General features: G+C 65.6%; 51 protein-coding genes and 2 pseudogenes (1 of these 53 running past the window's edge). 29 read left to right on the top strand and 24 right to left on the bottom strand.

The window, feature by feature from the left end; translation table 11 throughout:
- The 5 genes and pseudogenes from tpsA2 to trpI all read right to left on the bottom strand — a co-directional run.
- Positions 1–2772 (bottom strand): annotated as a pseudogene (gene tpsA2 / locus HMPREF2716_RS11965) (two-partner secretion system putative hemagglutinin TpsA2); its annotated part reaches 7368 nt to the left of the window's first position; the annotation flags it as partial.
- Between the two features lie 112 nt (positions 2773–2884).
- On the bottom strand, positions 2885–4573 hold the full coding sequence (gene tpsB2, locus HMPREF2716_RS11960) for a two-partner secretion system transporter TpsB2 (protein ID WP_023104719.1): 1689 nt from the start codon (positions 4571–4573) through the stop codon (positions 2885–2887).
- 296 nt (positions 4574–4869) lie between these two features.
- Positions 4870–5097: a DUF1161 domain-containing protein gene (locus tag HMPREF2716_RS11955; protein ID WP_003097347.1), complete on the bottom strand. Its 228-nt coding sequence runs from the start codon at positions 5095–5097 to the stop codon at positions 4870–4872.
- Positions 5098–5280: 183 nt separating this feature from the next.
- Positions 5281–5496 (bottom strand): dodecin, encoded by a 216-nt coding sequence (locus HMPREF2716_RS11950; protein ID WP_003097345.1) that lies wholly within the window; start codon positions 5494–5496, stop codon positions 5281–5283.
- Positions 5497–5596: 100 nt separating this feature from the next.
- Positions 5597–6484 (bottom strand): trpBA operon transcriptional activator TrpI, encoded by an 888-nt coding sequence (trpI, locus tag HMPREF2716_RS11945; protein ID WP_003122282.1) that lies wholly within the window; start codon positions 6482–6484, stop codon positions 5597–5599.
- 103 nt (positions 6485–6587) lie between these two features.
- Between trpI and trpB the strand changes: the two genes are divergently transcribed.
- The 4 genes from trpB (at position 6588) to HMPREF2716_RS11925 (ending at position 9781) form a co-directional block, all read left to right on the top strand.
- The gene (gene trpB / locus HMPREF2716_RS11940) at positions 6588–7796 is read left to right on the top strand and encodes a tryptophan synthase subunit beta (RefSeq protein WP_003097340.1); all 1209 of its coding nucleotides are present in this window, start codon (positions 6588–6590) and stop codon (positions 7794–7796) included.
- Complete coding sequence (gene trpA / locus HMPREF2716_RS11935) at positions 7793–8599, top strand: tryptophan synthase subunit alpha (protein WP_003097337.1); 807 nt, start codon at positions 7793–7795, stop codon at positions 8597–8599. The genes trpB and trpA overlap by 4 nt, the downstream gene beginning before the upstream one ends.
- 185 nt (positions 8600–8784) lie before the next feature.
- The gene (locus HMPREF2716_RS11930) at positions 8785–9408 is read left to right on the top strand and encodes a response regulator transcription factor (RefSeq protein ID WP_003111192.1); all 624 of its coding nucleotides are present in this window, start codon (positions 8785–8787) and stop codon (positions 9406–9408) included.
- 7 nt (positions 9409–9415) lie between these two features.
- Positions 9416–9781 carry an Hpt domain-containing protein gene (locus HMPREF2716_RS11925; RefSeq protein WP_003097330.1) on the top strand — a complete coding sequence of 122 codons (366 nt, stop codon included), beginning with the start codon at positions 9416–9418 and terminating at the stop codon, positions 9779–9781.
- Here HMPREF2716_RS11925 and HMPREF2716_RS11920 read toward each other — a convergent pair.
- Together HMPREF2716_RS11920 and HMPREF2716_RS11915 are read right to left on the bottom strand one after the other, a co-directional pair.
- Positions 9760–10137 (bottom strand): DOPA 4,5-dioxygenase family protein, encoded by a 378-nt coding sequence (locus HMPREF2716_RS11920; protein ID WP_003114635.1) that lies wholly within the window; start codon positions 10135–10137, stop codon positions 9760–9762. The genes HMPREF2716_RS11925 and HMPREF2716_RS11920 overlap by 22 nt on opposite strands.
- Before the next feature lie 10 nt (positions 10138–10147).
- Positions 10148–11062 carry a choline sulfate utilization transcriptional regulator gene (locus HMPREF2716_RS11915; protein ID WP_003122286.1) on the bottom strand — a complete coding sequence of 305 codons (915 nt, stop codon included), beginning with the start codon at positions 11060–11062 and terminating at the stop codon, positions 10148–10150.
- Between the two features lie 112 nt (positions 11063–11174).
- On the opposite strand from HMPREF2716_RS11915, the gene betC reads away from it, so the two are divergent.
- From betC to HMPREF2716_RS11900, 3 genes are read left to right on the top strand one after another with little or no spacing between them, the layout of a single operon-like run.
- On the top strand, positions 11175–12686 hold the full coding sequence (betC, locus tag HMPREF2716_RS11910) for a choline-sulfatase (protein WP_003120673.1): 1512 nt from the start codon (positions 11175–11177) through the stop codon (positions 12684–12686).
- 16 nt (positions 12687–12702) lie between these two features.
- Positions 12703–13626, top strand: a complete 924-nt coding sequence (locus tag HMPREF2716_RS11905; protein ID WP_003115797.1) for a choline ABC transporter substrate-binding protein — start codon at positions 12703–12705, stop codon at positions 13624–13626.
- A 4-nt stretch (positions 13627–13630) separates the two neighbouring features.
- Positions 13631–15184 (top strand): SulP family inorganic anion transporter, encoded by a 1554-nt coding sequence (locus HMPREF2716_RS11900; protein WP_023518232.1) that lies wholly within the window; start codon positions 13631–13633, stop codon positions 15182–15184.
- A gap of 3 nt (positions 15185–15187) precedes the next feature.
- Here HMPREF2716_RS11900 and HMPREF2716_RS11895 read toward each other — a convergent pair whose 3' ends face one another.
- From HMPREF2716_RS11895 to hemF, 5 genes are all read right to left on the bottom strand, one after another.
- A complete protein-coding gene (locus tag HMPREF2716_RS11895; RefSeq protein ID WP_012613423.1) occupies positions 15188–15790 on the bottom strand; it encodes a hypothetical protein in 603 nt (200 codons plus the stop codon).
- A complete protein-coding gene (locus tag HMPREF2716_RS11890; RefSeq protein WP_030047938.1) occupies positions 15787–17073 on the bottom strand; it encodes a peptidylprolyl isomerase in 1287 nt (428 codons plus the stop codon). Before HMPREF2716_RS11890 ends, HMPREF2716_RS11895 begins: the two co-directional genes overlap by 4 nt.
- Positions 17054–18040 (bottom strand): phospholipase C, encoded by a 987-nt coding sequence (locus tag HMPREF2716_RS11885; protein WP_003111200.1) that lies wholly within the window; start codon positions 18038–18040, stop codon positions 17054–17056. Before HMPREF2716_RS11885 ends, HMPREF2716_RS11890 begins: the two co-directional genes overlap by 20 nt.
- A 110-nt stretch (positions 18041–18150) precedes the next feature.
- Entirely contained in the window at positions 18151–18975 is an 825-nt protein-coding gene (gene aroE / locus HMPREF2716_RS11880; protein WP_030047943.1) for a shikimate dehydrogenase, read from the bottom strand.
- A 57-nt stretch (positions 18976–19032) separates the two neighbouring features.
- Positions 19033–19950: an oxygen-dependent coproporphyrinogen oxidase gene (hemF, locus tag HMPREF2716_RS11875; protein WP_003097311.1), complete on the bottom strand. Its 918-nt coding sequence runs from the start codon at positions 19948–19950 to the stop codon at positions 19033–19035.
- 190 nt (positions 19951–20140) lie between these two features.
- Here hemF and HMPREF2716_RS11870 point away from each other — a divergent pair, with 190 nt between their 5' ends.
- A complete protein-coding gene (locus HMPREF2716_RS11870) occupies positions 20141–21118 on the top strand; it encodes an NADPH:quinone reductase (RefSeq protein WP_003097303.1) in 978 nt (325 codons plus the stop codon).
- Positions 21119–21127: 9 nt separating this feature from the next.
- Here HMPREF2716_RS11870 and HMPREF2716_RS11865 read toward each other — a convergent pair whose 3' ends face one another.
- From HMPREF2716_RS11865 to HMPREF2716_RS11855, 3 genes are all read right to left on the bottom strand, one after another.
- Positions 21128–21685, bottom strand: coding sequence for an L-threonylcarbamoyladenylate synthase type 1 TsaC (locus tag HMPREF2716_RS11865; RefSeq protein ID WP_003097300.1), 558 nt, complete (start codon positions 21683–21685; stop codon positions 21128–21130).
- 40 nt (positions 21686–21725) lie between these two features.
- Complete coding sequence (gene dprA, locus HMPREF2716_RS11860; RefSeq protein ID WP_023110564.1) at positions 21726–22814, bottom strand: DNA-processing protein DprA; 1089 nt, start codon at positions 22812–22814, stop codon at positions 21726–21728.
- A 134-nt stretch (positions 22815–22948) separates the two neighbouring features.
- Positions 22949–23974 carry a LysM peptidoglycan-binding domain-containing protein gene (locus HMPREF2716_RS11855; protein ID WP_003097294.1) on the bottom strand — a complete coding sequence of 342 codons (1026 nt, stop codon included), beginning with the start codon at positions 23972–23974 and terminating at the stop codon, positions 22949–22951.
- 138 nt (positions 23975–24112) lie between these two features.
- Between HMPREF2716_RS11855 and def the strand changes: the two genes are divergently transcribed.
- The 6 genes from def (at position 24113) to HMPREF2716_RS11825 (ending at position 29351) form a co-directional block, all read left to right on the top strand.
- On the top strand, positions 24113–24619 hold the full coding sequence (gene def / locus HMPREF2716_RS11850) for a peptide deformylase (protein ID WP_003107059.1): 507 nt from the start codon (positions 24113–24115) through the stop codon (positions 24617–24619).
- 54 nt (positions 24620–24673) lie between these two features.
- Positions 24674–25618 carry a methionyl-tRNA formyltransferase gene (gene fmt, locus HMPREF2716_RS11845; RefSeq protein WP_023110565.1) on the top strand — a complete coding sequence of 315 codons (945 nt, stop codon included), beginning with the start codon at positions 24674–24676 and terminating at the stop codon, positions 25616–25618.
- Positions 25615–26919, top strand: a complete 1305-nt coding sequence (gene rsmB / locus HMPREF2716_RS11840) for a 16S rRNA (cytosine(967)-C(5))-methyltransferase RsmB (protein ID WP_003114643.1) — start codon at positions 25615–25617, stop codon at positions 26917–26919. The genes fmt and rsmB overlap by 4 nt, the downstream gene beginning before the upstream one ends.
- A gap of 27 nt (positions 26920–26946) precedes the next feature.
- A complete protein-coding gene (trkA, locus tag HMPREF2716_RS11835) occupies positions 26947–28320 on the top strand; it encodes a Trk system potassium transporter TrkA (protein ID WP_003107053.1) in 1374 nt (457 codons plus the stop codon).
- A 148-nt stretch (positions 28321–28468) separates the two neighbouring features.
- Entirely contained in the window at positions 28469–28786 is a 318-nt protein-coding gene (locus HMPREF2716_RS11830) for a tetratricopeptide repeat protein (protein WP_003120685.1), read from the top strand.
- 292 nt (positions 28787–29078) lie between these two features.
- A complete protein-coding gene (locus HMPREF2716_RS11825) occupies positions 29079–29351 on the top strand; it encodes a hypothetical protein (RefSeq protein ID WP_003107049.1) in 273 nt (90 codons plus the stop codon).
- Positions 29352–29412: 61 nt separating this feature from the next.
- Here the strand turns inward: HMPREF2716_RS11825 and HMPREF2716_RS11820 are convergent, their stop codons facing one another.
- The 4 genes from HMPREF2716_RS11820 to HMPREF2716_RS11805 all read right to left on the bottom strand — a co-directional run bounded on the left by HMPREF2716_RS11820 (position 29413) and on the right by HMPREF2716_RS11805 (position 32146).
- Complete coding sequence (locus HMPREF2716_RS11820) at positions 29413–30066, bottom strand: 7-cyano-7-deazaguanine/7-aminomethyl-7-deazaguanine transporter (RefSeq protein ID WP_003097286.1); 654 nt, start codon at positions 30064–30066, stop codon at positions 29413–29415.
- Positions 30067–30212: 146 nt separating this feature from the next.
- Positions 30213–30479, bottom strand: a complete 267-nt coding sequence (locus tag HMPREF2716_RS11815) for a PilZ domain-containing protein (protein WP_003100272.1) — start codon at positions 30477–30479, stop codon at positions 30213–30215.
- Between the two features lie 84 nt (positions 30480–30563).
- Positions 30564–31451 carry a lysophospholipid acyltransferase gene (locus HMPREF2716_RS11810; protein WP_003097282.1) on the bottom strand — a complete coding sequence of 296 codons (888 nt, stop codon included), beginning with the start codon at positions 31449–31451 and terminating at the stop codon, positions 30564–30566.
- 143 nt (positions 31452–31594) lie between these two features.
- Positions 31595–32146: a DNA-3-methyladenine glycosylase I gene (locus HMPREF2716_RS11805; protein WP_003097280.1), complete on the bottom strand. Its 552-nt coding sequence runs from the start codon at positions 32144–32146 to the stop codon at positions 31595–31597.
- Between the two features lie 104 nt (positions 32147–32250).
- Here HMPREF2716_RS11805 and glyQ point away from each other — a divergent pair, with 104 nt between their 5' ends.
- On the top strand, positions 32251–33198 hold the full coding sequence (gene glyQ / locus HMPREF2716_RS11800; protein WP_003097276.1) for a glycine--tRNA ligase subunit alpha: 948 nt from the start codon (positions 32251–32253) through the stop codon (positions 33196–33198).
- Entirely contained in the window at positions 33198–35252 is a 2055-nt protein-coding gene (gene glyS / locus HMPREF2716_RS11795) for a glycine--tRNA ligase subunit beta (RefSeq protein ID WP_003100271.1), read from the top strand. Before glyQ ends, glyS begins: the two co-directional genes overlap by 1 nt.
- Positions 35253–35308: 56 nt before the next feature.
- Here glyS and HMPREF2716_RS11790 read toward each other — a convergent pair whose 3' ends face one another.
- A complete protein-coding gene (locus HMPREF2716_RS11790; protein WP_003111371.1) occupies positions 35309–37015 on the bottom strand; it encodes a di-heme-cytochrome C peroxidase in 1707 nt (568 codons plus the stop codon).
- A 330-nt stretch (positions 37016–37345) separates the two neighbouring features.
- On the opposite strand from HMPREF2716_RS11790, the gene gmhB reads away from it, so the two are divergent.
- Positions 37346–37882 carry a D-glycero-beta-D-manno-heptose 1,7-bisphosphate 7-phosphatase gene (gene gmhB / locus HMPREF2716_RS11785; protein ID WP_023086853.1) on the top strand — a complete coding sequence of 179 codons (537 nt, stop codon included), beginning with the start codon at positions 37346–37348 and terminating at the stop codon, positions 37880–37882.
- An 11-nt stretch (positions 37883–37893) separates the two neighbouring features.
- A complete protein-coding gene (locus HMPREF2716_RS11780) occupies positions 37894–38667 on the top strand; it encodes a lysophospholipid acyltransferase family protein (RefSeq protein ID WP_003100265.1) in 774 nt (257 codons plus the stop codon).
- Positions 38668–38978: 311 nt separating this feature from the next.
- Here HMPREF2716_RS11780 and gyrB read toward each other — a convergent pair whose 3' ends face one another.
- The 4 genes and pseudogenes from gyrB to dnaA all read right to left on the bottom strand — a co-directional run bounded on the left by gyrB (position 38979) and on the right by dnaA (position 45191).
- Positions 38979–41399: a DNA topoisomerase (ATP-hydrolyzing) subunit B gene (gene gyrB / locus HMPREF2716_RS11775; protein WP_031640949.1), complete on the bottom strand. Its 2421-nt coding sequence runs from the start codon at positions 41397–41399 to the stop codon at positions 38979–38981.
- A 3-nt stretch (positions 41400–41402) separates the two neighbouring features.
- A pseudogene (recF, locus tag HMPREF2716_RS11770) lies at positions 41403–42505 on the bottom strand (DNA replication/repair protein RecF).
- A gap of 9 nt (positions 42506–42514) precedes the next feature.
- Positions 42515–43618, bottom strand: a complete 1104-nt coding sequence (gene dnaN, locus HMPREF2716_RS11765) for a DNA polymerase III subunit beta (protein ID WP_003097262.1) — start codon at positions 43616–43618, stop codon at positions 42515–42517.
- 28 nt (positions 43619–43646) lie between these two features.
- Entirely contained in the window at positions 43647–45191 is a 1545-nt protein-coding gene (dnaA, locus tag HMPREF2716_RS11760) for a chromosomal replication initiator protein DnaA (protein ID WP_003109151.1), read from the bottom strand.
- Positions 45192–45716: 525 nt separating this feature from the next.
- On the opposite strand from dnaA, the gene rpmH reads away from it, so the two are divergent.
- The 11 genes from rpmH to HMPREF2716_RS11705 all read left to right on the top strand — a co-directional run.
- The gene (gene rpmH, locus HMPREF2716_RS11755) at positions 45717–45851 is read left to right on the top strand and encodes a 50S ribosomal protein L34 (protein ID WP_003100258.1); all 135 of its coding nucleotides are present in this window, start codon (positions 45717–45719) and stop codon (positions 45849–45851) included.
- A 14-nt stretch (positions 45852–45865) separates the two neighbouring features.
- The gene (gene rnpA, locus HMPREF2716_RS11750) at positions 45866–46273 is read left to right on the top strand and encodes a ribonuclease P protein component (RefSeq protein ID WP_003100251.1); all 408 of its coding nucleotides are present in this window, start codon (positions 45866–45868) and stop codon (positions 46271–46273) included.
- Positions 46274–46513: 240 nt separating this feature from the next.
- Complete coding sequence (gene yidC, locus HMPREF2716_RS11745; RefSeq protein WP_003097255.1) at positions 46514–48250, top strand: membrane protein insertase YidC; 1737 nt, start codon at positions 46514–46516, stop codon at positions 48248–48250.
- A gap of 70 nt (positions 48251–48320) precedes the next feature.
- Positions 48321–49688: a tRNA uridine-5-carboxymethylaminomethyl(34) synthesis GTPase MnmE gene (mnmE, locus tag HMPREF2716_RS11740; RefSeq protein ID WP_003100248.1), complete on the top strand. Its 1368-nt coding sequence runs from the start codon at positions 48321–48323 to the stop codon at positions 49686–49688.
- 494 nt (positions 49689–50182) lie between these two features.
- On the top strand, positions 50183–50407 hold the full coding sequence (locus HMPREF2716_RS11735) for a hypothetical protein (RefSeq protein ID WP_003100246.1): 225 nt from the start codon (positions 50183–50185) through the stop codon (positions 50405–50407).
- Positions 50408–50880: 473 nt separating this feature from the next.
- Positions 50881–52773: a tRNA uridine-5-carboxymethylaminomethyl(34) synthesis enzyme MnmG gene (gene mnmG / locus HMPREF2716_RS11730; protein ID WP_003100244.1), complete on the top strand. Its 1893-nt coding sequence runs from the start codon at positions 50881–50883 to the stop codon at positions 52771–52773.
- Positions 52773–53417: a 16S rRNA (guanine(527)-N(7))-methyltransferase RsmG gene (gene rsmG / locus HMPREF2716_RS11725; protein ID WP_003100242.1), complete on the top strand. Its 645-nt coding sequence runs from the start codon at positions 52773–52775 to the stop codon at positions 53415–53417. The genes mnmG and rsmG overlap by 1 nt, the downstream gene beginning before the upstream one ends.
- A gap of 18 nt (positions 53418–53435) precedes the next feature.
- The gene (gene soj / locus HMPREF2716_RS11720) at positions 53436–54224 is read left to right on the top strand and encodes a chromosome partitioning protein Soj (protein ID WP_003097243.1); all 789 of its coding nucleotides are present in this window, start codon (positions 53436–53438) and stop codon (positions 54222–54224) included.
- A 9-nt stretch (positions 54225–54233) separates the two neighbouring features.
- Positions 54234–55106, top strand: coding sequence for a ParB/RepB/Spo0J family partition protein (locus tag HMPREF2716_RS11715; protein WP_003100240.1), 873 nt, complete (start codon positions 54234–54236; stop codon positions 55104–55106).
- Positions 55107–55269: 163 nt separating this feature from the next.
- A complete protein-coding gene (locus HMPREF2716_RS11710; RefSeq protein ID WP_003118473.1) occupies positions 55270–55650 on the top strand; it encodes a F0F1 ATP synthase subunit I in 381 nt (126 codons plus the stop codon).
- A 16-nt stretch (positions 55651–55666) separates the two neighbouring features.
- Positions 55667–56252, top strand: a 586-nt coding sequence (locus HMPREF2716_RS11705; protein WP_070621898.1) for a FoF1 ATP synthase subunit A, incomplete at its 3' end; no start/stop codon positions are given.

Genomic DNA, 56252 nt, shown 5'->3' with positions numbered 1-56252 from the left:
ATGCCGGCGTTGCTGCCGATGCCGCCGTTGCGGCTGTTGTCCAGCACGCCGGTGCGGATATCCACCGCACCCTTGGCGCTGATCACGCCGGAACGGCTGTTGTCGAGGCTGGCGCCCTTCAGCGTCACGCCGGCATCGCTGAGCAGCCTGCCGCCCTGGTTGTCCAGCGCGGCCTGGCTGGTCAGCGCCAGCGCACCGGCGCTGGAGAAGGTCCCGCCACGGTTGTCCAGGCGCGCGGCGCGCGCCGTCAGGCTGCCTTCGCTGACCAGCGCGCCGCCCTGGTTGTGCAGCACGCCGCCGAGGCTCACGCTCAGGCCGTTCTGGCTGTCGAGCCGACCGCCGTCGCCGTTGAACAGTTCGCCGCCGTCCAGACTCAGGCCGTCGCGCCCGGCCAGCACCCCCTTGGCCTGGTTCAGCAGGCGCTGCACGGTGAGGCGCAGGCCGCTGTCGCCGATGACCTTGCCGCCGCGGTTGTCCAGTTGCTCGCGGGCGTTCACGGCGACCTTCGAGGTGCTGGAAATCTCGCCGGCGCGGTTGTCGACCTGCCGCGCCTCGATAGCGATGCCGCCATTCGCGGCGATCAGCCCGGACTGGCTGTTGTCGAGCGTGTCGGCCGCGACCTTCAGGGTCTTTTCGCTGACCAGTTCGCCACCTTGCTGGGCCAGGCTGCCAAGCGTCGCCTGCAGGTCGCCCTTGGCGGCGATACGCCCTCCGGCGTTGCCGACGGCGTTCGCTGCGAGGTCCAGGCGGCCATCGCTGAGCAGCTTGCCACCCTGGTCGTTGCGCAGGCTGGCGACCTCCACGCGCACGCCAGCCTTGCCGCTGGCGCTGCCGCCGTCGCGGTTGTCGAAGGCGCCTCCCGTGGCGCTCAGGCCGGCGTCGGCCACCAGCACGCCGCCACGGTTGTCCAGGCTGGCGCCGTGGACGTTCAACTCGCTGCGGCTCGACAGCAGGCCGCCGGCGCGGTTGTCCAGTTGCCCCACCGTCACGCGCTGCGCGCCCTGGCTGAGCAGGTTGCCTTCATCGCGGTTGTCCAGCAGGCCGCCGAGGCTGACCTCCAGGCCGCCCCGGCTGCTCAGAGTGCCCTTGCCGCTGTTGTCCAGGCTGCGCGCCCGCAGGTCGAGGCGGTTGGCTGCGGAGAACAAGCCGAGGCGGTTGTCGATGGCACCGCTGGCGACCACCAGCAGGTCGTCGCCGATCAGCTTGCCGCCGCGATTGTCGAGGCTGCCGACGCGGGCCTCGACGCGCTTGCCGGAGACTTCGCCGTCCCCCCCGGTTGACCAGCGCCTGGGCGCTGACGCGGGTGGACTGCTGGCTGCCGAGCAGGCCTTGCTGGCCGTTGTCGAGCGTCGCCGCGCCGACCTCCAGATCGTTCAGGCCGATCACCTGGCCGCCACGGTTGTCGAGATCGCCACGGGTCTTGACCACGGCGCGGTCCCGGCTCTGCAACAGGCCGTCCTGGCGGTTATCCAGGCTGCTCGCCTCGACCCGCAGTTCGCCCTCGGCGAGCAGCTTGCCGCCACGGTTGTCCAGGTGTCCGCCGTCGACCCGGACGGTCGCCCCCTTCAGGCTGCCGCCCTGGTTGTCCAGCGCCTGGCTCGCCTTCGCTTCCAGCGCGCGGCTGGCCACCAGGCTGCCGGCGTTGCGCAGGGTGCCGCTGCGCAGCTCGAGGTCGCCGCGGGCGTTGCGCCGCTCGTCTGGCTCGACGCCGGCTTCGATCACCCCGGCGTTGTCGAGGCGCGCGGCGTCCAGCGCGATGCGTTCGCGCGCCGCCAGGCTCTGCCGGTTGACCAGTTCCTCCGCGCTGCGGATCTCGGCGCTGCCGCCGGCGTAGGTCTTGCCATTCAGCTCCACGGCCTGGGCCGCGATCTTCAGGTCGCCCTGGCTGGAGGCCTGGGCCAGACTCAGCTTGCCGCTGGCGTCGATGCGGATGTCGCCGCCGCTGGCGGCCATGTCGCCGGCCAGCTTCACCCCCACGCCCTGCTCGGTGCCGACCAGGCGGATCGCCCCGGCGTACATCCCGCCCAGCGCCGAGCTGTCGATCGCCAGCTGCGGCTTCTCGCTGCCATCGGCGGCGCGCGGCGTGGCCTGCAGGCTGTCGGCCTGGACGTCGTTGCGGCCGGTGACGATGTTGAGGTTCTTCGCGTAGAGCTTGGCGTTGAGCTTGGCGCTGCGGGTGATCAGGTCGAACTGTTCGAGGTTGCCGACGTTCAGTTCGGCGCCTTCGACGACGATGTCGCCGCCGTCCACCTGGAAGCGCTCCAGGCGCTGGCCGTCCATGATCGGCTTGCCGGTGGTGAGGGTCGCGCGCGGCGTGTTGATGAAGCCGCAGCCCTGGCAGGTGATGCCGTGCGGGTTGGCGACGATCACCCGCGCCGACTGCCCGGCCACCTCGGTGTAGCCGGCCAGGGTGCTGCGGTTGCCGCCGGTGACCTGGTTGAGGATCACCTGCGCCGCCTGGCCCTTGAGGTTGGGGTTGCCGAGGATGATCCCGCCGAGCTGGGTACCCTGGGTCTTGCCGGTAGCGTTGTTGAGGATCAGCCCGTTGGCGCCGACGTTGTAGTCGCGGAAATGGTTGTTCGACAACCCGGCGCCGTTGGGCGTGGCGATATTGACGATGGGCACGCCGTTGCCCGCCTGGCCCAGGCCGGTGTTGCCGCCGGCGGCCTTGTCCAGCGCCAGCCCCGCCGCCGTGGCGACGATCGGGTTGAGGAACAGGATGCCGGCCAGGGACAGGGCGATGCACTGGTTCAGCGGGCTGCGGATGTCCATATCGTTACTCCTTGGCGGGTAGGGGCCCGGCGAGGTTAAGCAAGGTTTTCCAAGGAAAGGGCCTCGATGCAGGTAGGCGCTTTCCTAAAGCGTTCAGGAGGTCGCCGCGTCTTCAGAAGAACGCGTCGACCCGGAAATAGATCGGGTGCTCGCGCCGCTCAATGGCGCTGGGCCGCTCCAGCGAGCGGGCGAAGCCGACGCTGGCGGCGAAATAGCGGCCCCGGGCATCCAGTTCGATGGCGTTGCCGCTCATGCGCCCGCTGGCGCCGTCGTTGTAGCGGTCGTGGCGGATCACGCCGACGTCGTAGGCGAAGGCCACGCCGTATTCCTGCAGCCAGGGCCGCAGCGGCGCCCACTCCACCGCGCGCCGCCAGCGCAACTGGTTGCGCCAGTAGCCGCCGCTGTCGCCGGTCAGGGTCTGGTCCTTGAAGCCGCGCACCGAGCTGTTGCCGCCGAGGCTGATGCGCTGCGGGCTGAACAGCACGTCCTCGCTCCTCTGCCCAGTGGCCAGGCTGTCGAAGCTGAAGCGCTCGCCCCATAGCTGGAACGGCTGCAGGTAGCTGAGGGTCAGGCTGTACTTGTCGTAGCGCGCATGCGGATCGCCCGCCTGCGGGTGGCCGCGACCCTGCGCGCCAAGGGCGCCGATGCCCTGCTGCCAGCCGAGGTCGAGGTTGACGAAGCCGCTGCCGATCCGCCGGCCGTGGTTGAAGCCGAGCTGGGTCTCGGTGATCCGCGTGCTCTGGTCTTCCAGGCGGGTGTCTTCGACATAGTTGTTGGTGCGCTGGTGGCTGAGCCCCAGGCTCATGGCGGTCTTGCTCACACCGTCGCGGTGCAGCACGCGTTCGGCGCGGAACTGGTGGCTGCGGCTGTCGCCATCGAGCTTGAAGGGGAAGCCGCTGGCCTCGTTGCGCGTGCGGTAGTCGCTCTGGCTGTAGCCGTAGGTGAAGGTCCACCAGCCCCAGGGCAGGCTGTAGAACAGGCTCTGGCTGTCGGAATGGCGCCAGCGGTCGGTCACCGCGTCGCGGTTGGCGCGCAGGTTGAGCTGGTCGGCCAGGCCCAGCGGGCTGTCCCAGTCCAGGCCCAGGCCCATCTGCTGCTCGCCGGTGCTGACGTCGCCGTCGTTGTTGCGCGTGGCGGAGACCCGCCAGGGCTTGTCGCGCTCGCCCTTGAGACGCACCCGGCTGCCGCCGACCTCGCTGCCGGGCACCAGCTCCAGTTGCGCCTGGCGCGACGGCAGGCGGCTCAACTGGTCGACCAGTTGCTCCAGTTCGCGCAGGTCGAGCAACTCGCCGGTCCTGCCCGGAAAGCTCATCGCCAGTTCGCGCGGGCTGGCCAGCGCGGAGCTGTCCAGGCCCTCCAGGCGGCCTTCGACGACGATGATGCGCAGGGTCCCGGAGGCCAGGTCCTGCTGTGGCAGGTAGGCGCGGGTGGTGACGTAGCCGCGATCCAGGTAATGGTCGGTGACGGCCTTGAGCAGCGCATTGAGCTGGCCGACGCCCAGGCAGCGCCCCTGGTAGGGCGCCAGCAGTTGGCGACGCGCGCTTTCGCCGAGGTGCCCGGCGCCCTCCAGCTCGATGCGGCGGATCTCGAAGCAGCGCTCGTCGTCGCCGGAGGCATCCGCAGCGGCGGGCGCTCCCTTGCCGGGCAGTTGCTGGAGTTCCTCCAGGCGCTTGCGCTGTTCGTCCAGCAGGCGCTGCTGGCGGTCGCGGATCAGGTCGCGGTCGCCGGGGGAGGTGAAGGGGGCGGCGCTGGCCATGAGCGGCAGGCACAGGAAGATAAAGGCCAGGCGATGGAGAGCCACGATTTCATTCCTTGAAATACAGAAAGGCGCGATGTTGGCCCAGCGGCTACAGCGGGTAAGCAGGAATATTCCGAAATCCGTCTTCCATGAGTCGGACAATCCGGAAGTAAGGCACAAGGCCATCTGGGCGTGCCGAAAAACCTAACACAGACTTTGGGATTAATCCGTTAGATGGCACGCCTTCTCGACGAACTGCAACAAGACCCATCGTTGGCAGGGTACTCATCGCGGCAAAAAGAAAGGGCCGGCTCCCATGGGAAAGCCGGCCCCGGATACTGCTCGTCGCAGGCGCTGCATCAGCCGCGCTGGTAGACGATTTCCTTGGTGCCGCCGTCGCAGGTGCCGACTACCTTCTTGTCGGTGACGCTGCCCTTGTCGACGATTTCCAGGGTGTAGGCAGGAACGCCGTTGGCCTTGATCTTCGCATCGATCTCGGCTTTCAGTTCCTCACAGGGCTTGGCGGCGAATGCGCTGCCCGCCACGGCAAACAGGCCGACTGCCAACATCAACTTCTTCATGAACACATTCCCTCGTTGCATGGATGAAGACCCGAACGGGTCAGGCTTGCCAAATGCGGCAAGGTTGAGACGAGCGCGCCGCCCATGGAGGCACGCCGCCCTCATAGCCTGTGCATGATCCGGCGAAGCGGAAAGACACGGCGGCCTTTCCAGGGCGCAGGCGATCGTGGACAGGTTTCCAGGGTGCCATCAGCTATTGGCGATACGGAACCCTACTTTCAGGGTCACCTGGTAATGGCCGACGGCGCCGTTCTCGATGTGCCCGCGGGTATCCACCACCTCGAACCATTCCAGATGCTGGATGCTCTTCGCCGCTTCGGCGAGGGCGTTGTTGATGGCGTCCTCGATGCTGGTCTTGGACGAGCCGACCAGTTCGATCTTCTTGTAGGTGTGGTGATTGGACATGAACTCTCTCCCCGGACGATGCCTGGTTCTTCGCGCCCGACGGGCGCCTCTGTTCAATGGACACTAGCCGAGCCGGAAAAGTGCAGCAAATCGCCAGCGCTCAGCCTGCCAACTGCTCCCGCAACCATTGCGCCAGGCGCCCGGCACGCGGATCGTGCAGGCGCGCCGGTACCCACAGGGCCAGGCGCGCATCGGTCTCGATGAAGCCCCAGGGCGCCGCCAGGCGGCCTGCGGCGAGATCGTCGCGGACCAGCGCCTCCGGGGCGATGGCCACGCCGAGGCCCGCCACCGCCGCTTCCAGCAGGTAGTAGAGATGCTCGAACCCCTGGCCATAGCGCAGCGCCTCCGCCGCCAGCCCCTGGCTCGCGGCCCAAGCCGGCCAGGCCTGGGGTCGCGAGGCGGTATGCAGCAGCGGCTCCTGCAACAGCCGCGCGGCGGGCGCCTGGGCCAGGCCGGTTTCCTGCGCCAGGCGCGGGCTGACCACCGGGCCCATGCGCTCGGGCGCCAGTTCGAAGACCTGCATGTCCGCCGGCCAGGGCGGCTCGGCGAACCAGAGCATGGCGTCCAGGCCGGGACGACGCGGATCGAACTCGCCCTCGCTGGTGGACAGTTGCAGGCGCAGGTCGGGGAGGGCACGGTTGAGCTGGTCCAGCCGCGGGATGAACCAGCGCGCCAGCAGGCTGCCGGGTACGCCGAGGACGAACGGGGCCTCGGCGGTCTGCCGGCGCAGCTCGGCACAGACGCCACGCAGTCGCTCGAACGCATCGCCGCAGGCGTCACGCAGGCGAACGCCGGAATCGGTGAGTTTTACGCCGCGTCCATCCTTGCCGAACAGGGCCACCCCGAGATCGTCCTCGAGCAACCGCACCTGCCGGCTCACGGCGCCATGGGTAACGTGCAGTTCCTCAGCCGCCAGGCTGATGCTGTGCAACCGGGCAGCGGCTTCGAAAGCGCGCAGGGCATTCAGGGAAGGGAGGTCGCGGCTCATGGCTATTCGTGAGTTTTCCTGACAGGTTTGAGCAATCTTATCGGTTTCTTTTACCCGGCGGGGGGATTAGATTCTGCCCATACGTCATTTCCTGGAGCCCTCCATGACTTCCTATCGCAACGGCCCCGACGCCAAGGGCCTGTTCGGTCGCTTCGGCGGCCAGTACGTCGCCGAGACCCTGATGCCGCTGATCCTCGACCTCGCCCGCGAGTACGAGAAGGCCAAGGACGACCCGGCGTTCCAGGAGGAACTGGCCTACTTCCAGCGCGACTACGTCGGTCGGCCGAGCCCGCTGTACTTCGCCGAGCGCCTGACCGAGCACTGCGGCGGGGCGAAGATCTACCTCAAGCGCGAGGAGCTGAACCATACCGGCGCGCACAAGATCAACAACTGCATCGGCCAGATCCTCCTGGCCCGGCGCATGGGCAAGAAACGCATCATCGCCGAGACCGGCGCCGGCATGCACGGCGTGGCCACCGCCACTGTCGCCGCGCGTTTCGGCCTGCAGTGCGTGATCTACATGGGCACCACCGACATCGACCGGCAGCAGGCCAACGTCTTCCGCATGAAGCTGCTGGGCGCCGAGGTGATCCCGGTGACCGCCGGCACCGGTACCCTGAAGGACGCCATGAACGAGGCGCTGCGCGACTGGGTGACCAACGTCGACAGCACCTTCTACCTGATCGGCACGGTCGCCGGCCCGCATCCGTACCCGGCGATGGTCCGCGACTTCCAGGCGGTGATCGGCAAGGAAACCCGCGAGCAACTGGCCGAGAAGGAAGGGCGCCTGCCCGATTCGCTGGTCGCCTGCATCGGCGGCGGCTCCAACGCCATGGGCCTGTTCCACCCGTTCCTCGACGACGCCGGGGTGCAGATCGTCGGCGTGGAAGCCGCCGGCCACGGCATCGACACCGGCAAGCACGCGGCCAGCCTGAACGGCGGGGTTCCCGGCGTGCTGCACGGCAACCGCACCTTCCTGCTGCAGGACGCGGATGGCCAGATCATCGACGCACACTCCATCTCCGCCGGCCTCGACTATCCCGGCATCGGCCCGGAACACGCCTGGCTGCACGACACCGGCCGCGTCGAGTACACCTCGATCACCGACGACGAAGCCCTGGAGGCCTTCCACACCTGCTGCCGCCTCGAAGGCATCATCCCGGCACTGGAAAGCTCCCATGCCCTGGCCGAGGTCTTCAAGCGTGCGCCCAGCCTGCCCAAGGAGCACATCATGGTGGTGAACCTGTCCGGTCGCGGCGACAAGGACATGCAGACCGTCATGCACCACATGCAACAGGAGTCGAAAGCATGAGCCGCCTGCAGACCCGCTTCGCCCAGCTCAAGCAGGAAAACCGCGCCGCCCTGGTGACCTTCGTCACCGCCGGCGACCCGGACTACGCGTCTTCCCTGGAAATCCTCAAAGGCCTGCCGGCGGCCGGAGCCGACGTGATCGAACTGGGCATGCCGTTCACCGATCCGATGGCGGACGGCCCGGCCATCCAGTTGGCCAACATCCGCGCCCTGGACGGCGGCCAGACCCTGGCCAGGACGTTGCAGATGGTCCGCGAATTCCGCAGCGGCGACAGCGAGACGCCCCTGGTGCTGATGGGCTACTTCAACCCGATCCACCACTACGGCGTCGAACGCTTCATCGCCGAGGCGAAGGAGGTGGGAGTGGACGGCCTGATCGTGGTCGACCTGCCGCCGGAGCACAACGAAGACCTCTGCCACCCGGCCCAGGCCGCCGGCCTCGACTTCATCCGCCTGACCACCCCGACCACCGGCGACCAGCGCCTGCCGACGGTGCTAGAAGGCAGTTCCGGGTTCGTCTACTACGTGTCGGTGGCCGGCGTCACCGGCGCCAACGCGGCGACCCTGGAACACGTCGAGGAAGCGGTGGCGCGCCTGCGCCGGCATACCGACCTGCCGATCGGTATCGGCTTCGGCATCCGCAGCGCCGAACACGCCGCCGCGGTCGCGCGGTTGGCCGACGGCGTGGTGGTCGGCTCGGCGCTGATCGACCGGATCGCCAAGGCCCGCGACAATGCCCAGGCGGTCAAGGATGTCCTCGCCCTGTGCGGCGAGCTGGCCGAAGGCGTGCGCAACGCACGCTGACAGACCCTGACAGCGGCATTCGCCAGGCGCAGGCAACCCGCTGCGCCTGGCCTTGCGTTGCACGCTGCCAGAACCGTGAGGAAAAATTCACGGTCACTTTCAGAAACGTCTTATTGTCCGCCGACTCTGCCGAAGCCTTGAATAGCGCCTCACCCAAATAGCCAACGCATTCAAAGAAGGTTCGCATGAGTAAGGTGCTGATCGTCGATGATCATCCCGCTATCCGCCTGGCCGTGCGCTTGCTGTTCGAGCGCGACGGTTTCACCATCGTCGGCGAGGCCGACAACGGTGCCGAAGCCCTGCAGGTAGCCCGCAAGAAGTCTCCCGACCTGGCCATCCTGGACATCGGCATCCCCAAGATCGACGGTCTCGAAGTGATAGCCCGCCTGAAGTCCCTGAAGCTGGACACCAAGGTCCTGGTCCTGACCCGGCAGAATCCGGCGCAGTTCGCCCCGCGATGCCTGCAGGCCGGCGCCATGGGCTTCGTCAGCAAAAGGGAAAACCTCTCCGAGCTGCTGCTCGCCGCCAAGGCCGTGCTGGCCGGCTACATCCACTTCCCCACCGGGGCGTTGCGCAGCATCAACCAGCAGAGCCGCGACAACGAGGCCCGCATGCTGGAAAGCCTTTCCGACCGCGAGATGACCGTGCTGCAGTACCTGGCCAACGGCAATACCAACAAGGCCATCGCCCAGCAGCTGTTCCTCAGCGAGAAAACCGTGAGCACCTACAAGTCACGCATCATGCTGAAACTCAACGCCCATTCCCTGGCCGGCCTGATCGATTTCGCCCGCCGCCACGAGCTGATCTGAGGATCCCATGCGAACGTTCGACCTGACCGCCGCCCTGGGCGACCGCGCCAACCAACCGGAGATCAGCCGCCTGCTCGTCGCGCAGCTGATGACCAGCAACAACGAAGACACCCGCAAGCTGCGGCGCGCCCAGGAGCGCGAGCAGACCCAGGAACTCAACGAGCTGGCGCACCGCCTGGCGGGCATGGCCTCGCTGATCCACGCCCACGCCGTGGAACGCGCCTGCCACCAACTGGAGATCGCCTGCGGCGAAAGCTCCGTGCGCAAGCTCGCCGATGCCGTCGACGACCTGGTGACGGCACTGGGCGAGCTGCAATGCGAACTGCACGACTGGATGACGATGACCGCGCCTCAAGGCACGGCGAAGTCATAGCGTTGCGGGCCTTCGTCCAGGATCGACAGGTCCAGCGGGCGAATGGCTCCCATCCAGATGGCTCGGTCGCGATGGTCGAGCAGATCGTTGCCGGTGACCGGGTGGATGAACACCACCAGGTCCTGCCGATGGATGGCCAGCCAGGGCACCAGCTCGCCGAACACCTCGGGAGCGAACGCCAGTTGGCAGCTCCAGTCCGGATGCGGCCCTACCGGCCGCTCATGGACCCGCCCCATCTTCAGCGGAAAGCGCCGCGCCGCCTCTTCGCAAAGGGCGCGGGCTCGCTCGATGCTCTGCGCATCGAAATAGACGTGAGCATGGAAGCCCTGGATGCGGGGGGTGGAATACTCGTTCATCATCACCTCTTCAAGCGCCGCCGGCCTGCAACTCGGCCTGTAGCCAGTCGACGAAACCGTCGACCAGCCGCTGGCGCCGCTTGCGCTCCGGCAATACCGCATAGTACCCGTATCGCGACAGGCAGCTCTCGCCAATGGGCCGGCAAAGCAGCCCCTGTTCGAGCAGGCCGTCGACCAGGTGGCGCCAGCCGATGGCCACGCCCTGGCCGGCGATGGCCGCCTGGATCAGCAAGGTGTAGTTGTCGAAGCTGAGCACCGCCGGAATCGGCTGCCGATCGATGGCCAACGCTTCGAACAACGCCGGCCAGTCGAACCAGCGGGCGTGCTGCGCCGGCTTCAGATGCAGCATCGGCAGGCGCGCCAGGTGCGCCTTGGCCAGCGGCAACTGCAATCCCTCGACCAGGCGCGGGCTACAGACCGGGAACACCTCCTCGCGAAACAGCCGGTGCGCTTCGCCGTGCTTGGAACGACCGTCGCCGAACAGGATCGCCACGTCGATATCGCCGCGCTGGCCGGCCAGGCCGCGCTCGCTGGTCACCAGGCTCACGTCCAGGTGCGGATGGGCCTGATGGAAGCGCGGAAGGCGCGGCATCAGCCAGTAGGCAGCGAAGGCGTAGTCGGTGGCCACCTGGAGCACCTCGTGGCGCTGGCGCGCGCCCAGCGCGGCGATGCCGGCATCGATCGTCTCGAGGCCGGCGGCCACGTGGCGGAGCAGAAGCTGGCCGGCGTCGGTGAGCACGATGCCTCGATGAACGCGCTGGAACAGAGGGGTCGCCAGCTCTTTCTCCAGGCGTTTGATCTGCTGGCTGACCGCAGGCTGGGTGGTCCCCAGCTCCTCGGCGGCAGCGGTGAAGCTGAGCTGGCGGGCGGCGGACTCGAATACCCGGAGCAGGTCGAGGGACAGCGGCATGAGGCGTTCTCCCATAAGCCAGGCTTATCCAACGCATCCAGCCCCATGCGGTTTACCAGGGATTTCGATGCACTGATGATCGACGCAGCACTATCGCATAACCCAATCGCATGGGATAAGCCGCCCGATGAAGACCTCGCCGAACATCCTGTTCATCATGGCCGACCAGATGGCCGCGCCGCTGCTGCCGCTTCACGATCCGCGCTCGGCGCTGCGCATGCCTCACCTCTCGCGCCTCGCCGAACGGGCCGTGGTGTTCGACTCGGCATACTGCAACAGCCCGCTCTGCGCGCCGTCGCGCTTCACCCTGGTCAGCGGTCGCTTACCTACCCGCATCGGCGCCTGGGACAACGCCGCGGACTTCGCCGCCGATACCCCCACCTACGCCCACTACCTGCGCAACCTCGGCTATCGCACGGCGCTGTCGGGCAAGATGCACTTCTGCGGTCCCGACCAGTTGCACGGCTACGAGGAACGCCTGACCAGCGACATCTATCCGGCGGACTATGGCTGGGCGGTGAACTGGGACGAGCCGGAGGTGCGCCCGAGCTGGTACCACAACATGTCCTCGGTTTTGCAGGCCGGTCCCTGCGTGCGCACCAACCAGCTGGACTTCGACGAGGAGGTGGTGTTCAAGGCCCGCCAGTACCTCTACGACCATGTTCGCCAGCACGCCGGCCAGCCATTCTGCCTGACCGTGTCGATGACCCATCCGCACGACCCCTACAGCATCCCGGCGAGCTACTGGAATCTCTACCGCGACGAGGACATCCCGCTGCCGCGCCAGCGCTTCGCCCAGGAGGAGCAGGACCCTCATTCGCAACGCCTGCTGAAGGTCATCGACCTGTGGGACAAGCCGTTGCCCGAGGAGCGCATCCGCGCCGCCCGGCGTGCCTACTTCGGCGCCTGCAGCTACGTCGACGCGCAGATCGGTGCGCTGCTGGCGACCCTGGAGGAATGCGGGCTGGCCGACGACACCATCGTGGTGTTCTCCGGCGACCATGGCGACATGCTCGGCGAGCGCGGCCTCTGGTACAAGATGCACTGGTTCGAGATGGCCGCGCGCGTGCCGCTGCTGGTCCATGCGCCGGCGCGCTTCGCGCCGCGCCGCATCGGCGCTTCGGTATCCACCGTGGACCTGCTGCCGACCCTGGTGGAGCTGGCCGGCGGCCAGGTCGATCCACGCCTGCCGCTGGAAGGCCGCTCGCTGCTGCCGCACCTGCGCGACGGCAGCGGGCATGACGAGGTGATCGGCGAATACACCGCCGAGGGCACCCTCAGCCCGCTGATGATGATCCGCCGCGGCGACTACAAGTTCATCTACTCCGAGCAGGACCCCTGCCTGCTCTACGACCTGCGCAACGACCCGCAGGAGCGCGAGAACCTCGCCGCCAGTCCGGCCCATCGCGGAACGTTCGAGGCGTTCCTCGACGAGGCCCGGCGACGCTGGGACATCCCCGCGATCACCCGCGCCGTACTCGACAGCCAGCGCCGCCGACGCCTGGTGGCCGCCGCGCTGGCGCGAGGACGGCTGGCCAGCTGGGACCACCAGCCGTGGGTCGATGCCAGCCAGCAGTACATGCGCAACCATATCGACCTGGACGATCTCGAGCGCCGCGCGCGCTTCCCGCAACCCTGAGCACGAGGGCACTTCCATGAACCGGCTTCCCACCTGCCTGCTGGCCGCCACCCTGTTCCTGGGCAGCGCCTCGCTATACGCCGAAGACCCCGCCTGTGCCCGCGTCAGGCTGGCCGATCCAGGCTGGAGCGATATCGCGGTAACCAACGCCACTGCCGCGTTTCTCCTGGAAAGCCTCGGCTACCAGGTGAAGATCGATACCCTGTCGGTGCCGATCATCTATGGCGGCCTGCGCGACGGCCAGGTGGACGCCTTCCTCGGCGGCTGGATGCCCGCGCACCAGGACTATCACGACAAGTTCGTCGCCAGCGGCCAGGTCGAACGCCTCGGTCGCAACCTCGACGGCACCCGCTTCACCCTGGCGGTGCCGCGCTACGTCTGGGACGCCGGCGTACACCGCTTCGAGGACCTCGCCGCGCAAGGGCAACGCTTCAACCGCAAGCTGTACGGGATCGGCTCCGGCGCGCCGGCCAATCAGTCGATCCAGAAGATGATCGACGCCAACCAGTTCGGCCTCGGCGACTGGAAGCTGGTGGAGTCCAGCGAGCAGGCGATGCTCGCCGAACTCGGCCGGGCCGAGAAGCGCCAGCGCTGGCTGGTGTTCCTCGGCTGGACGCCGCACCCGATGAACATCCGCCATGACCTGCGCTACCTGGAAGGCGGCGAGCAGTACTTCGGCGACCGCGGCCAGGTCTACACCCTGGCACGCAAGGGCTACGCCGCGCAGTGCCCGAACCCGGCGCGGCTGCTGGCCAACCTGCGCTTCGACCTGGACATGGAGAACCGCCTGATGAGCGACGCGCTGGAAGGCACGGCGACTCCGGCCTCGGCGACCCGCGCCTGGCTCAAGGCCAACCCGCGGGTGCTCGAGGCCTGGCTGCAAGGGGTGACCAGCCGCGACGGCGGCGACGCCCTGGCCGCGGTTCGCGGCCAGCCATAGCGCCATGTGGACGCGCTTGCTGCCGTTCCTCGCCTGGCTACCGGGGCTGCACCGGGGCATGCTCGGGCGCGAGGCCTGGGTCGGCCTGAATGGCGCAATCCTGGCACTGCCGCAATCGATGGCCTATGCGCTGATCGCCGGCCTGCCAGCGGAGTACGGCCTGTACGCGGCGATGCTGCCAGTGGCGATCGCCTGCCTGTGGGGCTCGTCGCGCTACCTGGTGAGCGGTCCCACCGCGGCGATCTCGGTGCTGCTGTTCAGTTCGGTGGCCCCGCTGGCGCCGCTGGGCAGCCCGCAATACGTCCAGGCCGTGCTGCTGCTGACCTTTCTCGCCGGCGCCTTCCAGTGGCTGCTCGGCGTCCTGCGCGTCGGGTCGCTGGTCAATTTCGTCTCGCATTCGGTGATGCTCGGCTTCACCCTTGGCGCGGCGCTGCTGATCGTCCTCGGCCAACTGCCCTATCTTCTCGGCCTGGCCGCGAGCGGGGAGGGCGCAGCGCCGGGAAACGGCTGGCGGCTGCTGGCGCGGTTCGCCGAGTTCGATGGCCCATCGCTGCTGGTGGGCGGCTTCAGCTTCGCGCTCAGCCTGCTGGTCAGGCGCCTGCGACCGCGCTGGCCGGCCCTGCTGCTTGGCTTGCTGGGCGGTGCCACGCTGGTCTGGGCGCTACCCGGGACCTTCGCCTCGGTAGCCCATGTGCAGGCCTTATCGAGCGCACTGCCGGGCTGGAGTCCGCTGGTCTTCGATTCCCGATCGATCCTCGACCTGCTACCTGCGGCGGTGGCCTGCGGCATGCTCGGGCTGGTCACCAGCCTATCGATCGCCCGCGCCCTGGCCGCGCGCCAGGGAGACGCGTTCGATGCCAACCAGGAGGTCCGCGCCCAGGGCCTGTCGAACCTGCTCGGGCCTTGGCTGTCGGCGAGCCTGTCGGCGGGTTCCTTCACCCGCTCCGGGCTCAATCTGGAAGCCGGTGCGCGCTCCCCGCTGGCGGGTGCGTTTTCGGCGCTCTGGGTGGTTTTGCTGGCCGTGCTCGGTGCGCGCCTGATCGAGCATATACCGTTGCCGGCGATGGCCGCAGGCATCCTGCTGATCGCCTGGGGCCTGATCGACCGCCCGGCGCTCCGCGCGCTCTACCGCAGCGGCCGCGCCGAATGCCTGGTGGCCGGCCTAACCGCCCTGGCCACGCTGCTGTTGCCGCTGCAGAACGCCATCTACGCGGGAGTGCTGGCGTCGCTGGTCTTCTACCTGCGGCGCACCTCGACACCACGCGTACTGCGCCAGCACAACGACGAGGAAGAAGTGCTACGCATCGAAGGCTCGATCTTCTTCGGCGCCTGCGACTACCTGCAACGCCTCATGCGCCAATGCGACAGGCCACGGCTGGTGCTGGACGCCCGCCAGGTGAACTTCATCGACTTCGCCGGCGCAGTGCTGTTGCAGCAGGAAGCCCGCCGCCTGCACGCTGAGGGCCGCCGCCTGGTATTGCGCCACGCCCGCCCGCAGGTCCGCGAAGCGCTGGGCCGGCAGGCCGACGAAGGCTGCCGCCTGCACTACGAAGGCTGACACTCAGGGCGCCGCCGGCGATGTCGGTGCGCTGTCGCCGGGCAGCAGTTGCGGCGATTCCCGCTGCAGCTTGTCGCGCATCATCTCCAACTGTCCAAGGGCGGCGCGAGCCTCGTCGATTTCCTCGGCGCTGCGCTCGCCACCCTGTTCGGCCGCCTCGATCCGCGCGCGGATTTCCGGTATCTGCTGTACGCCGCTGGTGTAGGCCTGTACCAGTTCGCGGGTCTGTCGTTCCTCGAAGGCCTGGTACTGCTTCGGATCGGCCAGCTCCTGCGCCGTCGCGCCCTGGCGTGGTTGCAGGCCGCCGAGCGGCGGGCTGCGCGGGTCGCCCTCGTCGCGCAGCATCTGCATGAACTGGATCGCCTGCTCGCGATCCAGTTCCGCCGCCGGCGGCTCCGCCTCGTACGCAGGTGCTGCCGCTTGCGATCGCACCGGCGCCAGCGGCGGCGGACGGTCGTCGACCGCGGGCAGTGCCGCAACCGTCCTGGCTGGCGACGGAGAAGACGAGGAAGCGGCCATATCGGCAGGCGCCAGCAACACGCCGGCGCAGGTCAGGGCGATCGCCAGCCCGCTGCAGCCGAGGGCAACGCCGAGCCAGCGCTTCACAGGCCTTCCACCCTGGCGCCGGCCAGCAGGTTGCGCAGGCGCGTCTCGAACTGCGCTGCCAGTTGCTCGCGCGCCACCGCCTGGTTCACCTCGAAGCGCACGCTGCGGTCGTCGAGGGGCAACTGGCGATCCTCGCGGCTACGCACCCGGACGATCTCGAACGCGCCGTCGATGCGCATCGGCTGGGAAACCGTATCGGCCTTCTGGATCAGCGCAGTCTTGCGCAGCAGGTCGAGCCGGCCGTCCTGGGGCCGTATCAGGCCTAGGTCGCCGGGCGGGTCGCGGTCCCTGTCGTCGGCCAGGGAATAGCGGCGTACCGCCTCGTCGAAGGCCAGGCCGTTGCGCAACTCGGCGTAGACCTTGTCCGCGCTCGCCTGGTCGGCCAGGCGGATATGCGCCGCCTGCACCTGCGCGACGTTGCGGTAACGCTCCAGGTTGCGCCGATAGTAGGCCTCGGCGTCCTTGTCGCTGACCTTGCCGGCGAGTTCCCGCAGCGCCTCGGACTCATGGTGGAAATCACTGTAGAGGCCGATCTGGTGCAGATAGCGATGGCGCACCAGCTTGTCCCGCACCAGGGTCCTCACGCCCTGCCGCTCTGCCGGGCCGAAGCCGTCCCGGGCCAGGCGGTACCAGAGGTAGTCGCGGCGGATGCGGGTCTGGACCTGGCGCGCCAGGTAGGCGAGGTTGCCCTGTTGCAATTCCACCTGGCCCTGGACGTTGTCGCCTTCGTACAGCGATAGCAGGTCGAGGACCTGTGCCGGCTGGCCGGGAAACTGCCAGCCGATCAGCTCGACCCCGGCCGCCTCGCGGCGCTGCGTCTCGTCCAGCAGCAGGCTGTTTTCCACCAGGCCACGGCTCCTCGGCGCCAGCACCTCGCGCAAACGCTCCGCGCTCAGGGCCCGGGGCTGGCGCAGGTATGGCCCGAGGTCCTCGCGGTAGCGCCTGCCGTATACCTGTTCGAGCAGGTTGCCGGCCTCGATCTCCACGCTGGCGTCGAGATCGGCGCGGCTCTGCGCGGTGAGCTGGTCTTCCACCGCGCGCGCCAGCAGGCGGTTTTCCACCAGGCCACGGCGCAACTGCTGCGGGTCGGTGTTGAACTTGACCCGCGACAGGGCCTGCTCGAGCAAGTCGATGCTTCTCCCCGGCAGCACCTCGCCGTCGATCCGCAGATCCTGCGGCGCCTTGGCGGGGACGCCATGGGCGCTCCACGCCAGCAGCCCGAGGACGATCCCGCACAGTGCGCGACGCCAGCCCCGGACGCGATCAGAGAGCAGTCGGTGCATCGAAGCTGTTGGCGCCCTTGGTCAGTACGGTGACGGTCAGGGCGATGGACTCGGGAATCAGCTCCTTCGCCACCCGCAGGCGCGTCTCGTAGCTGGTGTCGTAGAGCGGCTCGGGGCGCGCGTAGGCGACCTGGCCCGTCTGGGTGAGCAGGTCGCGGATGCTCTTGCTCGGATCGTAGCGCCCCACCAGGTTGGCCACCGCCGCCGGGTCGTTGAGCTTCTCGCTGGCGTAGTGGTCGTCGACCCAGCCTTCCCAGCTGGAATGGCCGTTGGCCGAGGTGATCCACACATGGTGCGGCTGGGCCACGTCGCCGGTGGCATGCAGGGCATAGCCGATGGTCTGCAGCGAAGGCGCGGCGCGGAACTGCTCGAACCAGTAGGTGGCGAGGTTATCGATCGGCTGGAAGGCGGCGGTCTGGAAGTCGCCGTAGTGCTCCTGCCAGTCCGAGCGGGTGCCCTGGCGGTAGTGCGCCTCGGTGGTGTCGAAGTCCTCGCGCTTCAGCTCGCGGTTGTAGAGGTAGACCATGGCGTACCAGTCGACGTCGGCGATGCCGCCGTCGACCTTGTGGTAGCGGTAGTCGTAGCCGCCGTGGGGGTTGCCATGGGAGTCGCCGTCCCGGGCCAGGTTGAGGAAGTGCCAGTACGAGGTGTAGTTGACGATGCCCGAAGCCGCGCCCCACAGCGGCGCGTGTTCGTAGCCGACCCACCAGCCACCGAGACGGGTGTCCTTGAAGTCGTCCACGTCGAAGGCCGCCTGGCCGAGGATCTCCCCGGCCTGCGCCTCGCTGCCGGCGGCGCTCACGTAGAACCGGTAGGCCTGGCGCATCTCCTCGGTGGCGTAGGAGGAGTTCATGAAGGCCAGGGCATCCTTGACGATGTTCTTGTGGGTCGGTTGCGACCAGGCGTTGGCCTGGCTGGCGATGGCGCAGATGCAGAGACCGGCGGCCAGGCGGGCGAAGGTTTTCATCGGCAGCGCTCGAGAGTGAGTGAAGCCTGAAGTCTTAACCCGGTTTTGTGATTCCTACATGTCAGATGGAAGCCAATTTGAGACGTACGTCTCAAATGCCGCCTGACAACTCAGACAGTTGCCAACTGTCGGCGCAGCGTCTCCAACACTGGCGCCGAGGCAGGACGCACGCCGCGCCAGAGGAAGAATGCCTCGGCGGCCTGCTCCACCAGCATGCCCAGGCCATCCAGGGTACGCGCCGCACCGCGTTCGGCGGCCCAGCGGTTGAAGGCAGTCGGTTCCTTGGCATACATCATGTCGTAGCAGACGGTACGGCCGGGCTCGATCACGCTCTGCGCCAGCGGCGGCACGTCGCCGGCAAGACTGGCCGAGGTGCCGTTGACGATCAGGTCGAAAGGCCCTTCGACGTCGGCGAAACCGCAGCCGTGCACCGCGCCGAGGTCGGCGAACCGCTCGGCCAGGTCCACGGCCTTCCGCGCCGTGCGGTTGGCGATCAGCAACTCCGCCGGGCACTCGCCGAGGAAGGGTTCGAGCACCCCGCGCACCGCACCGCCGGCGCCGAGCAGGAGAACCCGCTTGCCGCGCAGCTCGACCCCGGCGTTCGCCGTCAGGTCCCGCAGCAGGCCGGCGCCGTCGGTGTTGTCGCCGCGCAGGCGACCGTCGGCGAGGCGGATCAGGGTGTTCACCGCCCCGGCCCGGGTGGCCCGCTCGCTCAACTCGTCCACCAGACGATAGGCCTCTTCCTTGAACGGCACGGTGACATTGGCGCCCTTGCCCTGCTCGAAGAAGCGCCGGGCGAACCCGGGGAAATCGTCCAGCGGCGCCAGTTGCGCGTCATAGACCAGCGCCTCGCCGGTCTGCTCGGCGAACAGGCGGTGGATCAGCGGCGACTTGCTGTGGCCGATGGGGTTGCCGAATACGCAATAGCGGTCCATGGGTCGTTCCTTTGCCGGAGTGGGACGGGACGAGCGGACTCGTCCCCTGCGGGCGGGTCAGGGCTGGCCGGCGAGCCAATCGCGGTCGGCGAGGAAATACTCGGTCAGGCGCGCTTCCTCGCTGCCCGGCTCGGGTTTCCAGTCATAGCCCCAGCGCACCTGCGGCGGCAACGACATCAGGATCGATTCGGTACGGCCGCCGGACTGCAGGCCGAACAGGGTGCCACGATCGAAGACCAGGTTGAACTCCACGTAGCGACCGCGACGATAGGCCTGGAACTCTCGCTGCCGTTCATCGAACGGCGTGTGCTTGCGGCGCTGGACGATCGGCAGGTAGGCGTCGATATAGGCATCGCCGATGGCGCGGATGAAGGCGAAGCAGGTGTCGAAGTCCCACTGGTTGAGGTCGTCGAAGAACAGGCCGCCGATGCCGCGCGGCTCGTTGCGGTGCTTGAGGTGGAAGTAGCGGTCGCACCATTCCTTGTAGCGCGGGTAGACGTCCGCGCCGAACGGCGCGCAGGCGTCGCGAGCGACCCGGTGCCAATGCACGCAGTCTTCCTCGTGGGCGTAGTAGGGGGTCAGGTCGAAGCCGCCGCCGAACCACCAGACCGGCTCCTCGCCTTCCTTCTCGGCGCAGAAGAAACGCACGTTGGCATGGGAAGTCGGCACGTGGGGGTTTTCCGGATGGATCACCAGCGACACGCCGAGCGCCTGGAAACCGCGCCCGGCCAGTTCCGGCCGATGGGCGCTGGCCGAGGGCGGCAGGCTATCGCCGAAGACGTGGGAAAAATTCACCCCGCCCTTCTCGATCAATGCGCCGTCGCCGATTACCCGCGTCCGTCCGCCGCCACCGGCCGGACGCTCCCAGGCGTCCTCGGCGAAGCGGGCCTTGCCGTCCTCCGCCTCGAGGGCGGCGCAGATGCGGTCTTGCAGGTCGAGCAGGTAGGTTTTGACAGCGGCGATACGGTCGGTCACGGAGTTCACCTTGGAGCGGGGAGGCCGCGCGGGGCGCGGGCTGGCGACGAAACGAGGGCGCAAGCATACCACCCTGGATGGGTAGCCGGCGCTTGACGGCCGTCAAGGGGAAGGCTTGGATGAAGGCCTTTACCCAGGGTCGCCCACCCGGCGCGACCGTCCGAAACCCTGACGAAGCAGGAGTTCCAGCATGGCCAAGCGCATCCAGTTCGCTGCCTACGGCGGCCCCGAAGTCCTCGAATACCGCGACTACCAACCCGCCGAGCCGGGCCCCCGGGAAGTCCGCGTGCGCAATCGCGCCATTGGCCTGAACTTCATCGACACCTACTACCGCAGCGGCCTCTATCCGGCCCCCGGCTTCCCTTCGGGGCTGGGTAGCGAAGGGGCCGGCGAGGTCGAGGCGGTGGGCAGCGAAGTGACCCGTTTCAAGGTCGGCGACCGCGTCGCCTACGCCACCGGCCCGCTGGGCGCCTACAGCGAACTGCATGTGCTGGCGGAGGAGAAGCTGGTCCACCTGCCCGACGGCATCGACTTCGAACAGGCCGCCGCGGTGATGCTCAAGGGGCTCACCACCCAATACCTGCTGCGCCAGACCTACGAACTGCGGGGCGGCGAAACCATTCTCTTCCATGCCGCCGCGGGCGGCGTGGGCCTGTTCGCCTGCCAATGGGCCAAGGCCCTTGGAGTGCAACTGATCGGCACCGTCAGCTCGCCGGAAAAGGCGCGCCTGGCCAGGCAGCACGGTGCCTGGGAGACCATCGACTACAGCCACGAGAACGTGGCGCGGCGGGTGCTCGAACTGACCGACGGGAAGAAGTGCCCGGTGGTCTACGACTCGGTGGGCAAGGATACCTGGGAAACCTCGCTGGACTGCGTGGCGCCGCGCGGCTTGCTGGTCAGCTTCGGCAACGCCTCGGGGCCGGTGACCGGGGTCAACCTCGGCATCCTCTCGCAGAAGGGTTCGCTGTACGTGACCCGGCCGACCCTGGGCAGCTACGCCGATACCCCGGAAAAACTCCAGGCGATGGCCGACGAGCTGTTCGGCCTGATCGAGCGCGGCGACATCCGCATCGAGATCAACCAGCGCTTCGCCCTGGCCGAAGCAGCCAGGGCGCATACCGAACTGGCCGCACGGCGAACCACGGGCTCGACCGTACTGTTGCCCTGAAGCGCGTACTCAGGCCGGGCGGATGACCTGTCCGGTCACCAGGTCGCGGATCAGGCTGGGGTTGCGGCGCCCGCCAAGGGCGCCGCCGAGGATAGCGTCCAGCTCGTCGTGGAAGTATTGCTCCACCCGCAGCCGCGTGCGCGCCGCCGGGCGCCCGGCCGGATTGGCCGAGGTGGAGATCAGCGGACCGGTGAGATGGCACAGTTCCTGTACCAGGGGATGGTCGGTGACCCGCACGGCGACGCTGTCGTGGACGCCGGTGACCCACTCCGGCAGGCGCTCCTGGTGCGGCACCAGCCAGGTGTTCGGCCCCGGCCAGGTACCGGCCAGGCGGTCCAGCCAGACGTCCGGCAGGTCTTCGAGAAGGAAGTCGAGCTGGTGGATGTTCGCCGCCACCACGATCAGCCCCTTTTCCACCGGCCGCGCCTTCAGCGCCAGCAGGCGATACACCGCATCCTCGTTCCACGGGTCGCAGCCGAGCCCCCATACCGCCTCGGTGGGATAGGCGATCACGCCGCCCTCGCGGACGACCCGGGCGGCGCATTGCGCACGAAAGCTGCTGATCATCGACTCACTCCAGCGGACAGGGTGCGCGAAGTGTACGGTTTCAGCCGGAGCGATGCACCCAGGTGCCGGCCTCGCAGGCGACCCGGCCGTCGAGTTCCAGTTCGCTGAGCGTCGCCAGCACGTCGGGCAGCGTCATGCCGCTGGCGGCGGCCAGGCCTTCGCTGGTGTAGGGCGCGGCGCGCAGCAGCGCCAGCAAAGGGTGGGGCAGGGGCTGCACCGGCGCTTCCGCTGGCTCCGCCTGCGCCCAGCCGCGCAGTGCTTCGAGCACGTGCCCGACGCTTTCCACCAGCAGCGCGCCATCGCGAATCAGTTGGTGGCAGCCACGTGCGCCGGGATGGTGGATGGAACCCGGAATGGCGTACACCTCGCGCCCCTGTTCCGCCGCCAGCCGCGCGGTGATCAGCGAGCCGCTGGCGGGACTTGCCTCGACCACCAGCACACCCAGCGAGAGTCCGCTGATGATGCGGTTGCGCCGGGGAAAGTTTGCCGGCAGCGGCGGGCTGTCCAGCGGCAGCTCCGAAACCAGCGCGCCGCCACCCTCGACGATGCGCCGCGCCAGCGCCTCGTGGCGCCGCGGATAGAGCCTGCGCAGGCCGGTGCCGAGGACTGCCACGGTCGCGCCGCCAGCCTCCAGCGCGCCCTCGTGGGCGGCGCCATCGATGCCCAGGGCCAGCCCGCTGGTGATGGCGAAGCCGCCCTGCGCCAGGCTGCGCGCAAAGCTCCGGGCGGTGCCCAGCCCGGCGGGGCTGGCGCGGCGGCTGCCGACCATCGCCAGTTGCGGCCGTTCCAGAGTCTCCGGAGCGCCTTCGACGTACAGCAGCGGCGGGGCATCGGCGACTTCGGCGAGCAGTGCCGGGTATCCCGGGTCGTCCCACATCAGCAGCTGCCTGCGCGGACCTTCCAGCCAGCGCAGGGCTTCACCCGCCGCTTCCCGCACCGCCGGGCTGCGCCGCGCGGCGGCGGCCTCGGCAGGCACTCCCAGGGTGCGCCAGGCGCCGGCTGGCGCGGCAAGCGCGGAAGAGGCCGAACCGAAGGCCTCGATCAAGCGCAGGAAGCGCATGGGTCCCAGTTCGGGCAGGCCATGCAGGCGCAGCCGTGCTTCCAGTTCGGCTGGAGAATGGTTCTTCATTGCGACTCATCCATAGCAGGCAGGTCCATCGCTGACAGGAAGAGGGGAAGGGTCCGGCTTCCATCCTGGAAACCGTCGTATGAAATTTCCTTCCCCCAGAAACGCGAAACCCCCGCCGAGGCGGGGGTTTCGAGTCAGGGATTCTGCACCCTGTCGGTTACCGAGAGCGGCCTGCTGGCCATCAGAACCAGGGCGTAGCTCAGCTTCTTGTAGGTACGGAACACCATCAGCAGGCCGGCGCGTTCGTCGGGAATCTTCACCGACTCACCGGTAACGCGGTCGCGCACCGTCTCGCCGACCTTGTAGATCGCCAGCACGTTGCCCTCGGCCAGCCCGTCGCGCTGGCCACGGTTCAGGGTGACCACGTCGAACTGGCCGATCTGGGTCACGCCGCGCGGTACGTCGATGATTTCGCCCTTCACCTCGCGGCTCGGCTCGCCGGGCATGAAGGTGGAATTCACCGCACGCTCCTCGGTGGGGAACAGGCGGTCGCCCAGGCGCACTTCCTGGGTGGTGCGGGTCAGCGCCAGGGTCGCGACGTCGCCTTCGGTGGCCACCACCTCGCCGCCGCCGATGTCGTCGGCGTTGATGCCGAGGACTTCCTTGGTCTTCGGATCGATGTAGACCTTGCCCTGGCGGAAGATGCCATAGGCCGGCTGGCCGTCGGCGAACTTGCCGCGGGCATAGATGCGGTCGCCGGTGCCGCTGACGATCCGCTCGGCGTTGCCGGCGACGATGTACGGCGCACTGGTGAAGGTCTTCTCGTCATCGACGATGCGGTTGGCCAGCAGGAAGCTGTTGATCTTGTCCAGCGGGATGGTCGGGATGGCCTCGGCGATCGGCGTGCTGCGGATCTTCGGCGACAGCTTGATGGTCCCGCGCGATTCGCCACGGTTCAGCACCAGGCGCGGCTGGCCATCGACGTAGACCAGGCTGAGTGTGTCGCCGGGGTAGATCAGGTGGGGATTCTGGATCTGCGGGTTGGCGTGCCAGAGTTCCGGCCACTTCCATGGCTGGCGGAGGAATTTCCCCGAGATGTCCCACAGGGTATCGCCCCTGACCACCGTGTAGCGGTCCGGATGCCCTTCCCTGAGGTCGACCTGGGCCTGCGCCAGACCGCTCGCGGCAAGGAGCAGAAGGGCGACTAGTGATTTCCTCATGCAGTGAATCCCTTTATCATGTCGACATACGCGAAACGCCCGAAGCCCGCGAGAATCGCGGTCTGAAGCCGTTTTCAAGCTGCGCGCCATCTTAGCAGCGGATTTTCAATCGATTCCACAAGTGCATCACAAACGCATATGGCCATCCTGAACATTCTCGAATTCCCCGATCCGCGCCTGCGGACCATCGCCAAACCGGTGGAGGTGGTCGACGACGCGGTGCGCCAGCTGATCGACGACATGTTCGAAACCATGTACGAAGCCCCGGGCATCGGCCTCGCCGCGACCCAGGTGAACGTGCACAAGCGCATCGTGGTCATGGACCTCAGCGAAGACAAGTCCGAGCCGAGGGTATTCATCAACCCCGAGTTCGAACCGCTGACCGAGGATATGGACCAGTACCAGGAAGGCTGCCTGTCGGTACCCGGCTTCTACGAGAACGTGGACCGACCGCAGAAGGTCCGGATCAAGGCCCTCGACCGCGATGGCAACCCCTTCGAGGAAGTCGCCGAAGGCCTGCTGGCGGTATGCATCCAGCACGAATGCGACCACCTCAACGGCAAGCTGTTCGTCGACTACCTGTCCACCCTCAAGCGCGACCGCATCCGCAAGAAGCTGGAAAAGCAGCATCGACAGCAGGCGTGACCCCATCCCCCAAAGGCTTGCCCCGGCAAGCCTTTTTCTTTTAGCGAGCCCCGCATGAGCCAAGCATTGCGCATCGTCTTCGCCGGAACCCCGGAATTCGCCGCCGAGCATCTTAAGGCCCTGCTCGACACCCCACATCGGATCGTCGCAGTCTACACCCAGCCTGACCGGCCGGCCGGCCGCGGGCAGAAACTGATGCCCAGCGCGGTGAAGAGCCTGGCCCTGGAGCATGGCCTGCCGATCATGCAGCCGCAGAGCCTGCGTAATGCCGAGGCCCAGGCGGAGCTGGCGGCCCTGCGCGCGGACCTGATGGTGGTGGTCGCCTATGGCCTGATCCTGCCCCAGGCGGTACTCGATATCCCGCGCCTGGGCTGCATCAACAGCCACGCCTCGCTGCTGCCGCGCTGGCGCGGCGCCGCGCCGATCCAGCGCGCGGTGGAAGCCGGCGACGCGGAGAGCGGCGTCACCGTGATGCAGATGGAAGCAGGGCTCGACACCGGCCCGATGCTGCTCAAGGTGAGCACGCCGATTTCCGCCGCGGACACCGGCGGCAGCCTGCACGACCGGCTCGCCGCGCTCGGCCCGAAAGCGGTGGTCGAAGCCATCGCCGGCCTGGCCGCCGGCACCCTGCATGGCGAGGTCCAGGACGACGCCCTGGCCACCTACGCGCACAAGCTGAACAAGGACGAGGCACGCCTCGACTGGAGCCGTCCGGCCGTCGAACTGGAGCGCCAGGTCCGCGCCTTCACCCCCTGGCCGGTCTGCCACACCAGCCTCGCCGATGCTCCGCTGAAAGTCCTCGGCGCCAGCCTGGGGCAGGGCAGCGGGGCGCCCGGAACCATCCTTGAGGCCAGCCGCGACGGCCTGCTGGTCGCCTGCGGCGAAGGCGCCCTGCGCCTGACCCGCCTGCAATTGCCTGGCGGCAAGCCACTGGCCTTCGCCGACCTCTACAACAGCCGCCGCGAGCAATTCGCCGCCGGCCAGGTGCTCGGCCAATGAACCCGCGTCTCGCCGCCTGCCAGGCGCTGGCCGCGGTGCTCGCCGGACGCGCCTCGCTGTCTGGCGCGTTGCCGCCGCAACTGGACAAGGTCGCCCCGCGCGATCGCGGCCTGACCCAGGAGCTGGCCTTCGGCGCGGCGCGCTGGCAACCGCGCCTGCAGGCTCTGGCCGCGCGCCTGTTGCAGAAGCCGTTCAAGGCCGCCGACACCGATATCCACGCCCTGCTGCTGATCGGCCTCTACCAGTTGCTCTACACGCGGATTCCGCCGCACGCCGCGATCGGCGAGACCGTCGGCTGCGCCGACAAGCTGAAGAAGGGCTGGGCCAAGGGCGTGCTCAACGCCGTGCTGCGCCGCGCGCAGCGCGAAGGCGAGACGCTGCTGGCCGAGGTCGACCGCGATCCCTCAGCGCGCCTGGGCCATCCGCGCTGGCTGCTGAAAGCGCTCAAGCAGGCCTGGCCGGAGCAGCTCGACGCGCTCTGCGCAGCGAACAACGCACACCCGCCGATGACCTTGCGGGTCAATCGGCGCCACGGCGAGCGCGATGCCTACCTGGCCGAACTCGCCGAAGCCGGAATCAAGGCCCGCGCCTGCGACTACAGCCGCGACGGCATCCAGCTCGCCGCGCCGCGCGACGTGCGCGAACTACCGGGCTTCGCGGAGGGTCGCGTCAGCGTCCAGGACGAAGCCGCGCAACTGGCCGCCGAGCAGCTCGAAAGCGCGCCCGGCCAGCGTGTCCTCGACGCCTGCTGTGCGCCTGGCGGCAAGACCTGCCACCTGCTGGAAACCCAGCCGGAACTGGCCGAAGTGGTCGCCGTCGACCTCGAGGAGAGCCGCCTGGTAAGGGTCCGGGAAAACCTCCAGCGGCTCGGCCTGCAAGCCAGCCTGGTCGCCGCCGACGCCAGGGCCACCGGGGAGTGGTGGGACGGCAAGCCGTTCCAGCGCATCCTCCTCGACGCGCCGTGCTCGGCCACCGGGGTGATCCGCCGCCACCCGGACATCAAGCTGGCGCGCAAGCCGGAAGACATCGCCGCCCTGGCGCACCTGCAGGGTGAATTGCTCGACGCGCTGTGGCCTACCCTGGAAGTCGGTGGCGTACTGCTCTACGCCACCTGTTCGGTGATGCCGGCGGAAAACAGCGACAGCATCGCCGCCTTCCTCGCCCGCACGCCCGGCGCCCGCGAACTGGACCTTCCCGGCCCCTGGGGCATGAAACAGCCCCACGGCCGCCAGTTGCTGCCGCAGGTGGAGGGCCACGATGGGTTCTACTATGCCAAGCTGATCAAGATATCCGCCCGTTGATCGAAACCTGACGAGCCGTTTCCTGCCATGAAAATCATCATCCTCGGTGCCGGCCAGGTCGGCGGCACACTGGCCGAGCACCTGGCCAGCGAAGCCAACGACATCACCGTGGTCGACACCGACGGCGACCGCCTGCGCGACCTCGGCGACCGCCTCGACATCCGCACCGTGCAAGGCAAGGCCTCGTTCCCCACGGTGCTGCGCCAGGCCGGCGCCGACGACGCCGACATGCTGGTGGCGGTGACCAATAGCGACGAGACCAACATGGTCGCCTGCCAGGTCGCCTACACCCTGTTCAACACCCCGACCAAGATCGCCCGCGTCCGCGAGCCGGCCTACCTGACCCGTACCGGGCTGTTCGACAACGAGGCGATCCCGGTGGACGTGCTGATCAGCCCGGAGCAGGTGGTCACCAACTACATCAAGCGCCTGATCGAGCACCCCGGCGCGCTGCAAGTCATCGACTTCGCCGAGGGCAAGGCGCAGTTGGTCGGGATCAAGGCCTACTACGGCGGCCCTCTGGTAGGGCAGGAGCTGCGCCAGCTGCGCGAGCACATGCCGAACGTGGATACCCGCGTCGCCGCGATCTACCGCCGCAACCGGCCGATCATTCCCCAGGGCGACACGGTGATCGAGGCCGACGACGAAGTCTTCTTCATCGCCGCCAAGGCCCATATCCGCGCGGTAATGGGCGAGATGCGCAGGCTCGACGACAGCTACAAGCGGATCATCATCGCCGGCGGCGGCAATGTCGGCGAGCGCCTGGCCGAGGCCATCGAGAGCCGCTACCAGGTAAAGATCATCGAGCGCAGCCCGCTGCGCTGCCGGCACCTCTCGGATACCCTGGACAGCACCATCGTGCTCAACGGCAGCGCTTCCGACCGCGACCTGCTGCTGGAGGAAAACATCGGCGAGACCGACGTGTTCCTCGCCCTGACCAACGACGACGAGGCCAACATCATGTCCTCGCTGCTGGCCAAGCGGCTCGGCGCGAGCAAGGTGATGACCCTGATCAACAACCCTGCCTATGTCGACCTGGTGCAAGGCGGCGAGATCGACATCGCCATCAGCCCGCAACTGGCGACCATCGGCACCCTGCTGGCCCACGTTCGCCGCGGCGACATCGAGAGCGTACACTCGCTGCGCCGCGGCGCAGCCGAAGCGATCGAAGTGGTAGCCCATGGCGACGCCAAGTCGAGCAAGGTGATCGGTCGCTCGATCAACGAGATCAAGCTGCCGCCGGGCACCACCATCGGCGCGCTGGTGCGCGACGAGGAAGTGCTGATCGCCCATGGCGACACCCGCATCGAGAGCGGCGACCACGTGCTGCTGTTCCTGGTCGACAAGAAATACATCCGCGACGTCGAGCGACTGTTCCAGGCCGGCCTGACGTTCTTCTGAGGCACGCCATATCGCGAACGGCGATAGGGCTTCGGCCTACGAACACCAAGGGGCCGCGTGCCTCCTTCGCAACGGCCGAATCCCTCTGTTCCGTGCAAAGCCTGGCCGGAGCCGGGCACAATGGCCGACATCGTTGGAAGAGGGCAGGATGATGATCGAAGGTCTGGAAAAGATGCTGGCCAAAGGCGTGGACAATGCGCTGCTGCGCTTCGGCCTGGGCAAGGGCTACCTGGACGCGGGCGACGCCGAACGCGCGGCGGAACACCTCCAGCGCTGCGTAGAGCAGGACCCGAAGTATTCCGCCGGCTGGAAGCTGCTGGGCAAGGCGCGCCAGGCTGCCGGCGATCTCGCGGGCGCCCGGCAGGCCTGGGAGCAGGGCCTGGCAACTGCCGCGACGCATGGCGACAAGCAGGCCGAAAAGGAAATGACGGTGTTCCTGCGCAAGCTCGACAGGGCGAGAACCTGAGCGTCCGGCCGAGGCTTGCGCAGCGCGTTCTCGCCACCCGCCGGCCGGAGTTCCGGCAGACGGGTCGGGCGTGCTCATCGAGCACTGGCAGAACGGTTCGAGCACGCCCCGACGACACTTTTACAAAGACCTGTTCCACACATTCGTAGGCAACTTCTGTCAACGATGTAGCCTGCATCCCGAACGCCCAAAACCCCATTGAGCGACCGCTGCCGGCCCTCTAGCTTCGACTCATCGCTTCGGTCAAAGCCCGAACGCGACACCTGACTTCAACTACTTTTCCGGAGCCAACATGTCGAAGCAAGAGCGTTCAGTCCCGTCCTATGTCGAATACCCATACGAGCAAGCGATTCTCTACGTTCACCGGAACGCCTCCGCCAATGAGATGCTCGAATCCGTACAGGAGCGCCTCAGGGCTCTCCTCGGCCTCCTCCATGCCTTGGAAAGGATCGAAGTGCGGACAGGGCAGGGCGTTCCCATTCAGCGCGTGGCGCACATCCTGGTCACGCTCGGCGGCGATGCCCTGACGCTGCTCACGGCCGCGCACCGGGCTACCACCTCCTGAATGAAGAAGGGCGCAACGGTCACGGCCGTTGCGCCCTTCCTCCAGATTGCCTCGATAAGCCTCAAGCGTTGCTCTGCGGCCGCCCCGGCAGCATCTTCAGGATGCCGTTGAGTAGCATGCCGTAGAGCGGCACGAACAGCAGAAGGCTGATGCTCAGCTTCACTCCGTAGTCCACCGTGGCGATTTCCACCCAGTGCTGCGCCATGAACGGATTGTCGCTGCGCCAGAACGCCACGAAGAAAAAGGTGAAGGTGTCCAGCAGGTTGCCGAGGATGGTCGAGGCGACTGGCGCGGTCCACCAGTGCCGGGAACGACGGAGGCGGTCGAATACCTGGATATCGAGGATCTGTCCGAGCACATAGGCCAGGAAGCTTGCCAGGGAGATCCGGGCGACGAAGGTGTTGAACTCGAGCAGCGCAGAGAAACCACGGAACGCCGCTTCCTGGAATAACACTGAGACTACGTAGGAGGCGATCAACGCCGGGATCATGACCCGGGCGATGACCAGCCGGGCAGGGCCCTTGCCCAGCAGGCGCACGGTGAGGTCGGTAGCCAGGAAGATGAACGGAAAGCTGAAGGCGCCCCAGGTGGTGTGCCAGCCAAACAGGGTGATCGGCAACTGCACCAGGTAGTTGCTGGCGATGATGATGAAGATGTGGAAGGCGATCAGGCCGGCCAGGGTGCCGCGCCAGGCCGCCGGAGAAGAGGCTGACATGTACTGTCCTTTTTGCGCGATGGGGTGAGGGAACCCATGCCCGGCACCATGCCGAGCGGCGCGCATTCTAGCCGATAACCGGCAGCGGTTTCGCCCACTCTGTGATCAGTGGCTCATGCCTGGGGTTCCACGTGGAACACCACCGTTCAGGCTTCGCTGAGAAAGCGCAGGCCGACGCCTTCCGCATCGACTCGCACGACTTCCATCTGCAGGATCGGCGCGTCGATCGGCAAGTCCTGTACCTGGCCAGTAACGACACTGCCTGTTGGGAGCTGGGTCAGCTCCGGGTGTTTGACATAGACCCCGGTGTCGGACAGGTCGCGTGTCTGCGCCATCAGCTCGCCAAATAGCGGGTGACTGATACGGATTCGGCACTTGAGCGGGGTTCGTGGGTATTGTCGTTGATTATCCATCGAGTCCCTCGGGACCTGCGGAGGAGGCGGCAGAGCTGAGCATAGTACCCGGATATGAAAAAGGCGTCTTCCGACGCCCTTTCCTCAGTACCATTTTTTCTCGCCATCCGGGCGGTTCTTGAAGCGTTTCATGCTCCACATGTACTGGCTGGGATAGGCTCGTACATACTTCGCCAACTCGCGGCTCATGGCTGCTACAGACACTTCCAGGTCCTTGTCGTACATGTCCGCCGGAGCCGCTTCGAGGATCACCTTGTAACCGCTACCATCGGGCAGGCGCACCGCATGGAAGAACACTCCACGCGCCTTGCCGCGTGAAAGCAACTGCGGGACGAACTTGCTGATCAATGCAGTGGTGCCCAGGTAAGGCACGAAGAGCCCAGCGGTACGCGCGGGCTCGGGGTCGGCGGGAATTCCTACGCAACCGCCTTTCTTCACTTCCTTGATGACGCTGAGGATACCCTCCGGAGTGGAAGGTGCGACGCGGTTGCCCAATTGCACGCGTTGCTTCTTCAGCAATTCGTCGACTGCCTTCAGCTTGGGCGGACGATAGAAGATGATCGGCTTGGCGTAGGAACAATAGAAGTGGTTGAGTACTTCCCAGTTTCCCAGGTGACTGGTAATGCCGACCAGACCATCGCCGGAAGCCAGCGCTTCCTCCAGCACCTCCATGCCTTCGACCTCGCGGATGTATCTCAGCGACTTTTCAGGCGGCCAGATCCAGGCGCAGGCACTTTCGGTGAGGGTCCGGCCAATATCCATCAGGCTTTGTCCGACCAGCTTTTCCAGTTCGGTTTCAGACAACTCGGGGAAGCACTTGGACAGGTTGATCCGCACTACCTCGCGGGATCGATTCGGCAATTTCCACATCAGCCAGCCTATGCCGGCCCCGACGCCTTGCACGGCACGCCAGGGCAATAACGCGAACAGGCGTAGGGCCCCCACCACCAGGGCACCTTTGAATTTCTCCACGAAACACTCCTCGCTCGACTCGAACGCGCATTGTACGCCAGGAAGAAGGCGAGGGCGGCAGCCAAGGAAGCGGGGCGACCAGCTATGCTGCGCGCCGATGTTCCACGTGGAACATCCGAACGCATCCGTCAGGGAGCGCCCGGCTAGCCGACGAGTTGGGCGTAACGGTCGCAGTCCTGGGTATGGTCCATGACCATGCCGCTGGCCTGCATGAAGGCGTAGCAGATGGTCGGCCCGACGAAGTTGAAGCCGGCCTTGCGCAGCGCCTTGCTCATGGCCTCGGCTTCCGGGGTAATCGCCGGCACCTCGGCGCGACCAGCGAAATGGTTGATCTTCGGCTGGCCGCCGACGAAGGACCAGAGGAACCCAGCCGGGTCATCCAGCTCCAGCCAGGCCTGGGCGTTCTGCCGCGCAGCGTTGAGCTTGGCCCGATTGCGAATGATGCCGGGGTCGAGCATCAGTTCGTCGATCTCCGCGTCGCTCATCTGTGCCACCCGCTGCACGTCGAAGCCGAACAGCACCTCGCGGTAGCGCTCGCGCTTCTTCAGCACGGTGATCCAGGACAACCCGGCCTGGAAGCCCTCCAGCAGCAGAAGTTCGAACAGCGCGTCGGGATCGCGCTGCGGCACACCCCACTCCTCATCGTGGTAGGCCATGTAGAGGGGATCGTCGTTGCACCAGAAGCAGCGTGGCATAAGGCTTTCCGTGGTTTTCCAGGGATCGGGGGGACGGGCGAGGCGGCGCGGGAATCGGGTATACTTCCGCGTTTTGTATCGAAGCCTCAGCACAGGTGAATTTCGTGAGCCAGACTACGCCCGCCGTGCGCACCTTCCAAGACCTGATTCTCGCCCTGCAGAACTACTGGGCCGAGCAGGGCTGCGTGGTGCTGCAGCCCTACGACATGGAAGTGGGCGCCGGCACCTTCCACACCGCCACCTTCCTCCGCGCCATCGGCCCGGAGACCTGGAACGCCGCCTACGTCCAGCCGAGCCGCCGCCCCACCGACGGTCGCTACGGCGAGAACCCCAACCGCCTGCAGCACTACTACCAGTTTCAGGTGGTCCTGAAGCCGAACCCGGAGAACTTCCAGGAGCTGTACCTCGGCTCGCTGAAAGCCATCGGCATCGACCCGCTGGTCCACGACATCCGCTTCGTCGAGGACAACTGGGAGTCGCCGACCCTCGGCGCCTGGGGCCTGGGTTGGGAAATCTGGCTGAACGGCATGGAAGTCACCCAGTTCACCTACTTCCAGCAGGTCGGCGGCATCGAGTGCTATCCGGTCACCGGCGAGATCACCTACGGCCTGGAGCGCCTGGCCATGTACCTGCAGGGCGTGGACTCGGTCTACGACCTGGTCTGGACCGACGGCCCGTTCGGCAAGGTCACCTATGGCGACGTGTTCCACCAGAACGAGGTGGAGCAATCCACTTTCAACTTCGAGCACGCCAACGTGCCGAAACTGTTCGAACTGTTCGACTTCTACGAAAGCGAAGCCAACCGCCTGATCGCGCTGGAGCTGCCGTTGCCGACCTACGAGATGGTCCTCAAGGCTTCGCATACCTTCAACCTGCTGGATGCGCGGCGCGCCATCTCGGTCACCGAGCGCCAGCGCTACATCCTTCGCGTGCGTACCCTGGCCCGCGCCGTGGCGCAGAGCTACCTGCAGGCCCGCGCGCGCCTCGGCTTCCCCATGGCCACCCCCGAATTGCGTGACGAAGTACTGGCCAAGCTGAAGGAGGCCGAATGATGAGCGCCAAGGATTTCCTGGTCGAACTGGGCACCGAAGAGCTGCCGCCAAAAGCCCTCAACAGCCTCGGCGAAGCCTTCCTCAGCGGTATCGAGAAGGGCCTCAAGGCTGCCGGTCTGAGCTATGCCGCTGCGCGTTTCTATGCGGCGCCGCGCCGTCTCGCCGTGCTGGTCGAGCAACTCGCCGTGCAGCAGCCCGACCGTACCGTCAACCTAGACGGCCCGCCGCTACAGGCCGCCTTCGACGCCAGCGGTAACCCGACCCAGGCCGCCCTGGGCTTCGCCAAGAAGTGCGGCGTGGATCTGCAGCAGATCGACAAGAGCGGTCCGAAGCTGCGCTTCAGCCAGACCATCGCCGGCCAACCGGCCGCCGGCCTGCTGCCGGGCATCGTCGAGGCCTCGTTGAACGAACTGCCGATTCCCAAGCGGATGCGCTGGGCAGCTCGCCGCGAGGAGTTCGTGCGTCCGACCCAATGGCTGGTGATGCTGTTCGGCGACGACGTGGTCGAGTGCGAGATCCTCGCCCAGAAAGCCGGGCGCGAATCCCGTGGCCACCGCTTCCACAATCCGGACAATGTGCGTATTTCCAGCCCGGCAGCGTACCTGGAAGACCTGCGCGGCGCTCATGTGCTGGCCGATTTCGCCGAGCGCCGCGAGCTGATCGCCAAGCGCGTGGCCGAACTGGCCGCCGAGCAACAGGGCAGCGCCATCGTGCCGCCGAGCCTGCTCGACGAAGTGACTGCACTGGTCGAGTGGCCGGTGCCGCTGGTCTGCTCCTTCGAGGAGCGCTTCCTCGAGGTCCCGCAGGAAGCCCTGATCACCACCATGCAGGACAACCAGAAATACTTCTGCCTGCTGGACGCCAACGGCAAGCTGCTGCCGCGCTTCATCACCGTCGCCAACGTCGAGAGCAAGGCGCCGGAGAACATCGTCAGCGGTAACGAGAAGGTGGTTCGTCCGCGCCTCACCGACGCCGAGTTCTTCTTCAAGCAGGACAAGAAGCAGCCGCTCGAAAGCTTCAACGAGCGCCTGCGCAACGTAGTGTTCCAGGCCCAGCTCGGCACCGTGTTCGAGAAGGCCCAGCGCGTCTCCGGCCTGGCCGCCTACATCGCCGAACGTATAGGCGGCAATGCGCAGAACGCCGCGCGCGCCGGCATCCTGTCCAAGTGCGACCTGGCGACCGAGATGGTCGGCGAGTTCCCCGAGATGCAGGGCATCGCCGGCTACTACTACGCCACCCACGGCGGCGAAGCGGAAGACGTCGCCCTGGCCCTCAACGAGCAGTACATGCCGCGCGGCGCCGGCGCCGAGCTACCCTCGACCCTGACCGGCGCCGCCGTGGCGGTGGCCGACAAGCTCGATACCCTGGTCGGTATCTTCGGCATCGGCATGCTTCCCACCGGCAGCAAGGACCCCTACGCGCTGCGCCGCGCTGCGCTGGGCGTGCTGCGCATCCTCATCGAGAAGCAGCTCGACCTGGACCTGGTAGCCGCGGTCAACGCCGCCGTCGAGCAATACGGCGACAAGGTCAAGGCCGCCGGCCTGGCCGAGCAGGTGCTGGACTTCGTGTTCGACCGCCTGCGCGCGCGCTACGAGGACGAAGGCGTGGACGTGGCCGTGTACCAGTCGGTGCGCGCGCTCAAGCCAAGCTCGCCGCTGGACTTCGACCAGCGCGTACAGGCCGTCCAGGCCTTCCGCCAGTTGCCTGAAGCCGAGGCCCTGGCCGCGGCGAACAAACGGGTGTCGAATATTCTCGCCAAGTCCGAGGACGAGGTTCCGCCGAACGTGGATGCCAGCCTGCTGGTGGAAGCCGCCGAGAAGGCCCTGGGCAGCGCCGTGGCGAACGCCGAAAGCGAAGTCGCGCCGCTGGCAGCGGCACGCGACTATCGCGCCGCGCTGGCCCGCCTGGCGGCCTTGCGCGAGCCGGTGGATACGTTCTTCGCCGATGTGATGGTCAATGTCGACGACGCGGCGGTGCGCGCCAACCGCTATGCGCTGCTGGCCAAGCTGCGCGGGTCGTTCCTCGGGGTGGCGGACATCTCGCTGCTCGGCTGAGCCAGTCCCGCCTCGAAGAAAAGGCCCGGCGTCCTCGCGACACCGGGCCTTTTTCACTACAGGACCTTCAGATACTCCAGCAGCGCGCGCTTCTCCTCGGCCGACAGGCTGGTGCCGTACTCATGGCCGCAGCGGCTGTTGCCGGAATCACGCTGCTCGCAGCCGGTGGTCTTCAGCACATAGCTGCCGAATTGGGTCTGCTGGGCGGCGAGGCCGACCTTGTCCACGTCGTAGGCCGAGCCCACCGGGAAGGATTCCACCCGCTCCGCGGCCGGCTTCAGCAACTCTTCCAGGGTCGGCACCGAGCCGTTGTGCAGGTACGGCGCCGCCGCCCAGATCCCCTGCAGGACCCGCGACTCGTAGGGGTAGGGGTCGGCCTGGGTACGCACCGGCTTCTGGAAGGCGGTCAGCAGTTGCCGGGTTTCGTCGGTCATCACGCTTTCCGGCTTGACCGCCGCCGCCTTGGCATCGTGCTTCTCACCGAGGATCGGCACGAAGTGCTGCAGGATCGAACCGGCCACCGCTACGGCGAGTACATCGAAGGCTCCGTCGGTCGCCTTCAGCGGCTGGCCGAACGGCATCCGCGCGCCCTCCATCACGCCGGTCTGCACCTGGCCATCGAGGATGGCGTGCTGGCGGCTGTCGCTGCCGACGTCCCTCAGCGGAGTGTCCCAAAGCACCAGGTCCTTGATCCGGATGCCGTGGCACTCCACGCAGCCACCTTCGTCGGTCTTGCGGGCGAAGATCAGCGCGCCTTTCCTGGCCAGGTGCTTGTCCACCGCCCAGGGCCACTTCGGCGGGCCGATCTTCTTGATCAGGTCTTCCAGCTTGCCCAGCCCGTGGAAGTTGGCCGAGTTGATCTTCAGGTAGTCCATGCCCAGCAGGTGGAACTTGCTCTTCTGCGGGTGGAAGGTGGCGAACACCCCGTAGACCTCGCCGACATTGCGCGCCAGGCCGAGCAGGTCGTTGCCGTTGGCGGCGAAGCCGGGCCACTGGGTCTTGTTCTGCCGCGCCGCGTTCCACAGGAACGGATAGCGCACCGGCGCATCCGCCGCCTTGATGTTGTCGGGAATCAGGTAGGGCGGCGCGGTGCCGATATCCAGCCCGGTAAGGCGGTTGAAGATCATCGATACCGCGTCCAGCCGCGCCGGTCCCCAGGTGTCCTTGGGCAGCGCGCGCTCGATCAGCGTGTGATAGGGCTCGTACCATTCCTTCACCGCCGCGAGCAGAGCGTCGCGCGCACCGGGAGGCGGATTGGCCCCGAGGATCTGCTTGGCGAAGGCGTCGAAGGCGGCGTCATCGCTGGTCAGCGGTCCCACGGCCCGATCGAGGTCGGCGAGGAATGCCTGGAAGTCGACGATCGCCGGACCGCCGTCGATCCGATAGGCAGTGCCCTTCACCTCGATCTGCCGGGTATGGCAGGCCGAACAGGTCATGCCGACCATCTGCCGGGCGCCCGTGCCGGCTACGGTGAAGCCCACCGGCAGGCCTTCCGCGGGCGCCTTGGGGTTGGGCAAATAGCCGTAGCGGGCCAGGCTGTCGGCGAGGAAAGGCGTTCCATCCGGCTGTCGCAACGCCTTGAGCCAGGGCAGGGGCATCACCTGCGAGCCCTGGTCGCGGCTGTAGAAGTCCTGGCGGTGGCTTTCGGTCCATTCCTTGCCCTGGTCGAGCATGACCGGAGCGGCCGCCAGGGCGGCGGAAGAAAGAGCCAGGGAAGCGAGGGACAAGCTTGAAAGGTGCAGTGTCTTTTTCAGGCGTTTCACGGTTACCGTCCTTGGGAACGGGCAGACGCCCCGGAACTCCCCGTCGTCATGCCCGCTCCACCTGTGGTGGAAACACGGCCGGTCGGCCGTGCTGGCATGCGATAGGCGCTTACTGCATTACTCCGGTGATCCACCCGCCAAGGGGTTCGCACGTACTCCGAGACACCCACTGCTGCGTGCCAAATGACTCCCTGGCCTGGGATTGCCATTCCATTGCCATTATTGAATCTAGTACAGATTGTCCAGCGTAGGGGCTCGTCGATCCATCCGCGATGCTCCGGCTGGCTGAGGTAGAATCGATCCTTTCCGTTCATGGCCAACTGCGCATCGATGTCCCGTTCCCTGCTGATTCTCGACCGCGATGGAGTCATCAACCTCGACTCCGACGATTACATCAAGACCCTCGACGAGTGGATCCCCATCCCCAGCTCGATCGAGGCCATCGCCCGCCTGAGCAAGGCCGGCTGGACCGTCGCGGTGGCTACCAACCAGTCCGGCATCGCCCGTGGCTATTACGACCTGGCGGTGCTCGAGGCCATGCATGCGCGCTTGCGCGAACTGGTCGCGGAGCAGGGCGGCGAGGTCGGCCTCATCGTCTATTGTCCGCATGGACCGGACGACGGCTGCGAATGCCGCAAGCCGAAGCCGGGTATGCTGCGGCAGATCGGCGAGTACTACGGGGTCGATCTGTCGGGTATCTGGTTCGTCGGCGACAGCATCGGTGACCTGGAGGCGGCGCGGGCCGTCGATTGTCAGCCGGTGTTGGTAAAGACCGGAAAAGGTGTACGTACGCTGGGCAAGCCCTTGCCAGAGGGCACCCTGATATTCGACGATCTGGCGGCAGTCGCCAGCGCATTACTTCAGTAAGGTCAGAATACATGTCGACAGTGCAGGCCATCAGAACCGTCCTCTTTTACCTGCTGCTGTCCGCCAGCGCGTTCGTCTGGGGCACCCTCAGCTTCTTCATCGCGCCGATCCTGCCGTTCCGCGCCCGCTACCGCTTCGTGGTACAGAACTGGTGCCGCTTCGCGATCTGGCTGACCCGCGTGGTCGCCGGCATCCGCTACGAGGTGCGCGGACTGGAGAACATCCCGGAAAAGCCCTGCGTGATCCTCTCCAAGCACCAGAGCACCTGGGAAACCTTCTTCCTCTCCGGCTTCTTCGAGCCACTCAGCCAGGTACTAAAGCGCGAGCTGCTCTACGTGCCGTTCTTCGGCTGGGCCCTGGCCCTGCTCAAGCCCATCGCCATCGACCGCAGCCAGCCGAAGCTGGCCCTCAAGCAACTGGCCAAGCAGGGCGACGAGTGCCTGAAGAAAGGCGCCTGGGTGCTGATCTTCCCGGAAGGCACGCGTATTCCGGTGGGGCAGATGGGCAAGTTCTCCCGCGGCGGCACCGCCCTGGCGGTCAACGCCGGGCTACCGGTACTGCCGATCGCCCACAACGCCGGGCAGTATTGGCCCAAGGCCGGCTGGGCCAAGTACCCGGGCACCATCCAGGTGGTGATCGGCCCGGCGATGCACGCCGAAGGCGAAGGCCCGCGCGCCATCGCCGAGCTAAACCAGCGCGCCGAAGCCTGGGTCAGCGAGACCATGGCCGAGATCAGCCCCATCCAGCAGCGGGTCAGCCATCCGGAGCCGTCGGTGGTCTCGTGAAGGGCCGCAAAGCCCCCTGCAAGGCGCACTGTGCGCCGATTCGATAAAAGAAGCCCCGCCATAGCGGGGCTTCTTGTTTTCACGCGAGGCGCAAAGCAAGGCCGGCTGGAAACGATCGACCGAACCGACCGGCGACCGCTGCCCACAGAAGCGGTGCCACGCCGCCAGGAGGCCTGGGTCCAGGGTGCCAATGCTGGCGAGCAACCGGGGCTCGGCCACACCTTGGCACGGCACATATCCAGGCTACCTGGCGCAAAAAGAAAACCCCGGCGCCAGGCCGGGGTTTCCATGAGGGTCGGTCTGCCGACCCGTCACACGTCCAGGTTCGATACCGCCAGCGCGTTGCTTTCGATGAAGTCGCGGCGCGGCTCCACGGCATCGCCCATCAGGGTGTTGAAGATCTGGTCGGCGGCGATGGCGTCCTCGATGGTCACCTTGAGCATGCGCCGGACGTTCGGATCCATGGTGGTTTCCCACAGCTGCTCAGGGTTCATCTCGCCCAGCCCCTTGTATCGCTGGATGCTGTGGCGCTTGGTACCTTCGGCCATCAGCCAGTCCAGGCCGTCCTTGAAGGCGCTGATCGGGCGCTTGCGCTCACCCTTCTGCACGTAGGCGCCGTCTTCCAGCAGGCTGTTCAGCTGGTCGCCGAGCAGCGACACCGAGCGGTAGTCATTGCTGGCGAAGAAGTCACGGTTGAAGGTGACGTAGCTGGACAGGCCGTGGGCCACCAGTTCCACCTCGGGCAGCCACAGGTGGCGCTCGCGGTCTTCGCGCAGGCTGGCCTTGTAGGTCAGGCCGGACTTCTCGGCGGCGGTCAGGCGCGCCTGGAACTTCTCCAACCAGCCCTGCATGGCCGACTCGTTAGCCAGGTCGTCCACCGACACGGTAGGCAGGTAGATGAAGTGCTCGGTCAGCTCCTGGGGGTACAGGCGCGACAGGCGCTTGAGGGTGGCGATCACCCCGCGATACTCGTTGACCAGTTTCTCCAGCGCCGCCCCGGACAGGCCCGGAGCGTGCTCGTTGACGTGCAGGCTGGCGTCTTCCAGGGCCGACTGGGTCATGTACTCTTCCATGGCCTGGTCGTCCTTGATGTACTGCTCCTGCTTGCCGCGCTTGACCTTGTACAACGGGGGCTGGGCGATGTAGATGTAGCCACGCTCGATCAGCTCGGGCATCTGGCGGAAGAAGAAGGTCAACAGCAGGGTGCGGATGTGCGAACCGTCGACGTCAGCATCGGTCATGATGATGATGTTGTGGTAGCGCAGCTTGTCGATGTTGTATTCCTCGCGGCCGATGCCACAGCCCAGGGCGGTGATCAGCGTACCGACCTCCTGGAAGGAGAGCATCTTGTCGAAGCGTGCCTTCTCGACGTTGAGGATCTTGCCCTTGAGCGGCAGGATCGCCTGGGTCCGGCGATTGCGGCCCTGCTTGGCGGAACCGCCCGCGGAGTCACCCTCCACGATGTACAGTTCGGAGAGCGCCGGGTCCTTTTCCTGGCAATCGGCCAGTTTGCCGGGCAGGCCGGCGATGTCCAGCGCGCCCTTGCGGCGGGTCATCTCGCGCGCCTTGCGCGCGGCCTCGCGGGCACGGGCGGCGTCGATCATCTTGCCGACCACGGCCTTGGCTTCGTTGGGATTCTCCAGCAGGAAGTCGGCGAAGTACTTGCCCATCTCCTGTTCCACCGCAGTCTTCACCTCGGAGGAGACCAGCTTGTCCTTGGTCTGCGAGCTGAACTTCGGGTCCGGTACCTTCACCGAGATGATCGCGGTGAGGCCTTCGCGGGCATCGTCGCCGGTGGTGGCGATCTTGAACTTCTTCGCCAGGCCTTCGGCCTCGATGTAGTTGTTCAGGTTACGCGTCAGCGCCGAACGGAAACCGGCCAGGTGGGTGCCGCCGTCACGCTGCGGGATGTTGTTGGTGAAGCAGAGCAGGTTCTCGTTGAAGCTGTCGTTCCACTGCAAGGCGACTTCCACACCCACGCCGTCCTCTTCACGCTGGACGTTGAAGTGGAATACCTCGTTCACCGCGGTCTTGTTGGTGTTCAGGTACTCGACGAAGGCCTTCAGACCGCCTTCGTACTTGAACAGCTCCTCCTTGCCGGTACGCTCGTCGCGCAGCAGGATGCCAACGCCGGAGTTGAGGAAGGACAGCTCGCGGATGCGCTTGGCCAGGATGTCCCAACTGAAGTGGATGTTGCTGAAGGTCTCCGGGGACGGCTTGAAGTGAACTTCGGTGCCGGAGCCATCGGTCTCGCCCACTTCGCGCAGTGGGAACTGCGGAACGCCGTGGTGGTAGACCTGTTCCCAGACCTTGTTGTGGCGACGGATGGTCAGGCGTAGTTCATGGGACAGCGCGTTCACCACCGAGACGCCCACACCGTGCAAGCCGCCGGACACCTTGTAGGTGTTGTCGTCGAACTTGCCGCCGGCGTGGAGGACGGTCATGATCACTTCCGCCGCAGAAACCCCTTCTTCCTTGTGGATATCCACCGGAATACCGCGTCCATTGTCGCGGACAGTGATCGACTCATCCGTATGGATGGTGATGCTGATTTCGCTGCAGTAACCGGCCAGCGCTTCGTCGATGGAGTTATCCACCACCTCGAACACCATGTGGTGCAGACCGGTGCCATCGTCAGTGTCGCCGATGTACATGCCGGGGCGCTTGCGTACGGCATCCAGCCCCTTCAGCACCTTGATGCTGGAAGAGTCGTACGTGTTGTTCTCGCTCATGCTTCACTCCCGATGGTCGTGGTCTGAGAGACTTTTCCATGTTCCACGTGGAACATGGATACCGGCGTATCCGTGCGCCAGCCGTCTTTCAATAGTTGCGGGTCCACGCAGGTGATGAATACCTGGCAACCCAAATCTTCAAGCAAGCGGCAAAGAGCCATTCGATGCTGCTCATCCAGTTCCGAGGGCAGGTCGTCCACCAGGTAGACGCACTGTCCGCGCTTGGCGCGATTGATCAGATGGCCTTGGGCGATGCGCAGGGCGCATACCACCAGCTTCTGCTGACCGCGCGAGAGAATCTCCGCGGCGTTATGACCTGCCAACCGTATGCGAAGATCCGCACGCTGCGGTCCCGCCTGGGTGTGGCCCATCTGCTGGTCGCGTAACAGGCTGGAAGCCAGGACCTCCAGGAGGTCCCGGTCCTTGTCCCAGCCTCGGTAGTAGCTAAGGGTCAGGTCATCCAGTGAAACCAATTCGGCGAGGGTTTCCTCGAATACCGGTTTCAACGCCTGGATATAGCTTCTGCGGTAGGCATCGATCTCATCGCTGGCCAGGCTCAATTCCCGGTCCCAGGCCGCTTGCGACGCGGGGTCCAGTTTACCATGCCGGAGCCAGGAGTTCCGCTGGCGCAGCGCCTTCTGCAGGCGCTGCCAGACGGGCAGAAACCGAGGTTCCACGTGGAACACTCCCCAATCGAGGAACTGTCGGCGGATCTTCGGCGCTCCCTCGAGCAACCGAAAGCTGTCCGGGTTGATCAGTTGCAGTGGAAGTGTTTCCGCTAATTGAGCCGCACTTCGGGCGTTCTGCCCATCGATGCGAATGGTGAACTCGCCCTGGCGTTCACGGGAAATCCCCAGGTTGCTGGCGATGCCGTTGGCCAACATCACCTGGCCGAATACGGTGCAGGCCGCTTCCTCGTACTGGATCACCGGCTGCAAGCGCGCACTGCGGAATGAACGCGCCAGGCCCAGCAGGTGGATGGCTTCGAGCACGCTGGTCTTGCCGCTGCCATTATCGCCGTAGAGGATGTTGATGCGGGGGGAGGGGGAGAGGGTCACCGGGTGCAGGTTGCGCACCGCGGTGACCGAAACGCGGGTCAGGGACATTCAGTGTGATTAGAGGCGCATCGGCATGACGACATAGGCAGAATCGTCATTGTCGGCCTCGTGGACCAGGGCGCTGCTGTTGGAATCGGAAAGGATGAAGCGGACCTGCTCGGTACCGATCACACCCAGCACGTCGAGCAGGTAACTGACGTTGAAGCCGATCTCCAGGTTGCCGCCGTTGTACTCGACCTGCACTTCTTCCTCGGCCTCTTCCTGCTCCGGGTTGTTCGCCTGGATTTTCAGCAAACCGTTGGAAAGCTGCAGGCGAATGCCGCGGTACTTCTCGTTGGAGAGGATCGCGGTGCGGCTGAAGGCTTCGCGCAGTTGCTGGCGGTCACCGACCACCAGCTTGTCGCCACCGCGCGGCAGTACGCGTTCGTAGTCCGGGAACTTGCCGTCCACCAGCTTCGAAGTGAAGGTGAATTCGCCAGTGGTGGCACGGATATGGTGCTGGCCCAGGACGATACCGACTTCGCCGTCCTGCTCGGTGAGCAGACGAGCCAGTTCGAGGATGCCTTTGCGCGGCACGATCACCTGGTGGCGGTCCTGCGACGGGATCTGCGCATCCAGCGAGCACATGGCCAGTCGGTGGCCGTCGGTGGCGACGGAGCGCAGGGTGCCGCCGTTCACTTCCAGCAGCATGCCGTTGAGGTAGTAACGCACGTCCTGCTGGGCCATGGCGAAGCTGGTGCGGTCGATCAGGCGACGCAGCTTGCTCTGGGCAATGCTGAAGTTCAGCGAGCCGGGACCTTCCTCTACGGTGGGGAAGTCGTTGGCCGGCAGGGTGGACAGGGTGAAGCGGCTACGCCCGGCCTTCACCAGGAGTTTCTGCTCTTCGACACGGATGTCGATCAGCACGTCGTTCGGCAGGCTCTTGCAGATGTCCATCAGCTTGCGCGCCGGTACGGTGATCTCGCCGGGTTCGGCGGCATCTTCCAGTACCACGCGACCAACCAGTTCGACCTCGAGGTCGGTGCCGGTCAGCGACAGTTGCTGGCCTTCGACCACCAGCAGGACGTTGGAGAGAACCGGCAATGTCTGGCGGCGTTCCACGACGCCGGCGACCAGTTGCAGCGGTTTCAACAGGGCTTCGCGTTGAATGGTGAAATGCATGGTCTAGTCCCTTGCCTCGTGGGCTGCGTCAGGTTGTCAGGGTACGCAGCAGGTTCTTGTAGTCCTCGCGGATATCCGCGTCGGATTCCCTAAGTTGAGCGATCTTACGACAGGCGTGCAACACCGTGGTGTGATCCCGACCGCCGAAGGCCACGCCGATCTCCGGTAGGCTGTGGTTGGTCAGCTCCTTGGAGAGCGCCATGGCCACCTGGCGCGGGCGCGCCACCGAACGCGAACGCCGCTTGGACAACAGATCGGATATCTTGATCTTGTAGTACTCGGCGACGGTGCGCTGGATGTTGTCGATGCTGACCAGCTTGTCCTGAAGGGCCAACAAGTCCTTCAGCGACTCGCGAATCAGCTCGATGGTGATCGGCCGGCCCATGAAGTGCGAGTGGGCGATCACCCGCTTCAGCGCACCTTCCAGTTCACGCACGTTGGAACGGATGCGCTGGGCGATGAAGAAGGCCGCGTCGTGCGGCAGCTCGATCTTCGCCTGCTCGGCCTTCTTCATCAGGATCGCCACCCGGGTTTCCAGTTCCGGCGGCTCGACGGCCACCGTCAGGCCCCAGCCGAAGCGGGACTTCAGCCGCTCTTCCAGGCCTTCGATTTCCTTCGGATAGCGGTCGCTGGTGAGGATCACCTGCTGGCCGCCTTCGAGAAGGGCGTTGAAGGTGTGGAAGAACTCCTCCTGGGAGCGCTCCTTACGGGCGAAGAACTGGATGTCGTCGATCAACAGTGCGTCCACCGAGCGGTAGAAGCGCTTGAATTCGTTGATGGCGTTGAGCTGCAAGGCCTTCACCATGTCCGCGACGAAACGTTCCGAATGCAGGTAAACCACCTTGGCGTTCGGGTTCTTCTTCAGCAGGTGGTTGCCCACCGCATGCATCAGGTGGGTCTTGCCCAGGCCGACGCCACCGTAGAGGAACAGCGGGTTGTAGCCGTGCTTGAGGTTGTCCGCCACCTGCCAGGCGGCGGCGCGGGCCAACTGGTTGGACTTGCCCTCGACGAAGTTCTCGAAGGTGAAGGTACGGTTGAGATAGCTGGTGTGCTTCAGCGCGCCTTCGACCTGGACGTTGCGCTCGGTGCGTACCGCAGGTGCGGCTCCGGCCGGCATAGCGGCGGCCAGCGGATCGATGCTGGGCTCTTCCGGCTCGTAGGGGTCGCTCGACACGCTGGGAGCCGTCGTCACTGGCGGCAGCTCTTCACGTGGCACCACCACGGGCGCGGCCGATACCGGCTGCACTGGCGCCGGCGGCGGAGCAACCGGAGGCGGGGGAGCCACGTGGGTCTGCGATGGGACGATGGCGGCGCGCGGCGTACGGCTACGCTTGCTGCCTATTAATAAGGAAAGGGCGGGCAACTGACCCTCGCCGCGTTCACCGAGCAGTTCCAGAAGCCGACCGAGGTATTTCTCGTTCACCCAATCGAGGACGAAACGGTTGGGTGCATACACACGCAATTCGTCGCCTTCGGCTTCGACCTGCAAGGGACGGATCCAGGTGTTGAATTGTTGGGACGGCAGCTCATCGCGGAGAAGATCCACGCACTGCTGCCAAAGTTCCACGGACACGGATATCCCCCAAAGATTGGAAAGGCGGCACAACGAAATAAGCGCCTATTGTAGCCGGACGGGCCGGACTTATCCACATGCCGATGCGCTGAGGCCCCAAGCAAATCAAGACCTTAATAAAAGCAGGCAGGCCGACGGACGGTCGTCCTGGACTTTGTGGATAACCCTTGCTTTGAAGGGGGTACATCCCTGCGCACAGCCGTGTGGAAAAAACCGCTGTGGATAACCATCTCGTTCATCCCCAGGCTTCGCTCAGGAAGGAAACAGCCTCGACACCGGTTCTCGACAACCTTTTGCCTGCCGGAGAAACACGCAATTGCTGGGCTTCATCGAGTTATGCACAGAAAAGCGCCGTCCCAAGAGCATTAACCGTTTCTATCCTTTAAAAGAAAAATGACTTCCTTGTATCTATCTATTACGTCATCGCTGGTTGGAAATTGACCTGCCCGTTCGATTTCACTAGAATCGCCGGTCTCTTTAAACGGGGTCACTGCGACCTCAAGTCGTCAACCCAGGTACCGAATCATGAAACGTACTTTCCAACCCAGCACCCTCAAGCGCGCTCGCGTCCACGGTTTCCGCGCCCGTATGGCCACCAAGAACGGCCGTCAGGTTCTGTCGCGTCGTCGCGCCAAAGGCCGTAAGCGTCTGACCGTCTGATTTATCCGGTACGGGTGGTGAGTCGGGACTTCGACCGGGACAAGCGTCTACTGACAGCCCGGCAATTCAGCGCAGTCTTCGACTCTCCGACCGGCAAGGTCCCCGGCAAGCACGTCCTGCTGCTGGCGCGCGAGAACGGTCTCGATCACCCCCGCCTGGGCCTGGTGATCGGCAAGAAGAACGTCAAGCTCGCCGTCCAGCGCAATCGCCTCAAACGCCTGATCCGCGAATCGTTCCGCCATAACCAGGAAACCCTGGCTGGCTGGGATATCGTGGTGATCGCGCGCAAAGGCCTGGGCGAACTGGAAAATCCGGAGCTGCACCAGCAGTTCGGCAAGCTCTGGAAACGCCTGTTGCGCAATCGACCTCGCACGGAAAGCCCTGCTGACGCCCCTGGCGTGGCCGACGGTACTCATGCATAGGTCGATGCCCGCGCATCCCGATCCCTGTAGTGTCATCCCCCCTTCGATGACCCGGCACCGTCGTTCCCAGCCAAGTTGTACTTCCCTAGCGTACGAGGCTATCGCGCAGCATGGCCCGCGACGCAATGGTCGCCCGAGTGCGGTTTCCTCCACTCGGCTCCATCACTGGCAATCCCGTAGCCGCGATCTGCTACTGTCAGTTTCCTTCAAGCACCGCCCTTTCTCGATGGCCGAGTAACCATGGACATTCAACGCTCGATTCTCATCGTCGCCCTTGCAGTCGTGTCCTACCTGCTGGTTCTCCAGTGGAACAAGGATTACGGTCAGCCTGAGCTGCCCGCCGCCAGCGCTTCGATGAACACCACGCAAGGCCTGCCGGACACTCCGTCCGCCTCGGGCACCAGCAGTGACGTTCCCACTGCCCAGAGCAGCGCGGCCGGCAGCGAAGCCGCCGACAAGCCGGTTGCGGTCAGCGACAAGCTGATCCAGGTGAAGACCGACGTCCTCGACCTGGCCATCGATCCCCGTGGCGGCGATATCGTCCAGCTCGGCCTGTTGCAGTATCCGCGCCGCCTGGACCGTCCGGACGTGCCGTTCCCGCTGTTCGACAACGGTCGCGAACGTACCTACCTGGCGCAGAGCGGCCTCACCGGTGCCGACGGCCCGGACGCCAGCAGCGCCGGCCGCCCGCTGTTCCACAGTGCGCAGAGCAGCTACCAGTTGGCCGACGGCCAGAACGAACTGGTCGTGGACCTGAGCTTCAGCCACGACGGTGTCAACTACATCAAGCGCTTCACCTTCCACCGTGGCCTGAAAGCCGATTGCTCGGACAAGGAAAAGGCCCAGAAGAAGATCGAGTGCATCAATGAAAACGCCTATCAGGTCGGCGTCAGCTACCTGATCGACAACCAGAGCGGCAAGACCTGGAGCGGCAACCTGTTCGCCCAGCTCAAGCGCGACGGCAGCGCCGACCCGTCCTCGACCACCGCCACCGGGGTGTCCACCTACCTTGGCGCCGCGGTCTGGACCCCGGATTCGCCGTACAAGAAGATCTCCACCAAGGACATGGACAAGGAACAGTTCAAGGAGTCCGTGCAGGGTGGCTGGGTCGCCTGGCTGCAACACTACTTCGTGACCGCCTGGGTTCCGACCAAGGGCGAGCAGCACCAGGTCATGACCCGCAAGGACGGCCAGGGCAACTACATCGTCGGTTTCACCGGCCCGACCCTGAGCGTTCCGGCGGGTAGCAAGGTGGAAACCGACCTGACCCTGTATGCCGGCCCGAAACTCCAGAAGCACCTGAAGGAACTCTCCCCGGGCCTGGAACTGACCGTCGACTACGGTTTCCTTTGGTTCATCGCCCAGCCGATCTTCTGGCTGCTGCAACATATCCACAGCCTGATCGGCAACTGGGGCTGGTCGATCATCGCCCTGACCGTCCTGATCAAGCTGGCCTTCTTCCCGTTGTCCGCCGCCAGCTACCGTTCGATGGCGCGCATGCGCGCGGTGTCGCCGAAGATGCAGGCGATCAAGGAACAGCACGGCGACGATCGGCAGAAGATGTCCCAGGCGATGATGGAGCTGTACAAGAAGGAGAAGATCAATCCGCTGGGCGGCTGCCTGCCGATCCTGGTCCAGATGCCGGTCTTCCTCTCCCTCTACTGGGTACTCCTGGAAAGCGTGGAAATGCGCCAGGCGCCGTGGCTCGGCTGGATCACCGACCTGTCGGTGAAGGATCCGTTCTTCATCCTGCCGATCGTCATGGGCGGCACCATGCTGATCCAGCAGATGCTCAACCCGACCCCGCCGGACCCGATGCAGGCCAAGGTGATGAAACTGATGCCGATCATCTTCACCTTCTTCTTCCTCTGGTTCCCAGCCGGTCTGGTGCTGTACTGGGTAGTCAACAACTGCCTGTCGATCGCACAGCAGTGGTACATTACCCGCAAGATCGAGGCAGCCGCGAAGACCGCCTGACGTCTATCGCGAAAACTGTCCACAACAAGACGCCCCCTCGAGGGGCGTCTTGCTATCCGGAGATATCCACATGCAAGCCGCCACCGAAACCATCGTCGCGATCGCTACCGCCCAGGGCCGCGGCGGCGTGGGAATCGTCCGCGTCTCCGGACCTCTCGCCGGACAGATGGCCGTGGCCGTGAGCGGACGCCAGCTGAAAGCCCGGCATGCGCATTACGGACCGTTCCTCGATGCCGGTGGGCAGGTGATCGACGAAGGCCTGTCACTGTATTTCCCAGGCCCGAACTCGTTCACCGGCGAAGACGTACTCGAACTGCAGGGGCACGGCGGCCCCGTGGTACTCGACCTGCTGGTGCAGCGTTGTCTGGAACTGGGCGCCCGCCAGGCGCGACCGGGCGAGTTCAGCGAGCGCGCGTTCCTCAACGACAAGCTCGACCTGGCCCAGGCCGAAGCCATCGCCGATCTGATCGAGGCCAGCTCGGAGCAGGCCGCGCGCAATGCATTGCGTTCCCTGCAGGGCGAATTCTCACGCCGGGTACATGCATTGACCGAGCAACTGATTTCCCTGCGCATCTATGTCGAAGCCGCCATCGACTTCCCCGAGGAAGAAATCGACTTCCTCGCCGATGGCCATGTACTGGGGCTTCTGGAAAAAGTACGCACAGAATTATCCACAGTGCAGCGCGAAGCTTCCCAAGGCGCCCTGCTGCGCGACGGCATGACCGTGGTCATCGCCGGACGACCGAATGCCGGCAAGTCCAGCCTGCTGAATGCCCTGGCCGGTCGCGAGGCGGCCATCGTCACGGACATAGCCGGCACCACCCGCGATGTACTGCGCGAACATATCCACATCGATGGCATGCCCCTGCATGTGGTGGACACCGCAGGCCTGCGGGATACCGAGGACCATGTGGAAAAGATCGGCGTGGAACGTGCGCTGAAAGCCATCGGCGAAGCCGATCGCGTGCTGCTGGTGGTGGACGCCACCGCCCCGGAAGCAGCGGACCCGTTTTCCCTATGGCCGGAGTTTCTCGACCAGCGACCGGAACCGGGCAAGGTCACCCTGATCCGCAACAAGGCGGATTTGTCCACAGAGTCCATTGGCCTCGAGGAAAGCGCGGACGGCCACGTCACCATCACCCTCTCGGCGCGCACCGGCGCCGGCCTGGAGCTGCTGCGCGAACACCTGAAGGCCTGCATGGGCTTCGAACAGACCGCGGAAAGCGGTTTCAGCGCCCGCCGGCGCCACTTGGAAGCGCTACGCCTGGCAGGGCAGGCGCTGGAGCATGGCCACAGCCAACTTATCCACAATGGCGCCGGCGAACTGCTGGCCGAGGATCTGCGCCAGGCCCAGCAGCACCTGGGCGAAATCACCGGCGCATTCACCCCCGACGACCTGCTGGGTCGCATCTTCTCGAGTTTCTGCATCGGCAAGTAATGGGGCTCGGCCCACGCCGAGTTGTGGATAACCAGGGCAAGGTTCGCTCCGGTTCTGCGTACTTTCCTTTCACTGTGCCCCTTGCCGCCGGCACTCAACCACGCAGGCATGGATTGCCGGCGCGCCGCTTCGTCCCCGAGAAAACCATCTGCGCCGATGTCGGTCTGCATGGGATGGATATCCACCTGGGAGAGGTTTATGCACAGGCACCGCGCTCCGATCCGGCGTCCGCGAAGGCGCTGCGCTGTGGTCAATCTCTATCTGCTCGCCCCTCTCGAACGGCGTATCTATCCCGTTGTCTCGCCTGGCGCTATCGCCACGCGCCGGGACGTTCCGTGCACGCAAGTCAACCCGGTAAGCGGTTTATCCACAAGCCTGGAAGAGATTCTGCGAAAAGAGCTGTTGCAGACCCTGGACTCCGTCGATACCGGCCAGGCGGGGCCCTCGCCTTCGGCTCCTAAGGCGTCCCACGGCGAGCACTCGGACACTACAGCATGGAGATCGTAGCCAACCTGGCGGTGTGGCTCGGCGGCGAATGCCAGGTCGGACAGATGATCGACTGGTTCGGCAGTTACGACCGCACTAGCGGGCTCAGTGCTCGGCTACTGCTGCGCAAACCCGCTAACGAGGGCTCCGAGCGGGATTTCCAGGTCTCCGCCAAGCGCCGCTTCGAGCGCCTGTCGTCATCCATCGATACGCTGGAAAGCGGCAACGACTGAGCCTTTCCCACGCCTTGCCATCTCCTTCTTCCTACCTGGCTGCGGTCCTGCCGCGGCCCGGATACGCTCGCCTGAAACCTGTGGAAAACCCCAGGGACAGGAGGGTAGATAAACCCGCCGAAGCTCTGTGCATAACTCCACATGTTGATAACGAGCCATTCCATCCACAGCTAAAAAACGCTTATCAACAGGGCCCAGATAGGGTTTGGGACAGCCTTATCATTCGCTACAGGCTATGTCTTTACTGGGCTCGACGTACTTATCAACAGAAAAGCCGCTGCTAAGTAATAAACACAAGTTCTAAAAAGATATAAACATTCCTTTCCTTTTATTTTTTGTAAGCCCGCCGAGCCGTTTTGCTCCCTCGATCTGGATTGGCTATTTTTTGTCCAGGAGTCTTCATTCAGGTTCGCTAAATCCTTATACTGTCCGGCTTTCCTGAATTCCTGCTTCTGAACAGGCCGAGGTGCGTGGTGGATTTCCCTACCCGTTTTGACGTAATCGTGATCGGCGGTGGCCATGCAGGCACCGAAGCCGCACTCGCGGCTGCGCGCATGGGTGTGAAAACCCTGCTGTTGACCCACAATGTGGAAACCCTGGGGCAGATGAGCTGCAACCCCGCCATCGGCGGCATCGGCAAGAGCCATCTGGTCAAGGAAATCGACGCCCTTGGCGGCGCCATGGCCGAAGCCACCGACAAGGGCGGTATCCAGTTCCGCATCCTTAACAGCCGCAAGGGGCCGGCAGTGCGCGCCACTCGTGCACAAGCCGATCGCGTGCTCTATAAGGCCGCTATCCGCCATACACTGGAAAACCAGCCGAACCTGTGGATATTCCAGCAGGCCTGCGACGACCTGATCGTCGAGCAGGATCAGGTCCGCGGCGTAGTGACCCAGATGGGACTGCGCTTCCATGCCGACAACGTGGTCCTGACTACCGGCACCTTCCTCGGCGGACTTATCCACATCGGCCTGGAGAACTACTCAGGCGGACGCGCCGGCGACCCGCCGTCCATCGCACTGGCGCGTCGTCTGCGTGAATTGCCGCTGCGGGTCGGCCGGCTGAAGACCGGTACGCCGCCGCGGATCGACGGGCGCAGCGTGGACTTCTCGGTGATGACCGAGCAGCCGGGCGACACGCCGATCCCGGTGATGTCCTTCCTCGGTTCGAAGGAACAGCATCCCGAGCAGGTCAGTTGCTGGATCACCCATACCAACGCCCGGACCCACGAGATCATCGCCGCTAATCTCGATCGTTCGCCGATGTATTCCGGTGTGATCGAAGGCATCGGCCCGCGCTACTGCCCATCGATCGAAGACAAGATCCATCGCTTCGCCGATAAGGAAAGCCACCAGGTCTTCCTCGAGCCGGAAGGCCTGACGACCCACGAGCTGTATCCCAACGGCATTTCCACGTCCCTGCCGTTCGACGTGCAACTGCAGATCGTGCGTTCCATCCGTGGCATGGAAAACGCCCACATCGTGCGGCCGGGCTATGCGATCGAGTACGACTTCTTCGATCCCCGCGATCTCAGGTACAGCCTGGAGACCAAGGTCATCGGCGGCCTGTTCTTCGCCGGCCAGATCAACGGCACCACCGGCTACGAGGAAGCTGGCGCCCAGGGCCTGCTGGCCGGCGCCAATGCTGCGTTGCGTTCGCAAGGCAAGGACAGCTGGTGCCCGCGCCGCGACGAGGCCTACATCGGCGTGCTGGTGGACGACCTGATCACGCTCGGCACCCAGGAGCCGTACCGCATGTTCACCTCGCGGGCGGAATACCGCCTGATCCTCCGCGAGGACAACGCCGACCTGCGTCTCACCGAGAAGGGACGCGAGCTGGGCCTTGTCGACGATCGGCGCTGGGCTGCCTTCGAAGCCAAGCGCGAAGGTATCGAACGCGAGGAACAGCGGCTGAAGAGCACCTGGGTGCGGCCGAATACCCCGCAGGGCGACGCCATCGCCGAGCGCTTCGGTACGCCGCTGACCCATGAATACAACCTGCTCAACCTGCTGAGCCGCCCCGAGATCGATTACGCCGGCCTGGTGGAGATCACCGGCGATGCTGTGGATAACCCCCAGGTGGCCGAGCAGGTGGAGATTCGCACCAAGTACGCCGGCTACATCGACCGCCAGCAGGAGGAAATCGCCCGGCTGCGCGCCAGCGAAGATACCCGCCTGCCTGTGGATATCGATTACCTGGGGATTTCCGGCCTGTCGAAGGAAATCCAGAACAAGCTGAACCAGGCCCGTCCGGAAACCCTCGGACAGGCTTCGCGGATCCCCGGCGTCACGCCGGCTGCGATTTCGCTGTTGTTGATCCACCTGAAGAAGCGTGCCTCTGGCCGCCAACTGGAGCAGAGCGCTTGATGTCTGCGGTAACCCAACACCACGCCGACGAACTCGCGCGCGGTGCTGACGAGCTAGGCGTCGCCCTCGACGCCGACAAGCAACGCCAGCTGCTGGCCTACCTGGCCCTGCTGATCAAATGGAACAAGGCCTACAACCTGACCGCCGTACGCGACCCGGACGAGATGGTTTCGCGCCACCTGCTCGACAGCCTGAGCATCGTGCCTTATGCCGAGGCTGGGGATAACTGGCTGGATGTCGGCAGCGGCGGCGGCATGCCCGGCGTGCCGCTGGCCATCCTGTTCCCGGAAAAGCGCCTGACCCTGCTCGACAGCAACGGCAAGAAGACCCGCTTCCTGACCCAGGTGAAGCTCGAGCTGAAGCTGGCCAACCTCGAAGTCGTGCACAGCCGGGTGGAAGCCTTCCGTCCCGAGAGCCCCTTCGATGGCATCGTTTCCCGCGCTTTCAGCAGCCTGGAGGACTTCGCCAACTGGACCCGCCACCTCGGTGGCCAGGAAACCCGCTGGCTGGCGATGAAGGGCGTGCATCCGAACGAAGAGCTGGCGGCACTCCCGGAGGATTTCCGGGTCGAAGCCGAGCACGCGCTGGCGGTACCCGGTTGCCAAGGTCAGCGGCATCTGCTGATACTGCGGCGCACAGCATGAGGGGGAACAGGGATAACCATGGCTAAGGTATTCGCGATCGCCAACCAGAAAGGCGGTGTCGGCAAGACCACGACCTGTATCAACCTCGCGGCCTCCCTCGTGGCGACCAAGCGCCGCGTCCTCCTGCTGGACCTGGATCCCCAGGGCAACGCCACCACCGGCAGCGGCATCGACAAGCACAACCTGGAGCACTCCATCTACGACGTGCTCACCGGCGAGTGCAACCTCGCCGAGGCCATGCAGTTCTCCGAACACGGCGGCTACCAGTTGCTGCCGGCCAACCGCGACCTGACCGCCGCGGAAGTGGTGCTGCTGGAAATGGACATGAAGGAAAATCGCCTGCGCAACGCGCTGGCGCCGATCCGCGAGAACTACGACTACATCCTCATCGACTGCCCGCCGTCGCTGTCGATGCTCACCGTCAACGCGCTGACCGCCGCCGACGGCGTGATCATCCCCATGCAGTGCGAGTACTACGCGCTGGAGGGGCTGACCGACCTGATGAACAGCATCCAGCGCATCGGCCAGTTGCTCAACCCGACGCTGAAGATCGAGGGTCTGTTGCGGACCATGTACGATCCGCGCATCAGCCTGACCAACGATGTCTCCGCGCAGTTGCAGGAGCATTTCGGCGACACCCTCTACAGCACCGTCATCCCGCGTAACGTGCGCCTCGCCGAAGCCCCCAGCTTCGGCATGCCGGCGCTGGTTTACGACAAGCAATCCCGCGGCGCCATCGCCTACCTGGCGCTGGCCGGCGAGCTGGTCCGCCGCCAGCGCGCCAAAGGCCGCGCCGCAACCGCATAAGGAACCCGCATGGCAGCCAAGAAACGTGGACTGGGACGCGGGCTCGATGCCCTGCTGGGCGGCTCGAGTCCCGCCAAACTGCAGGAGGAAGCCGTACAGGCCGACCGCCGCGAGTTGCAGCAGATCCCCCTCGACCTGATGCAGCGCGGCAAGTACCAGCCGCGTCGCGACATGGACCCTCAGGCGCTGGAGGAACTGGCGCAGTCGATCAAGGCCCAGGGCGTGATGCAGCCCATCGTGGTGCGGCCGATCGCCAATGGCCGCTACGAGATCATTGCCGGCGAGCGGCGCTGGCGGGCCAGCCAGCAGGCCGGACTGGAAAAGATCCCGGCGCTGGTGCGCGACGTGCCGGACGAAGCGGCCATCGCCATGGCGCTGATCGAGAACATCCAGCGCGAGGACCTCAACCCGATCGAGGAAGCCGCTGCCCTGCAGCGCTTGCAGCAGGAGTTCCAGCTGACCCAGCAGCAGGTCGCGGAAGCGGTCGGCAAGTCGCGCGCGACCATTACCAACCTGCTGCGCCTGATCGGCCTGCCGGAAGAGATCAAGACCCTGCTTTCCCATGGCGACCTGGAGATGGGCCATGCCCGTGCGCTCCTCGGTCTGCCGGCAGAACGGCAGGTGGAAGGGGCGCGACATGTTGTCGCACATGGGCTGACCGTACGTCAGACCGAAGCCCTGGTTCGGCAGTGGACGCATGCCCCTGGCAAGCCTGCGGGACCGGTCAAGAGCGACCCGGACATCGCCCGCCTGGAACAGCGCCTGGCCGAGCGCCTGGGTGCTTCGGTGCAGATCCGGCATGGTCAGAAGGGCAAGGGACAGTTGGTCATCCGCTACAGCTCCCTGGATGAACTGCAGGGCGTTCTCGCCCACATCCGTTGACACACTTTGGGTTGTAGCGGGTAGTCGGAAATCACTACCAGCCAGTTGAACAGGGGGGACTCCCCCCCTATACTCTGCGCGCTATTTTGTGGGCACTTTTTATGCCAAGTCGTTGATTTGGCAGTGCCGACACCAGAAGACTGAGAGCGCGATGGAGTCCCGCATGCCAAGTCGCCTGCCGGCATTCAGATTGCTGCTCGTCCAACTGGTAGTAGTGCTTGTTGCTGCGATCTCCCTGTGGATTTCTTGGGGACCGGTAGCCGGATATTCCGGACTGCTGGGAGGGATGATCGCCTGGTTGCCGAATTGTTATTTCGCCTACAAGGCGTTCCGTTTCAGCGGAGCGCGGGCTGCCCGGGAAATCGTTCGCTCTTTCTATGCGGGCGAAGCCGGGAAACTGATTCTGACGGCGGTGCTCTTCGCACTGACGTTCGCAGGCGTGAAGCCACTGATGGCGCCGGCTCTGTTCGGTGTCTATCTGCTGACCCTGATGGTCAGCTGGTGCGCACCCCTGCTGATGGGAAAAACATTTACAAGACCTTAGAGCGATTGAGGCAAACATGGCAGCAGAAACCGCTTCGGGTTACATCCAGCACCACTTGCAGAACCTGACCTTCGGGCGTCTGCCTAATGGTGATTGGGGGTTCGCCCACACCGCCGAGCAAGCCAAGGAAATGGGCTTCTGGGCATTCCACGTAGACACCCTGGGCTGGTCGGTACTGCTCGGCGTGGTGTTCCTGTTCATCTTCCGCCTGGCGGCCAAGAAGGCCACCAGCGGCCAGCCGGGTGGACTGCAGAACTTCGTCGAGGTGATGGTCGAGTTCGTCGACACCAGCGTCAAGGACACCTTCCACGGGCGTAACCCGTTGATAGCGCCCCTGGCCCTGACCGTGTTCGTCTGGATCTTCCTGCTCAACCTGATCGACCTGGTACCGGTGGACTACCTGCCGATGCTGGCCGCGAAGATCACCGGCGACGAGCACCTGTTCTTCCGCGCCGTGGCCACCACCGACCCGAACGCCACCCTCGGCCTGTCGATCTCGGTGTTCGCCCTGATCGTCTTTTACAGCATCAAGGTCAAGGGCATCGGCGGCTTCCTCGGTGAACTGACCCTGCACCCCTTCAGCAGCAAGAACATCGTCGTTC

Origin of the sequence: Pseudomonas sp. HMSC076A11 (assembly GCF_001810205.1) — a bacterium.
Lineage (GTDB): Bacteria > Pseudomonadota > Gammaproteobacteria > Pseudomonadales > Pseudomonadaceae > Pseudomonas > Pseudomonas aeruginosa.
This window is presented reverse-complemented; position numbering and strand designations above follow the sequence as displayed.

Bases quoted from the DNA above. Each gene is read 5' to 3' on its own strand.
- HMPREF2716_RS11950 (WP_003097345.1), bottom strand. From the start codon at position 5,496: ATGTCCAATCACCACACCTACAAGAAGATCGAACTGGTCGGCTCGTCC.
- trpI (WP_003122282.1), bottom strand. From the start codon at position 6,484: ATGAGCCGCGACCTCCCTTCCCTGAATGCCCTGCGCGCTTTCGAAGCC.
- trpB (WP_003097340.1), top strand. From the start codon at position 6,588: ATGACTTCCTATCGCAACGGCCCCGACGCCAAGGGCCTGTTCGGTCGC.
- trpA (WP_003097337.1), top strand. From the start codon at position 7,793: ATGAGCCGCCTGCAGACCCGCTTCGCCCAGCTCAAGCAGGAAAACCGC.
- HMPREF2716_RS11930 (WP_003111192.1), top strand. From the start codon at position 8,785: ATGAGTAAGGTGCTGATCGTCGATGATCATCCCGCTATCCGCCTGGCC.
- HMPREF2716_RS11925 (WP_003097330.1), top strand. From the start codon at position 9,416: ATGCGAACGTTCGACCTGACCGCCGCCCTGGGCGACCGCGCCAACCAA.
- HMPREF2716_RS11920 (WP_003114635.1), bottom strand. From the start codon at position 10,137: ATGAACGAGTATTCCACCCCCCGCATCCAGGGCTTCCATGCTCACGTC.
- HMPREF2716_RS11915 (WP_003122286.1), bottom strand. From the start codon at position 11,062: ATGGGAGAACGCCTCATGCCGCTGTCCCTCGACCTGCTCCGGGTATTC.
- betC (WP_003120673.1), top strand. From the start codon at position 11,175: ATGAAGACCTCGCCGAACATCCTGTTCATCATGGCCGACCAGATGGCC.
- HMPREF2716_RS11905 (WP_003115797.1), top strand. From the start codon at position 12,703: ATGAACCGGCTTCCCACCTGCCTGCTGGCCGCCACCCTGTTCCTGGGC.
- HMPREF2716_RS11900 (WP_023518232.1), top strand. From the start codon at position 13,631: ATGTGGACGCGCTTGCTGCCGTTCCTCGCCTGGCTACCGGGGCTGCAC.
- HMPREF2716_RS11890 (WP_030047938.1), bottom strand. From the start codon at position 17,073: ATGCACCGACTGCTCTCTGATCGCGTCCGGGGCTGGCGTCGCGCACTG.
- HMPREF2716_RS11885 (WP_003111200.1), bottom strand. From the start codon at position 18,040: ATGAAAACCTTCGCCCGCCTGGCCGCCGGTCTCTGCATCTGCGCCATC.
- aroE (WP_030047943.1), bottom strand. From the start codon at position 18,975: ATGGACCGCTATTGCGTATTCGGCAACCCCATCGGCCACAGCAAGTCG.
- HMPREF2716_RS11870 (WP_003097303.1), top strand. From the start codon at position 20,141: ATGGCCAAGCGCATCCAGTTCGCTGCCTACGGCGGCCCCGAAGTCCTC.
- HMPREF2716_RS11865 (WP_003097300.1), bottom strand. From the start codon at position 21,685: ATGATCAGCAGCTTTCGTGCGCAATGCGCCGCCCGGGTCGTCCGCGAG.
- dprA (WP_023110564.1), bottom strand. From the start codon at position 22,814: ATGAAGAACCATTCTCCAGCCGAACTGGAAGCACGGCTGCGCCTGCAT.
- HMPREF2716_RS11855 (WP_003097294.1), bottom strand. From the start codon at position 23,974: ATGAGGAAATCACTAGTCGCCCTTCTGCTCCTTGCCGCGAGCGGTCTG.
- def (WP_003107059.1), top strand. From the start codon at position 24,113: ATGGCCATCCTGAACATTCTCGAATTCCCCGATCCGCGCCTGCGGACC.
- fmt (WP_023110565.1), top strand. From the start codon at position 24,674: ATGAGCCAAGCATTGCGCATCGTCTTCGCCGGAACCCCGGAATTCGCC.
- rsmB (WP_003114643.1), top strand. From the start codon at position 25,615: ATGAACCCGCGTCTCGCCGCCTGCCAGGCGCTGGCCGCGGTGCTCGCC.
- trkA (WP_003107053.1), top strand. From the start codon at position 26,947: ATGAAAATCATCATCCTCGGTGCCGGCCAGGTCGGCGGCACACTGGCC.
- HMPREF2716_RS11830 (WP_003120685.1), top strand. From the start codon at position 28,469: ATGATGATCGAAGGTCTGGAAAAGATGCTGGCCAAAGGCGTGGACAAT.
- HMPREF2716_RS11825 (WP_003107049.1), top strand. From the start codon at position 29,079: ATGTCGAAGCAAGAGCGTTCAGTCCCGTCCTATGTCGAATACCCATAC.
- HMPREF2716_RS11820 (WP_003097286.1), bottom strand. From the start codon at position 30,066: ATGTCAGCCTCTTCTCCGGCGGCCTGGCGCGGCACCCTGGCCGGCCTG.
- HMPREF2716_RS11815 (WP_003100272.1), bottom strand. From the start codon at position 30,479: ATGGATAATCAACGACAATACCCACGAACCCCGCTCAAGTGCCGAATC.
- HMPREF2716_RS11805 (WP_003097280.1), bottom strand. From the start codon at position 32,146: ATGCCACGCTGCTTCTGGTGCAACGACGATCCCCTCTACATGGCCTAC.
- glyS (WP_003100271.1), top strand. From the start codon at position 33,198: ATGAGCGCCAAGGATTTCCTGGTCGAACTGGGCACCGAAGAGCTGCCG.
- gmhB (WP_023086853.1), top strand. From the start codon at position 37,346: ATGTCCCGTTCCCTGCTGATTCTCGACCGCGATGGAGTCATCAACCTC.
- HMPREF2716_RS11780 (WP_003100265.1), top strand. From the start codon at position 37,894: ATGTCGACAGTGCAGGCCATCAGAACCGTCCTCTTTTACCTGCTGCTG.
- gyrB (WP_031640949.1), bottom strand. From the start codon at position 41,399: ATGAGCGAGAACAACACGTACGACTCTTCCAGCATCAAGGTGCTGAAG.
- dnaN (WP_003097262.1), bottom strand. From the start codon at position 43,618: ATGCATTTCACCATTCAACGCGAAGCCCTGTTGAAACCGCTGCAACTG.
- rpmH (WP_003100258.1), top strand. From the start codon at position 45,717: ATGAAACGTACTTTCCAACCCAGCACCCTCAAGCGCGCTCGCGTCCAC.
- yidC (WP_003097255.1), top strand. From the start codon at position 46,514: ATGGACATTCAACGCTCGATTCTCATCGTCGCCCTTGCAGTCGTGTCC.
- mnmE (WP_003100248.1), top strand. From the start codon at position 48,321: ATGCAAGCCGCCACCGAAACCATCGTCGCGATCGCTACCGCCCAGGGC.
- HMPREF2716_RS11735 (WP_003100246.1), top strand. From the start codon at position 50,183: ATGGAGATCGTAGCCAACCTGGCGGTGTGGCTCGGCGGCGAATGCCAG.
- rsmG (WP_003100242.1), top strand. From the start codon at position 52,773: ATGTCTGCGGTAACCCAACACCACGCCGACGAACTCGCGCGCGGTGCT.
- soj (WP_003097243.1), top strand. From the start codon at position 53,436: ATGGCTAAGGTATTCGCGATCGCCAACCAGAAAGGCGGTGTCGGCAAG.
- HMPREF2716_RS11715 (WP_003100240.1), top strand. From the start codon at position 54,234: ATGGCAGCCAAGAAACGTGGACTGGGACGCGGGCTCGATGCCCTGCTG.
- HMPREF2716_RS11710 (WP_003118473.1), top strand. From the start codon at position 55,270: ATGCCAAGTCGCCTGCCGGCATTCAGATTGCTGCTCGTCCAACTGGTA.